The organism is Paenibacillus sp. 01L418 (genome assembly GCF_056400045.1).
In genome coordinates this window covers 1-57671 of record NZ_JBFTSN010000003.1, presented here as the reverse complement: position 1 = coordinate 57671, position 57671 = coordinate 1, and the positions used below count along the sequence as shown (strand labels likewise).

General features: G+C 43.9%; 45 protein-coding genes. 29 read left to right on the top strand and 16 right to left on the bottom strand.

Annotation, left to right across the window (positions count from 1 at the left end; translation table 11 throughout):
* The first annotated feature begins 192 nt into the window (after nt 1-192).
* From AC1DSE_RS00910 to AC1DSE_RS00890, 5 genes are read left to right on the top strand one after another with little or no spacing between them, the layout of a single operon-like run.
* Nucleotides 193-1206: an ABC transporter ATP-binding protein gene (locus AC1DSE_RS00910; RefSeq protein WP_441878676.1), complete on the top strand. Its 1014-nt coding sequence runs from the start codon at nt 193-195 to the stop codon at nt 1204-1206.
* Nucleotides 1193-2128, top strand: coding sequence for an ABC transporter ATP-binding protein (locus AC1DSE_RS00905; RefSeq protein ID WP_339206714.1), 936 nt, complete (start codon nt 1193-1195; stop codon nt 2126-2128). Before AC1DSE_RS00910 ends, AC1DSE_RS00905 begins: the two co-directional genes overlap by 14 nt.
* 5 nt (nt 2129-2133) lie before the next feature.
* The gene (gene opp4B, locus AC1DSE_RS00900; RefSeq protein ID WP_475446149.1) at nt 2134-3096 is read left to right on the top strand and encodes an oligopeptide ABC transporter permease; all 963 of its coding nucleotides are present in this window, start codon (nt 2134-2136) and stop codon (nt 3094-3096) included.
* Nucleotides 3097-3122: 26 nt separating this feature from the next.
* On the top strand, nt 3123-4028 hold the full coding sequence (locus tag AC1DSE_RS00895; protein WP_076268768.1) for an ABC transporter permease: 906 nt from the start codon (nt 3123-3125) through the stop codon (nt 4026-4028).
* 15 nt (nt 4029-4043) lie between these two features.
* On the top strand, nt 4044-5900 hold the full coding sequence (locus AC1DSE_RS00890) for an oligopeptide ABC transporter substrate-binding protein (RefSeq protein WP_477510857.1): 1857 nt from the start codon (nt 4044-4046) through the stop codon (nt 5898-5900).
* Nucleotides 5901-5990: 90 nt separating this feature from the next.
* Here AC1DSE_RS00890 and AC1DSE_RS00885 read toward each other — a convergent pair whose 3' ends face one another.
* The 4 genes from AC1DSE_RS00885 to AC1DSE_RS00870 form a co-directional block, all read right to left on the bottom strand.
* Complete coding sequence (locus AC1DSE_RS00885) at nt 5991-6998, bottom strand: ABC transporter substrate-binding protein (protein ID WP_477510833.1); 1008 nt, start codon at nt 6996-6998, stop codon at nt 5991-5993.
* 86 nt (nt 6999-7084) lie between these two features.
* Entirely contained in the window at nt 7085-8734 is a 1650-nt protein-coding gene (locus tag AC1DSE_RS00880) for an AraC family transcriptional regulator (RefSeq protein WP_477527322.1), read from the bottom strand.
* Between the two features lie 591 nt (nt 8735-9325).
* The gene (locus tag AC1DSE_RS00875; protein ID WP_339209498.1) at nt 9326-9550 is read right to left on the bottom strand and encodes a hypothetical protein; all 225 of its coding nucleotides are present in this window, start codon (nt 9548-9550) and stop codon (nt 9326-9328) included.
* 86 nt (nt 9551-9636) lie between these two features.
* Nucleotides 9637-10791 carry a GNAT family N-acetyltransferase gene (locus tag AC1DSE_RS00870; RefSeq protein WP_477510831.1) on the bottom strand — a complete coding sequence of 385 codons (1155 nt, stop codon included), beginning with the start codon at nt 10789-10791 and terminating at the stop codon, nt 9637-9639.
* A gap of 357 nt (nt 10792-11148) precedes the next feature.
* Between AC1DSE_RS00870 and AC1DSE_RS00865 the strand changes: the two genes are divergently transcribed.
* The 5 genes from AC1DSE_RS00865 to AC1DSE_RS00845 all read left to right on the top strand — a co-directional run bounded on the left by AC1DSE_RS00865 (nt 11149) and on the right by AC1DSE_RS00845 (nt 15075).
* Entirely contained in the window at nt 11149-12033 is an 885-nt protein-coding gene (locus tag AC1DSE_RS00865) for a helix-turn-helix transcriptional regulator (protein ID WP_477510830.1), read from the top strand.
* Between the two features lie 136 nt (nt 12034-12169).
* Nucleotides 12170-12613, top strand: coding sequence for an OsmC family protein (locus AC1DSE_RS00860; RefSeq protein ID WP_076268773.1), 444 nt, complete (start codon nt 12170-12172; stop codon nt 12611-12613).
* Nucleotides 12614-12804: 191 nt separating this feature from the next.
* Nucleotides 12805-13257, top strand: a complete 453-nt coding sequence (locus tag AC1DSE_RS00855) for a hypothetical protein (RefSeq protein ID WP_477510829.1) — start codon at nt 12805-12807, stop codon at nt 13255-13257.
* A gap of 306 nt (nt 13258-13563) precedes the next feature.
* The gene (locus AC1DSE_RS00850; protein ID WP_477510828.1) at nt 13564-14172 is read left to right on the top strand and encodes a TetR/AcrR family transcriptional regulator; all 609 of its coding nucleotides are present in this window, start codon (nt 13564-13566) and stop codon (nt 14170-14172) included.
* A 159-nt stretch (nt 14173-14331) separates the two neighbouring features.
* Complete coding sequence (locus AC1DSE_RS00845) at nt 14332-15075, top strand: SDR family oxidoreductase (RefSeq protein WP_477527321.1); 744 nt, start codon at nt 14332-14334, stop codon at nt 15073-15075.
* A gap of 103 nt (nt 15076-15178) precedes the next feature.
* On the opposite strand, the gene AC1DSE_RS00840 is transcribed toward AC1DSE_RS00845, so the two are convergent.
* Entirely contained in the window at nt 15179-15568 is a 390-nt protein-coding gene (locus tag AC1DSE_RS00840; protein ID WP_054026376.1) for an SET domain-containing protein, read from the bottom strand.
* A 185-nt stretch (nt 15569-15753) separates the two neighbouring features.
* Here AC1DSE_RS00840 and AC1DSE_RS00835 point away from each other — a divergent pair, with 185 nt between their 5' ends.
* The 7 genes from AC1DSE_RS00835 (at nt 15754) to mglC (ending at nt 24804) form a co-directional block, all read left to right on the top strand.
* On the top strand, nt 15754-16344 hold the full coding sequence (locus tag AC1DSE_RS00835; RefSeq protein ID WP_477510826.1) for a hypothetical protein: 591 nt from the start codon (nt 15754-15756) through the stop codon (nt 16342-16344).
* Nucleotides 16345-16612: 268 nt separating this feature from the next.
* On the top strand, nt 16613-18265 hold the full coding sequence (locus AC1DSE_RS00830) for a response regulator (protein WP_477510825.1): 1653 nt from the start codon (nt 16613-16615) through the stop codon (nt 18263-18265).
* Nucleotides 18262-20019 carry a cache domain-containing sensor histidine kinase gene (locus tag AC1DSE_RS00825; RefSeq protein WP_477510824.1) on the top strand — a complete coding sequence of 586 codons (1758 nt, stop codon included), beginning with the start codon at nt 18262-18264 and terminating at the stop codon, nt 20017-20019. Before AC1DSE_RS00830 ends, AC1DSE_RS00825 begins: the two co-directional genes overlap by 4 nt.
* Entirely contained in the window at nt 20012-20995 is a 984-nt protein-coding gene (locus AC1DSE_RS00820) for a substrate-binding domain-containing protein (protein WP_477510823.1), read from the top strand. Before AC1DSE_RS00825 ends, AC1DSE_RS00820 begins: the two co-directional genes overlap by 8 nt.
* 125 nt (nt 20996-21120) lie before the next feature.
* Nucleotides 21121-22131 carry a galactose ABC transporter substrate-binding protein gene (locus AC1DSE_RS00815; protein WP_477527320.1) on the top strand — a complete coding sequence of 337 codons (1011 nt, stop codon included), beginning with the start codon at nt 21121-21123 and terminating at the stop codon, nt 22129-22131.
* Nucleotides 22132-22239: 108 nt separating this feature from the next.
* The gene (locus AC1DSE_RS00810; protein WP_477510822.1) at nt 22240-23757 is read left to right on the top strand and encodes a sugar ABC transporter ATP-binding protein; all 1518 of its coding nucleotides are present in this window, start codon (nt 22240-22242) and stop codon (nt 23755-23757) included.
* Nucleotides 23758-23787: 30 nt separating this feature from the next.
* Nucleotides 23788-24804: a galactose/methyl galactoside ABC transporter permease MglC gene (gene mglC, locus AC1DSE_RS00805; protein ID WP_430055270.1), complete on the top strand. Its 1017-nt coding sequence runs from the start codon at nt 23788-23790 to the stop codon at nt 24802-24804.
* A 138-nt stretch (nt 24805-24942) separates the two neighbouring features.
* Here mglC and AC1DSE_RS00800 read toward each other — a convergent pair whose 3' ends face one another.
* Both AC1DSE_RS00800 and pdxR read right to left on the bottom strand, forming a co-directional pair.
* Nucleotides 24943-25788, bottom strand: a complete 846-nt coding sequence (locus AC1DSE_RS00800; RefSeq protein WP_477527319.1) for a Cof-type HAD-IIB family hydrolase — start codon at nt 25786-25788, stop codon at nt 24943-24945.
* 15 nt (nt 25789-25803) lie between these two features.
* A complete protein-coding gene (gene pdxR / locus AC1DSE_RS00795) occupies nt 25804-27231 on the bottom strand; it encodes a MocR-like pyridoxine biosynthesis transcription factor PdxR (RefSeq protein WP_441878642.1) in 1428 nt (475 codons plus the stop codon).
* A 130-nt stretch (nt 27232-27361) separates the two neighbouring features.
* Here pdxR and AC1DSE_RS00790 point away from each other — a divergent pair, with 130 nt between their 5' ends.
* From AC1DSE_RS00790 to murI, 3 genes are all read left to right on the top strand, one after another.
* Complete coding sequence (locus tag AC1DSE_RS00790) at nt 27362-27829, top strand: RidA family protein (RefSeq protein WP_441878640.1); 468 nt, start codon at nt 27362-27364, stop codon at nt 27827-27829.
* Between the two features lie 126 nt (nt 27830-27955).
* Nucleotides 27956-29842: an LTA synthase family protein gene (locus AC1DSE_RS00785; RefSeq protein ID WP_477527318.1), complete on the top strand. Its 1887-nt coding sequence runs from the start codon at nt 27956-27958 to the stop codon at nt 29840-29842.
* 152 nt (nt 29843-29994) lie between these two features.
* Nucleotides 29995-30792 carry a glutamate racemase gene (gene murI, locus AC1DSE_RS00780; protein ID WP_076268780.1) on the top strand — a complete coding sequence of 266 codons (798 nt, stop codon included), beginning with the start codon at nt 29995-29997 and terminating at the stop codon, nt 30790-30792.
* A gap of 59 nt (nt 30793-30851) precedes the next feature.
* Here the strand turns inward: murI and AC1DSE_RS00775 are convergent, their stop codons facing one another.
* Nucleotides 30852-31622, bottom strand: a complete 771-nt coding sequence (locus AC1DSE_RS00775; RefSeq protein WP_477510856.1) for an exodeoxyribonuclease III — start codon at nt 31620-31622, stop codon at nt 30852-30854.
* Between the two features lie 296 nt (nt 31623-31918).
* On the opposite strand from AC1DSE_RS00775, the gene AC1DSE_RS00770 reads away from it, so the two are divergent.
* The 5 genes from AC1DSE_RS00770 to AC1DSE_RS00750 all read left to right on the top strand — a co-directional run bounded on the left by AC1DSE_RS00770 (nt 31919) and on the right by AC1DSE_RS00750 (nt 36216).
* Nucleotides 31919-32800 (top strand): alpha/beta fold hydrolase, encoded by an 882-nt coding sequence (locus AC1DSE_RS00770; protein WP_477527317.1) that lies wholly within the window; start codon nt 31919-31921, stop codon nt 32798-32800.
* 191 nt (nt 32801-32991) lie between these two features.
* Nucleotides 32992-33444, top strand: a complete 453-nt coding sequence (locus tag AC1DSE_RS00765; protein ID WP_477510818.1) for a MarR family winged helix-turn-helix transcriptional regulator — start codon at nt 32992-32994, stop codon at nt 33442-33444.
* Nucleotides 33445-33470: 26 nt separating this feature from the next.
* Nucleotides 33471-34085, top strand: a complete 615-nt coding sequence (wrbA, locus tag AC1DSE_RS00760) for an NAD(P)H:quinone oxidoreductase (RefSeq protein WP_076268782.1) — start codon at nt 33471-33473, stop codon at nt 34083-34085.
* 119 nt (nt 34086-34204) lie between these two features.
* On the top strand, nt 34205-35032 hold the full coding sequence (locus AC1DSE_RS00755; protein ID WP_083682118.1) for an AraC family transcriptional regulator: 828 nt from the start codon (nt 34205-34207) through the stop codon (nt 35030-35032).
* An 86-nt stretch (nt 35033-35118) separates the two neighbouring features.
* On the top strand, nt 35119-36216 hold the full coding sequence (locus tag AC1DSE_RS00750; RefSeq protein WP_477510817.1) for a hypothetical protein: 1098 nt from the start codon (nt 35119-35121) through the stop codon (nt 36214-36216).
* Between the two features lie 379 nt (nt 36217-36595).
* Here AC1DSE_RS00750 and AC1DSE_RS00745 read toward each other — a convergent pair whose 3' ends face one another.
* The 6 genes from AC1DSE_RS00745 to AC1DSE_RS00720 form a co-directional block, all read right to left on the bottom strand.
* Nucleotides 36596-38005 carry a HEAT repeat domain-containing protein gene (locus AC1DSE_RS00745; RefSeq protein WP_477527316.1) on the bottom strand — a complete coding sequence of 470 codons (1410 nt, stop codon included), beginning with the start codon at nt 38003-38005 and terminating at the stop codon, nt 36596-36598.
* Between the two features lie 128 nt (nt 38006-38133).
* Nucleotides 38134-39552, bottom strand: a complete 1419-nt coding sequence (locus tag AC1DSE_RS00740; protein ID WP_441878625.1) for an aldehyde dehydrogenase — start codon at nt 39550-39552, stop codon at nt 38134-38136.
* A gap of 134 nt (nt 39553-39686) precedes the next feature.
* Nucleotides 39687-41639, bottom strand: a complete 1953-nt coding sequence (locus AC1DSE_RS00735; protein WP_441878623.1) for an FtsX-like permease family protein — start codon at nt 41637-41639, stop codon at nt 39687-39689.
* Entirely contained in the window at nt 41629-42390 is a 762-nt protein-coding gene (locus AC1DSE_RS00730) for an ABC transporter ATP-binding protein (RefSeq protein ID WP_441908051.1), read from the bottom strand. The genes AC1DSE_RS00735 and AC1DSE_RS00730 overlap by 11 nt, the downstream gene beginning before the upstream one ends.
* A gap of 103 nt (nt 42391-42493) precedes the next feature.
* Nucleotides 42494-43498 carry an ATP-binding protein gene (locus tag AC1DSE_RS00725; RefSeq protein ID WP_441878619.1) on the bottom strand — a complete coding sequence of 335 codons (1005 nt, stop codon included), beginning with the start codon at nt 43496-43498 and terminating at the stop codon, nt 42494-42496.
* A complete protein-coding gene (locus AC1DSE_RS00720) occupies nt 43491-44186 on the bottom strand; it encodes a response regulator (protein ID WP_477510816.1) in 696 nt (231 codons plus the stop codon). Before AC1DSE_RS00720 ends, AC1DSE_RS00725 begins: the two co-directional genes overlap by 8 nt.
* A gap of 461 nt (nt 44187-44647) precedes the next feature.
* Between AC1DSE_RS00720 and AC1DSE_RS00715 the strand changes: the two genes are divergently transcribed.
* From AC1DSE_RS00715 to AC1DSE_RS00705, 3 genes are all read left to right on the top strand, one after another.
* The gene (locus AC1DSE_RS00715; protein WP_477510815.1) at nt 44648-52213 is read left to right on the top strand and encodes a pullulanase; all 7566 of its coding nucleotides are present in this window, start codon (nt 44648-44650) and stop codon (nt 52211-52213) included.
* Between the two features lie 239 nt (nt 52214-52452).
* Entirely contained in the window at nt 52453-52869 is a 417-nt protein-coding gene (locus AC1DSE_RS00710) for a MerR family transcriptional regulator (RefSeq protein WP_477510814.1), read from the top strand.
* A complete protein-coding gene (locus tag AC1DSE_RS00705) occupies nt 52869-53405 on the top strand; it encodes a hypothetical protein (protein ID WP_477510813.1) in 537 nt (178 codons plus the stop codon). Before AC1DSE_RS00710 ends, AC1DSE_RS00705 begins: the two co-directional genes overlap by 1 nt.
* Nucleotides 53406-53433: 28 nt before the next feature.
* Here AC1DSE_RS00705 and AC1DSE_RS00700 read toward each other — a convergent pair whose 3' ends face one another.
* On the bottom strand, nt 53434-55002 hold the full coding sequence (locus tag AC1DSE_RS00700; RefSeq protein WP_477510812.1) for a class I adenylate-forming enzyme family protein: 1569 nt from the start codon (nt 55000-55002) through the stop codon (nt 53434-53436).
* 192 nt (nt 55003-55194) lie between these two features.
* On the opposite strand from AC1DSE_RS00700, the gene AC1DSE_RS00695 reads away from it, so the two are divergent.
* Nucleotides 55195-56844 carry a sigma-70 family RNA polymerase sigma factor gene (locus AC1DSE_RS00695; RefSeq protein ID WP_477510811.1) on the top strand — a complete coding sequence of 550 codons (1650 nt, stop codon included), beginning with the start codon at nt 55195-55197 and terminating at the stop codon, nt 56842-56844.
* Nucleotides 56845-56906: 62 nt separating this feature from the next.
* Here AC1DSE_RS00695 and AC1DSE_RS00690 read toward each other — a convergent pair whose 3' ends face one another.
* Nucleotides 56907-57512: a helix-turn-helix domain-containing protein gene (locus tag AC1DSE_RS00690; RefSeq protein ID WP_441878874.1), complete on the bottom strand. Its 606-nt coding sequence runs from the start codon at nt 57510-57512 to the stop codon at nt 56907-56909.
* Nucleotides 57513-57671: the final 159 nt, after the last annotated feature.

Genomic DNA, 57671 nt, shown 5'->3' with positions numbered 1-57671 from the left:
CTATAGACATTAGTATATGATCCATTAGAGTAATGAAATCCAAAAACAAGAATATATATATTGAATATGCTATAAATTATAGTTGCAGTTAAATTGTTTTATGCTTATATTAGATATGATAAATCTATGGTTTGAAAATTCGGAAAATTATGAATATTGCAAGTTTAGAATCACTACGTTAGGAGGATTCTATTGAAAAAAGAGCTGCTGAAAATTGAAAATTTGACGACTTCTTTTCGAATTGCGGATCGTTATTACGCAGCAGTGGATGATGTGACGCTAACGGTAAAAGAAAATGAGGTTCTTGCCATAGTGGGGGAATCGGGCTCCGGCAAGAGTGCGCTGGCCTATTCCATCATGGGCCTCCATACGAGAGCAAAGATAGAAGGAAATATTTATTACCAAGGACAGGACATTGTCCAGATGTCACCCTCCACGCTAAATAAGCTGAGAGGGAAAGAAATAGGCATGATCTTCCAAGACCCATTATCCGCATTAAATCCCCTTATGATTATCGGTACTCAGATTGAAGAAGTTATTCTCCTGCACCAGCCCAAACTCTCTAGTAAGGAAAGAGCGGACAGGGCGATCGAGCTTTTAACTAAAGTGGGTATTCCTCGCCCAGAGCATACATACGGGCGTTACCCCCATGAATTGTCCGGCGGGATGAGGCAGCGTGTCATTATTGCCATCGCGATTGCCAATGATCCTAAGCTATTAATTGCAGATGAACCGACTACAGCACTGGATGTAACGATACAATTGCAAATTCTTGAATTGCTGCGGCGATTGAAGGATGAAAGCAAGGCTGGCATTGTATTAATCACGCATGACTTGGGCGTTGTGGCCGAGATGGCTGACCGAGTCGCTGTTATGTATGCCGGACAAATTGTTGAAATTGCCGATATCTACACAATCATTGCTAAAGCACAGCATCCCTATACCAGATCATTATTGCAATCGATACCAACTGTGAATGAAGCAAAGTCTAAGCTCCATGTTATTCAGGGAATTGTGCCATCTCTTCAGAACCTCCCGAGGCAGGGCTGCCGTTTTCGATCGAGGACGCCTTGGATTGCTGAGGCTGCACATGAAGCGAACCCGGAAATGCATGAGATTTCTCCGGGCCATTTCGTCAGATGCAGCTGCTACAAGCATTTTCACTTCCCTGACGAGAAGGAGGATCATCAACATGTCATTTCTTGAGATCAGCGATCTAAAGGTACATTTTCCGAATCGCGGGAGTCTTTTCAGTAAAAAGGGTCCACCGATCAAAGCGGTAGACGGTATACAATTCTCCTTGGAGCAGGGTCAGACCTATGGACTAGTAGGCGAGTCTGGCTCTGGCAAGACCACGACAGGCAGGGCCATCATAGGCTTAAATGCAATTACATCAGGAAGTGTTCTCTTCCAAGGTCAGCAGCTTGCTGCTGGCGGACTTCGAAGCCATGCAGGCTTCCGCAGAGATATTCAAATGATCTTCCAAGATCCCTATTCCTCCTTGAATCCTAAGAAACGCGTGCTTGATATTATCGCTGAGCCGCTGCGAAATTTTGAGAAGCAGTCTGCTGGCGAAGAGAAGCGCAGTGTACAACAATTACTGGAGCAAGTGGGCTTGAGCCCAGAATCGATTTATAAATATCCTCATGAATTTTCAGGAGGCCAGCGGCAGCGAATCGGGATTGCGAGAGCCATCGCTTTAAAACCAAAGCTGATTATAGCCGATGAACCCGTGTCAGCGCTGGACGTATCCGTTCAAGCGCAGGTACTAAACTTCATGCAGGATATTCAGAAAGAGCTAAATCTTACTTATCTGCTCATTAGTCATGATCTCGGCATTATAAGGCATATGTGCGATCATATTGGCATTATGTACAAAGGCCGTTACGTTGAACGAGGAACGACAGCTGATATATTCAATCAGCCTCAGCATATTTACACGAAGCGTCTTATCTCGGCTATTCCTGACATTGATCCAACGAAACGAGAGGAAAAACACTCGTTTCGCAAAGCGGTAAAGGCGGAATATGAACAAGCCTATGAAAACTATTTTGACGAGGATGGTTTGGCCTATCCGTTAAAACCCGTTTCAGAAACACATTTCGTGGCTTTGCCTGGGAGAGGGTGAGGACGATGTGGCGCACAGTTTCACGAAGAATAGTCATTATGATCCCTCAAATTATATTGTTAAGCATCCTCGTCTTTCTAATAGCGAAGGCTATGCCGGGGGACGCATTGACTGGAATGATCGATCCGAGTATAGATCCAGCTGCAATGGATGCACAGCGTGAGAGGCTGGGCCTTAACAATCCGTGGTATGTGCAGTATTGGGACTGGATTACGAAAGCTGTGCAAGGTGACTTCGGACAGTCGTTTCGTTTCAAAATGCCAGTGTCTGATTTGATTGGCCAGCGCATGATGAATACCGTTTGGTTATCCATCGTCACTCTAATCCTTACTTACTTGATAGCAATACCGCTTGGGATTACAAGCGGCCGCTATAACGACACATGGGGAGATCGATTGATTACAGGCTATACCTATATTGGATTTGCAGCCCCACTATTTATTTTCGCTTTATTGATGTTATGGGTGTTCGGCTTTCATTTTGGTTGGTTTCCAACGGGAGGAAGCGTCGCTCCAGGACTGGAACCAAGTACTCTTCAATATGTTATGAGCAAATTTTATCATTTGCTGCTCCCAGCCATTTCGATGGCTCTTATCGCAACCGTGTCGACGGTTCAATATCTTCGAAGCGAAATCATTGATACGAAGCAAAAGGATTTCATTATCACAGCAAGAGCGAAAGGCGCCTCAGAATCCCGCGTTTATAATCGCCATATTTTAAGAAATTCGTTATTGCCGATCGCAGCTTTTTTTGGTTATGAAATTACTGGACTCATCGGAGGCACGGTGTTCATAGAGGGTATCTTCAGTTATCCAGGAATGGGTCAACTATTCTTAAGCTCTATCGCTCTGCGGGATTTCAGCGTCGTTACTGCGCTTGTTTTATTGTATGGAGTGGCCTCTATTGTCGGGGCATTAATCTCTGACATTGTTTTGAGTATCGTTGATCCTCGTATTCGAATTAAATAAGAACTCGAGATGTTGAGGTGAAAGAAATGAGAAAGACGAACATTCCCATAACCGCGCTCCAGGTGCCGGATAAAAGCCCGTCAAGCTTGAATATTATTTGGCGGGAAATCGTACGAGACAAAGTCGCATTCGTATCATTAATTTTTTTGAGCGTAGTTATTCTTTCTGTGTATGGGATCTCTCTTGTTCTGAATCAGGAGCAAATTGTATCGGTTGATTTATTCGCACTGAAAAAGCCGCCGTCATCCGAGCATTTGTTAGGTACGGATTATGGAGGCCGCGATGTTTTTGGGCAATTAATTATTGGGACTCGAAATTCATTAACGATTGCTATTATTGTTACTGCATTTACAGGAGTAATTGGCGTATGTGTTGGACTCATTTCTGGTTATTTCGGCGGTACGGTTGATAACATCTTTATGAGATTTGTTGACTTTTTTATGATCCTGCCGACCTTGATGATCGTGATTGCGTTTGTTACAGCCGTACCCAAATATAATATTTGGTCTTTCTCGCTTATTATGACCGCTTTTTTGTGGATGGGGATTGCAAGATTAATTCGTTCAAAAGCGCTGCAGGAGAAGGAGCTTGATTATGTTCAGGCATCCAAAACATTAGGCTCCTCCAATTTTAAAATCATGATGGTCCAGGTATTGCCGAATTTAAGCTCCATCATAATTGTAACGATGACTTTGAACTTGGCGGCAAATATCGGTTTAGAGTCTGGACTATCGTTTCTTGGCTTCGGGTTTCCAGAGAGCATGCCCAGCTTAGGCACGTTAGTCAGCTATGCTAGAGACCCGCAAACGCTCGAGCTTAGATGGTGGATATGGTTACCTGCATCGATACTGATTTTGGTACTGATGTTGAGTATAAACAATGTCGGTCAAGCGCTAAAGCGTGCGACAGATGCAAGACAAAGAAAAGGATAATAAAGGAGGAGAATGATGGTGAAGAAGAACACGATGTTTTCAAGGTCTTTATTTTTACCGCTTATGGTGGCATTGCTAGTCTTTCTTGCAGCTTGTTCATCTAATAACGGGAGTGTAGACACGCCGAGCCCGACTGATGGTGCGGCGAAGCCCACGGAGAGTGCCGCTCCTGCGGAAACCGAGAAGCCTGCTCCAGACGATGGTCTTTATTCCATTGAGGATTTCAGCAATGTGAAGAAAAATGAGGGCGAAGCCATAAAGGGTGGTTCCATTACATTTGGCCTTGTATCAGATACACCATTTGAAGGGACGCTGAACTGGAACTTTTATTCCGGTGATCCGGATTCACAAGTACTAAACTGGTTTGATGAAGGGCTGCTTACTTGGGATAAAAGCTATGTATATACGAATGATGGGGCAGCAACGTATGAAGTGTCTGAGGATGGCAAAACATTTACGCTTACGATTCGCGATAATGTAAACTGGCATGACGGCAAGCCAGTAACTGCAGAGGATTGGTTATTCGCTCATGAAGTCATCGGCAACCCCAAATATGACGGTCCACGGTATGATTCGAATTTCACTAATATCGTAGGGATGACGGAATTCCATGAAGGAAAAGCAAAAACGATCTCAGGAATTGAAGTTTTAGGCGAGAAAAAGCTTAAAATTACGTATATTCAATCATCTCCTTCCCTTTTGACCGGTGGTGTATGGAATTATCCATTAGCGAAGCACATATTCGGCAATATGGATGTAGCTAAAATTTCGGCTTCTCCAGAGGTTCGTGAGAAACCAATCGGCTTCGGGCCATTTAAAGTAAAAAGCATCGTTCCTGGGGAATCTGTTGTTTTTGAGAAAAATACAGATTACTGGCGCGGTGAGCCTGCACTAGATGAGGTTGTATTGAAAGTAATTAATCAAACAACCGTCGTACAACAATTGAAAACTGGCGGCGTCGATCTCGTTGATTCCTTCCCGGCGGATCAATATCCAGATAATGCGAGTCTATCAAATCTTGAATACTTAGGTGCAATTGACCGTGCATATACGTATATTGGCTTTAAACTAGGCAAGTGGGATGCTGAGGCTGGCAAAGTCGTTCCTGATCCAAAATCGAAAATGGGCGATGTAAACCTGCGGAAAGCGATGTGGCATGCGGTCGATAACGATCAGGTCGGCAAGCAATTCTATCACGGCCTGCGCTGGAATGCGACGACACTTATTCCGCCTTCTCACCCAGAGTACCATGATGCTACTAATAAAGGCCTTGCCTTTGATAAAGATTTGGCTAACAAGATTTTGGATGATGCCGGCTACAAAATGAATGGCAAATTCCGTACAAATCCAGATGGCAGCGAATTAGCTATTAACTTTATTTCCATGACAGGCGGAGATATTGCACAGCCGCTTGCTCAATATTATGTACAGTCATGGCAAGCGATTGGCTTGAACGTAAAGCTGGAAATGGTGGAGTTTAACACGTTCTATGATCGTGTAGGCAGCACAGGAAAAGATGATCCAACAGTAGATGTGTATCAAGGAGCTTGGGGCGTAGGAATAGACGTCGATCCGGCTGGCTTATACGGGCGCGATGCGATTTACAACTTCCCGCGTTATGCTAGTGACGAGCAGGATAAACTGCTTAAAGACGGTATTTCAGAAGCGGCCTTTGACGTAAAGGTACGTCAAGATATCTATAAGCAGTGGCAGGAACTGATGGTGAAGGATATTCCTGTATTCCCTACGTTATATCGCGCCGTTATCGTTCCAGTTAACAAACGGATACTCAATTACGCCATTGGAGATGGAACGGGCATTTATCTGCATCAACTTGCAGTATCTCAAGATAAACCGGTTGTAGCGAAGTAAAGCGGTGGTTATTATTTTAGAATAAGTAGAACTTATTATAGTTAAAAGAGCCTTCAAAGCCACGCTGCTAGTGGTTTTGAAGGCTTTTTATTATTTCCCTTGATTAACGAGCCACTCTGTCAGCTCTTCAGATTGAGCTAGAACAGCGATGGGGTCATAATACCATGATCTCTCTTCAGGCCATATGTAGATGTGGCCATTTTTTACAGCCGGAAGATTGCCCCAGATCGGGTCGTTTTGAAAATATTCTATTGTACGGTCATTGGATGTCAAAATAATATAATCGCCTGCATACTTGGACAGCATTTCCGATGAAATTTCAGCCCACTGCTTCTTCATGATTTCATCGGCAACATCGACAGGAGGTTTACGGCCTAATGATTGATAGATGGGTTGGCCGCCGCGACCGAAGTTGTCTCCATAAACCCAAGTCGTTTTATCGCTGTACTCCATGATGGAGAAGGTTGCACCCTCAGGAATAGCTTTATCTACCTTAGCTTTGGCTTCTGCAATGCGTCGGTCATATTCGGCCAGCCATGACTTAGCTACATCTTCTTTTCCGAATAAATCTCCGAAATAGGTCAACTCAGCGTGAACATTTTTTAATTCTCCGTATGGGATAACAATCGTTGGTGCAATTTTACGGAGCTGCTCGTAGCTGTCTCCGTTGGCTGTAATGATGAGATCGGGGGAGAGGCTGATTATGTTTTCAGCGGATGGCTCTCCATAAATTCCTGTATCTGCAACGCCTGCCAGCGCTTCTTTGAAATAGTAGTTTTCTATCGTAACACCCGGAGATCCTGCCGGAATAACATCAAGAGCAATCAGGCTGCCCAAGTATTCTTCGGCTACAATCCGCTTCGGATGAACCGGAATTTCGATGTCGCCTTTAACCGTGGAGACCGTCTTGAATTTCGCAGCTTCCGGCACGGCCGTTTCGGGTGTGGTCTCTTCGGTGCCGCTTGATGGTGCTCCAGTGTTGGTTGGAGCTTTTTCTGTTCCACAAGCGGAAACGAGAACCGCTAACAATAGTAATGAAACGGCAAAAATGAAACGACGGCTGCTGTAAAACTTCTGTTGAAAAGAAAACAATGTCATATCCCCCTTATTTAAAACGATAATCATTCTCAGTAACACTTTACCGTGTAATCTTGAAAATGACTATGGACTAAAATGATGTGTAGTCATGCAGATTTGTGACGTGAGGTCATCGCACGAAGCAGCTCTCGAAGCTGCGCTTGCGTAGAGATCGGGTCGTATCCGCAAAACATATCTGGCTCATTAAGCAGGTATACCTGCTTATTCTGGACAGCTTTCAGCGCAAGCCAGCGAGGGGAGTGAAATAAACGATCCATTTGAATCAGATCACGCTGGCAAGAAGGCAATGAAGTAATGAAAATATGGTCGGCCGGATAAGATGCAATGGTTTCGATATCTGCTTCCACATATCCACGAGCGAAAAAGCCTTGTTCCAGCAATTCGGAGGGAGGCTGAAATCCGAGATCATCATAAAGAATTTGACTGCCTCTGCCATGACTGCTGCTGCAGCAATAAGCTTTGTTCGAATCAATCTCCCATACAACGGCGGTACCGCGATAGCCAAGCTGGCGATCCAGCCTATGATTGCTTCTAATGATCAACTGATCATAATAGGCGAGCCACGCTTCAGCTGTCTGACGTTTATCTACAATGTCAGCAATCATAAGGAACTGTTCGCGCCAGTTCATCGTCATAAAAGGGAGTTCCACCACTGGCGCGAGCGGAAGCAGGTCCTTATTCTCTTCCGCCGTATTGTAGCTAATAATGACATCAGGCCTTGCAGCAGCGATCGCTTCATAATAGGTGGAGGGAGTTTGGCCGTATGTATTTAACTTCTGACTGGTGTTTACAATCAACTTGTTATTGGAATGCTCCAACCAGGTTGTATAGACGCCAAGCTCTGGGATAACGCCGAGCGCCATTAGGCTAGCAGTATGATTTAGATTCAATGCGGCAATCCGTTTGTGCTTGCGTTGATAAGCGGTGGGGGAAAGCCCGACAGCTTCTTTGAATTTACGGCTTAAATAAAAGCCTTCCTTATAGCCGACTTCTAGTGCGAGAGTATTCAGATCAGGAGCTCCGACAAGGATACGCCGCTGCGCGCTGCGAATTCTCAGCAAGGTCAGATAGGCATTGAAGGTGCGTCCCGTATTTTTGCGGAATGTACGTGAGAAATGCTCTTGGCTTACATGAGCTTGTTCAGCCATTTGCTCCCGCGTCAGATCCTTATTATAATGCGTCTCCATATATTGAATGGCATGTTCCAGCCAGTAGTTGGATGGCTGCTGCAAAGCATTACGTTCTTTGAACAACTCTACAAGCAGCTCAATAAACAACTGTTGAGATTGAAGCGGTTCACTTAATTGGGGCTCTCTCCACACCGTTTCCAGCTCGCCGGCTAGTCTAAGGATTCCGACAGGACAGCGATGCAGCGGTTCAGCGTGATTGAGCCCGCGATGCTCGGAGCCCTCTGCAGTCAAGCAGCGGTAAGCAATCTGGATACCGCGCAGCGAGGGAGATGCCTTCCATTTTAATCGCTGATAGGCATCACATAACACGACGCTTCCACGCGCTATCTCATACAGCTGATCGTTAATAGAAAGCTCAGCTGTACCGCTCGATACGATGAGAATACGGGAAAATGGTGTCGCTTCTTCAAAGAAGCGGTCTGCCACCGTTTCATTATCTATTCTAGTTACTTGGACAGGCATATAAAATAAATGGGAGGAAAGGGACATTTCTTCACAAGCAGGGGACATAGGCAGTTCACTCTTTCTGGATGATGATAAATCCATCGACTTCTATCATTATAAATGATAATTGTTCTCAATTACAATGGATAGCGCTCATCATACAGAAAAGGGGCTGTCCCATAAGGATCAAGTTCGCGGAGGAATAGCTCGCGTTGAACGGAAGTATTGGTAAATATATGAAAAATAGCAGTACAGGAGAGCTATTCCTGTACTGCTATTTTTAGCGTAATTCTCTTTTCCACCATATCCAGCATCTGCGATGCATGTTGTATGATTGTAATGTGCGTGAACCGATAGTGGAGAGTAAACAAGTGCAAAAGTGCACCTGTTTTTAATAAACAAGATTGAAATGATACAAATAGGTGTACAAATACCTCTAATTGAGCAGAATTGAAAAAGATTTGGATAAATAAGTGCATTTCTGTGCTTAGATGAAGCTGCTGCAGGCGCTGCCGCAAAAGTCTTCGCATGACAGGGGAACATCCTCGTTTTCAAATGAAAGGACCCCTAATTCCACTGTATAGTGGAGCTTGAGGTCCTTTTTCTCGAAGAAAATAAGTTATAAGTAGTGCTCAAAAAATCGCAATATGACTTTTAAAACGCCCCGTGCTCTTGGTGATCTGTGAATTGGTATTAGAATAAAGGACCGGGCGTGCTGCAGCCTGGAAAAGAATTAACATCTTGAATCGTATTAAGGGGATATTGCTTCGTCGCAAATTGACTCTGATACAAGTATTCCTGCAGCACTAAATTACCGCCGGTAATGCTGCATAAAACGCCTGTTACACCTTGTCCGTTCATTAAAGAGACGCCGACTGGCTGGCCGACTAATCCTAAAGCCTTCGAATACCATGACATTTGAAGCATAAAAGAATCACCTCCACCATGCATTGTATGTTAGACATTGGCGGAGGGTAACAGAGGTCAACAGAGGTCAACCTCTATTACTTACATGCTTCAGCGAAAATAAGAGCCATCTGCTCACTGTCCGCTTCTCTATAGACATAATCATGATAATGGGGCTTATGAATGCCCTGCCAACCTTTTTCCACCGCGCTTTTGTAATAATGTAGGGCACGATCCTGCTCTCCGGTCAAATAAAACAAGCAAGCGGCATTCCAATACAGCGCGGCATCTCCGTTCCAATCCCAGCCTTGATCAAGAGCTTGTGCGTAGCTCCATGCTGCACGTGCATAGTCTCGTTCCACGCCATATCTCGTATCTCCACGCAGATAATGGTTCCCGTTAACGAGGAGATTGTTTAAAGGCAGATTCCATCCGAACAAAACGGGGAAATCAATAAGCAGCTTAAACCCAGCAGCTATAGCGGTTTGTTGCGAGCCTATATTGCTTGACCAGCATTGCCAGCCTACTCTTGTCATGCCTCGTTGCTTCGCAAGTGACAGTGCACCTAACGCTGTTTTTCGAGCCCATCCGTTGCCTCGATATTGTTCATCTGTTTGAATGCCAAGCTCACATTCATCCCCGACTACCCAATCGGCCAGGCACCAGCTGATGATGGCGGGTCCTTCATCCGTGTCTTGAATTGCAGCGCATCCAAAACCTCTATCCTCATAAGCTTCAATGGAGGCCCAGCCACCTTGAATTTCACTGATGACGCCATCGAGCCCTATTAAATCTTCTCTTTTAAGAAAGCTGCTATCTACCGGAAAAATATGATCAGCAAGCTTAGTCTCTATTCCGTCCAGATCGTGAGTAAACGTCATACGGCCGCTTCGCAGAGGCAGCAGATCCTTCATCACGAGACTGAGCATGTTTTCCCATTTCTCATCCGAGGGATAGAAGAGCACATAATCCAGCCGTCCGATCGCTGCAAGCTTCGGCAAAAGCTCTTCTTTAAACAGCTTGTTAACTTCTTCAAAAAATAAATGATTTTCCGGGCTCCCGCCTAAAAATATACCTTGAGGACTTGTTAATACTGCTGACGCGCTGTCAATGGACAAGAAAACTCTGCCGTGCAAAACACCTTCAATGACACCTTGAATCGATAAATGGTGCTTCAAAGCTCCAAAAAGTGCTGCTGCTTTAGAGAAGTTTTCGCTGGCAAGTTCCGTTCCTATCGCTTTCGAAATATACATTAACTTATTTCCTCCCAGAAGTATGTGAGAGGTTTATTTAATTATAAATGTAAACCTCTCACATGCTTTTTGATTTGATTGTTCTTATTCAAACATCATCACTCCTTTTAACGTAGTAGAGGTCATACTCTAGGTGCTGTTGATACCATGTCTAAATTCATTATGCTTAGTGGAAATAGGCACGGCAAGGTGCTGTTTATTTATACTTAAACTTTACTGATTTCACACAAGTGTAATTTAACCAAAAATGATTTTTACTAAAATAGAGAATTAAGCTTGCAGCAATGACAACTTAGCAAAAAATATCAAAAACAGCCCTCTTCCTTCTGCTATTCTAGAGTCAAAGGAGGCGCACCWTTGATTACTCACAACATCATTCAAAAAAGTATCCAGTACATGGAGGATAACCTTCAGGATGAACTGACACTTGAACAAATAGCTGAACACGCTGGTTTTTCTCCATACCATTTTCACCGTTTATTCCGAAAGGAAGTAGGCATAAACATAGCGGATTATTTGAGAAGCCGCCGACTTTGTTATGCATCTAGACTGCTACTAAACACGGATGAAACGATCATTACGATTTCGTTGAACTGCTATTTTGAAAGCCAGGAAGCATTTACAAGAGCATTCAAGAAGATGTACAGCATGCCGCCAGGCCGTTACCGTAAAATGTTTGCACCACATACGTATTCTACTTTAGGAGGAGATTATATGGATCAAGCTTCACCTGTGAAAGACTGGTTCCTGACGGGAAGCCAGCCTCAAAACTATGAAATGGGAGTTGACCGCAGCATTGTTCATCAAGGAAATGCATCGGGGTATTTGAAGGCGCTTAGTGCAGAGGATCCGGGTCAATTTGGTACGATGATGCAGCAATTTAAAGCTGAGAAGTTTGTCGGTCGCAGAATGAGATTCACAGGTTTTGTAAGGACAAGCGGGGTACAGGAATATTGCGGCTTGTGGATGAGGGTGGACAACAACGCTCAGGATATTTTGCAGTTTGATAATATGAATAATAGAAAAATTATTGGCGATACGGGCTGGAATCATTACGCTATCGTATTGGATGTTCCTGATAACAGCGCGACCATATCCATTGGTGTACTGCTTATGGGTAAAGGGCATGTATGGGTGGATAGCTTCAAGTTCGAAGAGGTTGATCTTAGCGTGCCAACAACTAATCTTGAGATGGAAAGCGAGCTGCTGGATGGGCCGTCTAATCTTTCATTCGAGGAATAATAAAGAGTAGATAAGCTGTATGGCTGCGATTCCAAGGATTGACATAAATTTAGAATGAACATATAATACCTAGTAAATAACTTGGTTTTTTGTAAATGGTCTACAAAAAAACCAATGAACTAGAGGAGACTACAAAATGGCTGTTCAAACGTTTAAAGCAACTGCTCAATTACAAGAGGGCGTAAAGGTTTTAACGAAGTCTAGACATTTCGAGCTCACGATCGATGAGCCCAAAAGCTTGGGCGGGACAGATACGGGGATGAATCCTGTTGAAGCGCTGCTCGCTTCATTAGGAGCTTGCCAATCGATTGTTGCTAGAGTTTACGCTCCAAAGTTTGATGTTAAACTGGATGACTTCAGAGTAGAGGTAGAAGGCGACATCGATCTTGATGGATTTTTCAATAAATCGGATGTGCGTCCTGGTTACTCGGATATTCGCTATACCTTCCATATCAAAACCGATTCACCAAAAGAAAAGGTTGAGGAATTCGTGAAGTTTCTAGAGAGCAAATGTCCAGTTGGCGACACCATCGCACATCCGGTTAACGTGAAACTAGAAAGCATCGTTATTGATCATTAATTTTAATCTGTTCGCTATCATTAAATGTTCATACATAAAGAAAAAGCAGGCTAGGTTTCCCCTTTATGAGGGGGGCCTAGTCTTTTTTTTGGGAATACATTAATTTCCTATTTAACGGATAAATGATAACTCGTAAGGGCATTATCCTTAAAGGTAACAAATACTTCACTTATTGAATAGGGAGGAACAAAATGAGTAAGTTTATGACAAGGCTCGTGTTGATCAGTATTTTTGCTCTGGCGATTGTTGCTCCTCAGGCAGCAAGTGCTAGGGAGCAGACCATACCAATGCTGCGCGAGGTGAAACAAACATCTCCTAATCAACTGCTCATCAATTACGACCAGCCAGTTGATAAAACAAAAGGCATAACGCCAACAAATTATTGGATTCAGAGTACAACGGATGTTACGCCAACAGGCATCGCAACCCTTGGCAAAAATGATCAAGTGAATCCAAGCAATTCATTAACAGCGAGTAAAGTATCGATAGCTGCGGCAGACAGTCAAAACCAAAGCTTTGTGCTTACCTTTAACCAGAACATATCCAATGGTAAGTCCTACAAAATGATTATTTGTTATGTAACAACGCCTGGCGCACCTCCTTTTACAGGTGATAACGGCTCTGCAACCTTTATTGGTCAATAGCTCTCTTTTTTTCATAAAAAGGCGGGCTTTACCTTTAAGTCATAAGCGCATATAAAGCCGAATGCCTCTTACTGGAGGACATTCGGCTTTATTATTACAAATTCATTATGATGCAAGCATACGTTAAGATCTTAAATATTATATATCATGTTTGYTTGCGAATTAAATTGGCTTTTATTTTAACAGCATAAAAACGATTAACAAAATAACGATATTGTCATTACACTCTTGATTTGATATAGTAGGCTAAAATCACCGAGAGGGGGACAGTGCTGAGCTAATGGATCATCCAGCTGTCTGAAGTGGATGAATCGCTCACTGCCCAATATGACAAATGATCTTCCGTTGAACAAGGAAACGATTTTAGATGCAGCTGAACAGGTGCTTAGACGTTATGGGCCCGATAAAAGCTCGGTTGTGGATGTAGCTAAGGTGCTGCAAGTAAGCCATGGTACGTTGTATCGCCACTTTGCAAGTAAAGCTGCATTGCGAGAAGCGGTAACGGGGCGCTGGCTGGAGAGATGCATCGCATTGCCTTTAGAAGCGATAGCCAATCAAACCGGCGGCAGCTCTTCAGAGCGCTTGCGTTTATGGATGGAGACGCTCATCCGCAGCAAACGGAATTATGCAGCCAATGATTCAGAGATGTTTGCGATGTACGCGGCTGTCACTGTAAATGCGGTTGATATGATCACCGATCATGTGAACCGCTTGATAGGGCAGATCACGCAAATCATAGATGAAGGAATACGTTCAAACGAATTCAAGTCTGGACAAGCCGAGAACTTAGCGAAGGCCGTATTTTTTGCAACGTCGAAATTTCATCATCCTGCACATGCCAATGAATGGTTGGCAGAAGACATCGATGAACAGTTCAAATTCGTATGGAATTTACTGCTTAGTGGAATCGTATAATGTGAAGCCCCATGATGATTTTAATCAGAGGGGCTTTTTTATTTATAGATAAATCTTCTTTAAATAAAATGACAAATAATAAAATATGTCACTTGATATTTGTCTGTGGCGAGAATATAATCAGAGCATAATGATGTAGATGCCAAGGAGGGAATAGTTTTGGAGAAGCGTTTAGCTGGGAAAGTAGCATTGGTAACGGGAGCTTCAAGGGGAATAGGTCGGGAGATTGCTGAGCAATTAGCGGGTAACGGTGCAAAGGTTGTTGTGAACTTCACGAGTAGCCGGGGCAAAGCAGAAGAAGTAGTAAATGGCATTAAGCGTTTAGGTGGTGAAGCTATAGCGATTCAAGCTGATATTAGTATCGTTGCGGAAGTAGAGGCTATGTTCAGCAAAACGTTAGAAGCTTTTGGACAAATAGATATTYTTGTGAATAACGCGGGTATTATGATCACGAAGCCGATTGCTAATATGACGGAGGAAGACTTCGATAAGCAGTTCGCTATTAATGTGAAGGGCACATTTTTTGCTTGCCAGCAAGCAGCATTGCATATGAACGCTAACGGAAGAATTATCAATTTCTCGACTTCGGTTGTTGGCGCGATGTTCCCGACTTATAGCGTGTATGCAGCGACGAAAGGAGCAGTTGAACAGATCACTCGCCAACTAGCGAAGGAGCTTGGTCCAAAGGGGATCACCATTAATGCCATTGCACCTGGTCCTGTTAACACGGAGCTCTTTAAGGTAGGGAAATCRGAAGAACAAATATCGGGTATTGCCAATATGAATGCATTCGGAAGATTGGGTGAACCTGAGGATATTTCGAGTGTGGTGCTGTTTTTGTCCAGTGACGAGTCACAGTGGATGACAGGTCAGACGATTCGAGTGAATGGCGGTTTTGTATAATTTTGTTGTGAACAAAAAAGACGAGTCCGATCGCAGTTTCTGCGGAACGGGCTCGTCTTTATTTACGCCGTGAAGCTTAGAATAAGGGCGGAAAGCTCACTTGCTATTTTTCGTCCTCATTCACTTTCTCATCAAACCACATCGGATCATCGTTATCCACGTTGTAGTTGATAAGAAGCTCTTCGCCAGCTTTTACGTCTGAGTAAGTAAAGAAGTTAACGACATGATTGTCAAAATCAAGATCGTGATAAGCATTTGGGGTATAGGAATGGTTGAACAACATGCCGTATCCAAGCAGGATCGCAGTGTGATTAGCGCCATACTCAAACACATAATCAGCAAGCATCGTTTTCTCTATGTGCTCATGCTCCTCATTCGGGAAAGGAATGACCGGGGCTTCATGAAACAGTACGCCTTTTGCAATATCAACCTTCGCAAATACTCCTCTATTAAATTCTCCATCGCTAAGCTTAGAAGTCTTTACCTCAATCATGTTAGTCACCTACGGTTCTTTAGTCTAAGGAGCTCGTTGCCATTGCATTAAGCTCGCTCACCTTAGGTAATATATCAATTTAATGAGTAAATAGCCAGCGGCTTCGGTAAACGTTATTTCATAACGATCCATTATTGTGGGAACATTTATCATTTTCAGCCCGTCTAGGTTATGAGGTGATGATGATGAACCAAAAAATTCTGATATACCTTTTATGTGGAGTCATTCTGTTAAGTACAGCACTTATTGTTAACCCTAAAGCAGCTTTCGCATGCTCGTGTGCAATGTCGCCGTCTGCAGAGACGCAGGTAAAAGATGAGCTTGGACGCAAGACTGCCATTTTCACTGGAAAAGTAATCAAGGTAACACAGCCTCCTAAGAAAAAAACGATGTCATCTGCTGATCTCGTTCAAGTAGACTTTGAAGTAGCAACGGTATGGAAAGGAAAACTCAAGCAGCAGACAGCTGTATATACAGCGATGAGCTCTGCAAGCTGCGGATATGAAAAATTTAATGCAGGTGATACCTATATCGTGTCTGCTAATGACAGATCAGGAAAGCTTGAAACAGGGATATGTGATTTAACGAAGCTGGTTTCTGCTGCAGGAGAAGAGTTGAAGGTACTAGGCAATGGTTATAAACCGTTGCCCTTAAGCGCTGGCGAGGTTTTGCATGTTAACGAAAGCGGAGCAACAAAGCTGCAGATCATCATAGGTGCGCTAGCCCTTTTTATGATCATTGGGATTGTTGTTGTGCGAGCACGACGTCGTCAATAAAGGATTGAAGGATGTTATATTTATAGGTTGTATATGTGCAAAAAATAAGCCGTAAGCTCTTTAAGAGAATTACGGTTTTTTTGCATGCTCTTATAGGCTTCGAAAGTTATTTTCCTGCATGAATAAGAAGATAGGAGTAAGACATACCCTAACCTAATCCATTGATTTCTTATTTACATTCATAAAATCTATGGTTAAATGGGGAGTGGCGAAACGAGGTGATTGAACAGGTGCTTCGTCAAAAAGCAATAATTTTGGAGGGGTACATGTGTACAAGCTGCTGCTCGTTGATGACGAGCCGGAAGTTACGGAAGGATTAATGAGTGAGATTGATTGGAAGAGCTGCGGTTTCTCAGAAGTTAGAACAGCAGGAAACGGCAAGGAAGCGATGGAGATTTTTGAGAAAATGGAGCCTGATGTGCTCATTACAGATATTAGCATGCCATATATGAACGGTCTGGAGCTGTCGGAATGGGCTAGAAAGGTATATCCCATTACACGAATTGTCATCTTATCGGGTCATGATGAATTTGAATACGCGAAGCAGGCCATACATTTGCAGGTAGAGGCTTATGTTTTGAAACCGTTCTCGGCAAAGCAGCTAACGGACACGATTGCGGAAGTAGCGAAGCGCATGGATGAAGAACGTGAGAAGCGAACCAATATTGAGCTTCTGGAGGAGCATTACCGCACCAGTCTGCCTATCGTGCGCGAGAAGTTTCTTTCCTCTTTAATTACTCGCAAACAGTCTTATAAGGACATTTCTATAAAAGCAGCGAAATACGGCATGGAGCTGGATGGTGAAGGGTACATCGTATCGATTATTGCAGTTAATCACTCTGAACATCAGAAGGATGCTGAGCTTCAACCACCCTCACATTCACTTGCTTCGTCAACAGATTTGGATCTGAAGCTATTCTCCGTGTGCAATATCGCGGCTGAAATATGGAATAGACATGAGCTTGGCAAAGTTTTTATTCATCAAGATCAAGTTGTACTGTTCACGGTCAGCCCAGAACCCAATAAGGAAGTGGTTATGGAGCAAACACAGGATGCGTTAAAGGAAATACTGCAAAGTATCGAGAGGTTTTTACGTTTTCCCGTCATGATTGGCGTTGGAACCTTCACACAAGATGTTGGAAATCTCAAGTATGCCTATGAGGCTGCAACGGTTGCTCTAGATTATCGCCGGATTCTTGGCAACAACCTCATCATTTGTATCGATGATATGGAAAGTCGTGTGAATGACAAGCTTCTCTTCGACGAATGGAAGGAGCAAAATCTAGTTCGAACGGTGAAGCTTGGTACCGAGAAAGAGCTGGAGGAAGTAATTGATGGACTGTTTGATGAAATATCCCGCGTCCAGGCTCCTGTTCATGAGTACCAGCATTATTTGCTCGAGATGGTAACGGCGATTATCAAGCTGACCAAAGCTTATGAGAGTGACAATGATGACATTTTCGCAGGCGGATGGGGCATATTGAATCAATACCAGAAGCTGAACAGCATGCAGGAAACGAAGGCTTGGTTTGGAGATTTATGTGCTAAGGTGAGAGTTCGTATCGCCAGCCGCAGGCAGCATACTTATAAACAAATCGTAGAGGATGCTATTCACTATACGAAAGAGCATTATCACGATAGTGATTTGTCTATTGCGAAGGTGTGTGCCCATCTGCATATCAGCGCAGGATATTTTAGCGGCTTGTTTAAAAAAGAGTTAAAAATGACGTTCGGTGCTTATTTGCTGCAGCTTCGAATGGAACAGGCGAAGGAGCTGCTTCGCACGACAGAGCTCAAAGCATTTGAGATAGCGGAGAAAATCGGATTTGCCGATCCAAATTATTTTAGCCTCAGCTTTAAGAAATATGCCGGATTGTCTGCCAAAGAATATCGCAGCGGCTTACTGGGACAAGAAAAATGATAAACCGCAAAAGCATACAGTTTATATTAACCGTTTCTATTACGATATTTTCTGTGTTTATTATATTGCTTGTCAGCGTTGTATTATATGGTCGTTTCTCTGCAACCGCGCAGGAAAATGCCTTTCGCAACTCACAGCAAATTGTCGATCAAGTAAGCTACAATCTTGAAAATTATATAGAGGTCACGTCTGACTTGTTCAATATGATGCATCATTCAATCGGACAAAGCGCCGATGTGAAGTCCGATGGGATGCGCCGCCAGCTGGAATCGATGATGTCGACGCGTTCGGACACGGTATCACTCGCCTTATTCGATGATAAAGGTCAGCTGCTTATCGATTTACCGAATGTTGAGCTGAAGGAAACRCTGAAAGTGACGGAGGAAGGCTGGTTTCGAAGCGCACTCGATTCAGCAGGTCACTTATCCATATCGCTTCCGCATGTTCAAAATTTGTATAAGCAGCAGTTCCGATGGGTCGTATCGATGAGCAAAAGCATCACAGTCCAGCATGAAGGCAAGCAGGTTCATGGCGTTTTGCTTATGGATGTCAATTTCAATACGATTGATGAGCTGTCCGAACGAGTGAGCTTGGGGCAAAAGGGTTATGTGTACATGCTGGACGAGTCTGCGGGCAACATTGTTTATCATCCGCAGCTTGAGCTCATCTATGCGAAGCTGAAAGAAGAGAATGTTGAGCTGGCGCTTAAGCATACGTACGGCAGCTTTATTGACGATTCTACGGATGAGGCAAAAATGATAAGCGTTCAAACGATTGGCAACGTCGGCTGGAAGGTAGTAGGCGTATCCTATTTGGATGAGGTGATGACGACAAGCGGACAATTAAACCGATCGATGTCCAAGCTTGTTATCGGCCTAGCGCTAATCGTATTTTTATTATCGAGTTTAGTCGCACGGAGAATCTCAAGACCGATCAAACGACTGGAGCTTTCGATGAAAAGCGTAGAGCGGGGCGACTTCAACCTGGCCGCCAGCGGCGAAGGGCCGCTTGAGATCAAGCGTCTTGCAGATCGGTACAACATTATGATCGGTACGATCAAGCAGCTGATGGAACGAATTGTAAGGGAACAGGAGAGCAAACGAAAGTACGAGCTGGAAGCGCTGCAAGCGCAGATCAATCCACATTTTTTATACAATACGTTAAATACGGTCGTACGCATGGTGGGCATGAACAAAAATGAAGAAGTGATTACGACGATTACGTCGCTGTCTAAGCTGTTTCGCATTAGTATAGGCAAAGGGAAAAGCCTAATCACGCTAGCGGATGAGATGGAGCATGCACGAAACTATTTGGTTATCCAGCACATGCGGTTCAAAAATAAATTCGACTATTCCTTTGATTTGCAGCAGGAGGCATTGTCGCTTGCTACCTTAAAGCTTATTGTTCAGCCTCTAATTGAGAACGCGCTCGTGCATGGCATTGAGCCCTCCGTTGACAAGGGGCATATTGCTATTTCCATGAGGCTTGAAGGCAGTGATATTGTGATCAAAATCGTTGATAATGGGCTTGGCATGTCGGAGGAGAGACTGGGTAAAATTCTTACAGGTGCTGTCATAAGCTCGAAGGGATCAGGTGTTGGTGTTATGAATGTGCAGGAGAGAATTCGACTGTTCTTCGGTCCAGCTTATGGTTTGCATTTCGAGAGCGAGCAGGAAGTAGGCACAACCGTAACGATTCGTTTCCCTGCTCTTACGCTGCAGCAAGCTGAAGGAGGGGAAAAGCATAATGGTTAATCTCAAAGGCAAGGTCATTAGCTTGCTGCTCTTCATCATAGCTGTCCTTTTATTGTATTCCGCTCTCTACCCGGGTCCAGAAGTGCCGAAGCAGGAGCAGACTGGGAAGACGATTCAGCTTATTCTTCGGACGAGCAAAGGCGACTACTGGAAAAATGTGACGATGGGCGCACAAGCTGCCGTCAAAGAATTTGGCATTACTCTGCATGTCTCTGCTGGTGCAGATGAGGGGGATATCAAAGGGCAGCTGCAATCAGCTATGCAATCGCTGGAGACTCGGCCAGATGCAATTGTACTCGGAGCAAATGATGATGTGGCATTTCAGCCTTTTTTGGAGGAAGCTGCGAAGCGGAATATACCAGTTATCGCAATGGATAGCTTGCTAACCTCGGGGGAGACGGCTTCTTATGTCGGAATGGACAATTACTTAGCTGGCAAAGAAGCGCTGCGGGAAATCGCCAGACAGCTTGGAGGCAACGGCGATGTTGCGATTGTAACGTATAGCAAGGGTGGTATTAATGGCATTCAGCGGGAGCGGGGAATCCGTGATGCAGTTAACGAATATGAGGGACTTCACCTTGTTGGCAGTCAATTGTGCTCGGAGGCGTACCGAGAATGTGAGCAAACCGTCAGCAGTATTTTAGATAAGCAAAAGGTAGACGGCATATTAACACTTAACACAGAAACGTCGATAGGAGCGGCGTATGAACTGAAACGTAGGCAAGCGGGCAATAAGATCAAGCTGGTAGGCTTCGATAGCTCGCCGGAGCTGCTGGAGCTGCTTCAGGAAAATCAGCTGCAAACATTAATCGTACAAAATCCCTTCAGCATGGGCTATCTTAGCGTCAAGCATGCATTAGCAGCAGCAAATGGACAAGCGGTTCCCGAGAAGGTTGAAATGAATATGGAGCTTATAACGGAAGAGAATATGTTTTGGCTTAAAAATCAGAAGTTATTGTTCCCTGTTGTGCAATAATGCTCATTTTATATGCAAATAGATGAGGATATTAATAAAAGTGATGAGGATATTACATGTGAATCCCTCCAAAATTACGACATAATGAAGCAGTAGTTAATTCATCCACCAGGGGGATATAAATAATGAAAAAGTGGACAGCAGCGCTCGTTATTGGAGCATTAGCAGTTACAGCAGCAGGTTGCGGAAGCGCAAATGGCGACGGAAGTGCAAGCAGCTTGCCTAAGGCAGGCGTAGCCATTTATAAATTTGACGACACATTTATGAGCGGTGTGCGCAGCGCGATTGATACAGCGGCAGAAGGTAAATTGGCAGTAGATATCGTAGATAGCCAAAACTCGCAGCCCACACAAAATGATAAAGTTGATTTGTTTATAACTAAAAAAGTAAAAGCAATGGCAGTTAACCCGGTTGACCGTACAGCTGCTGGCATCGTTATTGATAAAGCACAAAAAGCTAATATTCCGGTAGTATTCATTAACCGCGAGCCGCTTGCTGATGATTTGGCAAAATGGGACAAGGCGTTTTTTGTAGGCGCAAAAGCTGAAGAGTCAGGCACTATGGAAGGCGAAATCATTGCTGAGTATTGGAAAGCACATCCGGAAGCGGACAAAAACGGTGACGGCGTGCTGCAATATGCGATGCTGAAAGGCGAGCCGGGGCATCAAGATGCTGAGCTTCGGACCAAGTTCTCTGTACAGGCGATTCAAGATGCTGGCATCAAAGTCGAGAATATTGCTGAAGATACTGCGATGTGGGATCGTGTTAAGGGCCAAGAAAAGATGGCAGCTTTCCTTGCTTCCAAAGGCGATAAAATTGAAGCTGTTCTGGCAAACAATGATGACATGGCGCTTGGCGCAATTGAAGCATTGAAAGCTGCTGGCTACTTTAAAGACAATAAATTTATGCCTGTTGTTGGCGTAKATGCAACGGATCCAGCTAAGCAAGCGCTGAAAGAAGGCACTTTGCTCGGTACCGTTCTAAACGATGCGTCGAACCAAGGTAAAGCAACGGTTGAGCTTATGCGCGTTCTTGCTGCAGGCGAAACACCAACGAAAGAGAATACAGGCTTTGAAATAACAGACGGTAAATACGTTTGGATTCCATACCAAAAGGTAACGCAAGAGAGCAAATAAGATAAGCGGTAAGATGGATGATCAAGAGCGGGGGAATAACGTCACTTGCGTTGCCCCTGTTTTTTTTCGCCTACTTTCTTGGCGGGCTGGACAAAGGGAGGCTATACGATGGCAAAGCAGCATCCTTATTTGCTTGAAATGAACGGGATTACCAAGACGTTTCCAGGTGTTAAGGCGCTAGATGATGTTACGTTAAAAGTACGGCCGGGCACGGTTCATGCGCTCATGGGCGAGAATGGTGCAGGTAAATCTACATTGATGAAATGTTTGTTTGGCATTTATAAGCCGGATAACGGCGAGATCATTCTTGATGAGCAAAAGGTTGATATTAAAAACTCCAAGGACGCATTGAATTATGGCGTCTCCATGATTCATCAGGAGCTGCATCCAGTGCCGCAGCGCAGCGTGATGGAGAACATTTGGCTTGGCAGATTCCCGGTAAGAGGCATAGCGCCTTTCCGGTTCATTGATCATAAAAAGATGTACCGCGACACAGCTCAGCTGTTCGAGGATTTAAATATGACGATTGACCCTCATCAGCTGGTCGGCGAGTTGTCAGTTTCCAAAATACAATCGCTCGAAATTGCAAAAGCGGTGTCCTTCAATTCCAAAATTATTGTAATGGATGAGCCTACTTCCTCGCTTACAGGCAATGAGGTAGAGCAGCTGTTCGACATAATCAATAAGCTGCGTGCACGAGGCGTTTCAATTATTTATATTTCGCACAAAATGGAAGAAATATTACGAATCTCCGATGACGTGACGATCATGCGCGACGGTAAATACATCGGTACTTGGCCAGCTCCTGAGCTGACCATCGATACGATTATTACGCGCATGGTTGGCCGAGATTTATCGGATCGATTCCCGGAGCGTACGAACATCCCAGGAGAAGTCATGCTGCGCGTAGAGGGATTAACCTCGCCGCATGCACATTCCTTCAAGGATGTATCGTTCGAGCTGAGAAAAGGTGAAATTCTCGGAATAGGCGGACTGGTTGGGGCTCAGCGTACTGAACTGATTGAGGCGTTGTTCGGGCTTCGATCCGTAAAATCAGGTGTCATCTACAAGGATGGAAAGTCGATTACGATTAAGTCGCCAATCGATGCAAAGCGCCACAAAATTGCACTATTAACTGAGGAGCGCAGGGTGACGGGGATTTTTCCGGTGTTGTCCGTAACCGAGAACACAGCGATCGCTAATCTCGATTTATATCAGAATCGCTTTGGTTTCTTAAATGAATCGAAGATGAGATCGGAAGCAGCAAAAGGTGTTGAGAAATTCAAGACGAAGACGCCGTCTGTTGATCAACTGATTCGCAACCTATCCGGCGGTAATCAGCAGAAGGTGCTGTTAGCTCGCTGGCTGCTTACAAATCCTGATATTTTGCTGCTGGACGAGCCAACAAGGGGCATTGATATCGGAGCTAAATATGAAATTTACAACATTATTATTGAGCTTGCCAAGCAAGGGAAAAGCATCATTATGATTTCGTCTGAGATGCCAGAGCTCATTGGCATGTCCGATCGCATCATGGTGATGTCGGAGGGTCGTGCCACAGGTATTCTTGAAGGCAACATGGCAACCGAGCAAAGTATTATGCGGCTTGCAGCACAGACGGGCTAATGATGAAGGATTTAAAGGAGGTTTACGGCAATGGAAGCAGCTAAAGGTTTGAAAATAAAAAATGCATTTTCGCAAAATGCCATTTGGATTGTGCTTGTCGCATTAATTTTAGGAATCGCCATTATTGATGCAAACTTTTTGTCTATAACAACGCTTAGAGATATGATGGTGCAGTCATCGACGCGAGTCATTATTGCGCTTGGCGCTGCATTTGTTCTTATCACAGCGGGAACTGACTTGTCAGCAGGGCGTGTAGTTGGACTCAGTGCGGTCGTATCCGCATCGATGCTGCAAATGCCTGAATATGCGAGCAAGTTTTTCCCTAACCTGCCTGAGCTATGGGTGATCATTCCGATTGTAATCGCGATCACGGTTGGTTTGCTGGTCGGACTATTGAACGGCTTAATCGTAGCGAAATTTAACGTACCGCCTTTTATTGCTACACTTGGTACGATGGTCGCGGTGTACGGTGCGAATTCTCTTTACTTCGATATGCCGCCAAACAACTCGCAGCCAATCGGCGGTTTGCGCAGTGATTTCACTGAAATTGGTACAGGTGCTGTTGGCAGCGGCCAATTCTCTATTCCTTATATCGTATTAATCGCTATTTTTGTAGCGTTCATCGTATGGGTTGTCTTCAATAAAACGCGTCTTGGTAAAAACATGTACGCCATTGGCGGCAACATTCAAGCGGCTCATGTATCCGGCATTAACGTGGCTAAAAACTTGATGTGGATTTATGCAATTGCGGGTGCTTTGTACGGCTTAGCGGGTGTGCTCGAAGCAGCGCGTACGGGCGGCGCGTCGAACAACTACGGCAATATGTATGAGCTTGATGCCATTGCTGCATGCGTGGTCGGCGGCGTTTCAACAACTGGCGGCGTAGGCAGAGTGAAAGGGATCATCGCAGGTGTTCTTATTTTCACTGTCATCAACTATGGTTTGACTTATATCGGTATTAACCCGAACTGGCAGCTGATTATCAAAGGTTTGATTATCGTTGTTGCTGTAGCGTTTGATATTCGCAAATATGTAGCGAAGAAGTAAAACGAGAACGAAGCAGAAGCTGTCTCAGAAGGTCGATGACCTTGTGGCAGCTTCTTCTTTCATTCACACGATAGGTTTTCATTGTACTTCGCGCAACTGGTGGCAGCTATTCAGCAATGATGCTTTTAGATATGCAGGCTAAGACTTCTCCTCAATCACACGCTCAATATACTTCGCTACTCCATCCTCATCGTTGCTCTCTACGACTAGCGTGGACAGCTCAATGAGAGTAGGATGCGCATTGGAAACAGCGACCTTGGTGCCGGCAGCTTCGAACATCCCTAAGTCATTCAGATTGTCACCGAACACCGTAACGTCCTCAGGCGTACATTGCATCAGCTCAGCCCATTGCTTCAAGCCTTCTTTTTTATTGGCTTTGCTGTGGCTGAATTCTAGAAAATAATGATCTTTTATATATTGATCCTTCATGAGATGAACATGAACCCGATCGCCGAATGTACGCTGTACTTCATCCTTAAGCGGCTCAAGCTCATGCAGCAAGCCAATATAAGTCACAATCAGCGTCCTAAAGGCATCCGAGCATTCGAGCAGCGGCATTTCTCCAAAACGAGGATCATTAGGGCGGCTCTCGTAGAAGGTTATGTCGCCAATTCGCAGCAGCTTCTCGTGGAATACACGTTCCTTATCCTCCGCATCAAKGGCGAACAAGAAGGGAATTAGACTTTGTTTTCTTCCTAGATCAATAATTTGATTTGTCGTTTCGTTATCCAGCCAGTATCCGCCTATGACCTTAGATGAAATGGGATCAAAGATAACCGCGCCATTATATAAAACGATCGGATTTTTCCACGGGATAACAGATACGATTTTGTTAGAGCTGATATAGCTTCTTGCCGTTGCGTAACTAATGATGATACCTTGCTTCATCGCATGGTTTATGACGTTTATCGTATACTCGGACAAGGTAGCATCCGATTGAAGCAGCGTTCCATCGAGATCTGTAAGGAAATGATTGTTTGCCATTAATAAAGCCCCCTGTTATTCATGATTAGGAAGTAGGGCTCCCGCCCATGCTTTCACGAGCCGGCGCAACCCTCGTTCCAATTCTTTCTCGTTTAATCCGCCGAACCCCAAATACAATCTTACAAAACGACCGGGCAGGATAGGCGTATCCTGTGCAGCATACACGTAAACGTCCTCCGAAGCAGCAAGCTTAATCAGCTCCTCGGCACTGCACATTGTTTGAACAGCGATTTCCACATGCATCCCTGCACAATCCCCATGAACCTGCACATGCTCGGGCAAATAAGTGTCAATGAGCTGAAGCATCTTAGCACGTTTTTTACGATAAAGATTGCGAACCTTCCTTACATGCCTGTACCAATGCCCTCGTTCCATGAACAGCTGCATGGCCCACTGATCAATGCGTGATGGACTCGTAAGTGTGTGCTCTATAGCTTGCAGCTTGCTGAGCAGCGGAGTCGGGACAACCATATAGTTCATACGCAGCGCGGGTGTGAAGGCTTTGGAAAACGTCCCAATATAAATGACGCTGCCCTGATGATCCATTCCTTGAAGAGAAGGGATGGTTTTGCCTGAATAACGAAACTCTCCGTCGTAGTCATCCTCAATGATATAGGCGCTGTTTGTGCTTGCCCAGTGGAGCAGCAGCTGCCTAGTGGAGTAAGGCAATGAGCTCCCAGTAGGACGATGTGAAGGAGTGACATATAAGATTCGAATTTGTTTGTCTTCTAATATAGAAACGAAGTTCTCCATGTTATGGATGGGGACAGGAGCGACGTTGTAGCCGTGCTGCTGGAAGGCAGCTCTTACCTGAGCGATACCGGCTTCTTCCACTGCAATTGTAGATGCACCGTGTAGCAATTTAGCGAGAATTTGTGTGCTGTAAGAAAAACCTGATCCAATAATGATTTGTTCAGGCGTGCAATTGACGCCTCTTGAACGCTTTAAATAGTAAGACAATTGCAAACGCAAATCGTATTCGCCCCGCGGATCGCCATACTGATGAACATAATTCGCATGGAGAGATAGGGCATCATGAAGGACGGACTTCCATGCGCGAATGGGGAATGATTGTCCGTCCACGGCGAGCAGGCTGAAATCGACGACTGCGTCGTTTTGGATAGGAATCGGAATGGAATGGCGATGTATGCTAGCTTTTTCTTCTAAAATCTCTGTATGAACCATGGCAGCAGCAGGAGTTAATTGTGACTGTATAACAAATAGACCGGCGCGCGGCTTGCTAACCACATAACCTTCTTCCAGCAGTATGTGATAAGCCGTTTCAATTGTCGTTTTACTAAGCTTCGATTGCTCGCGGAGCGATCGAATTGATGGAAGCTTTGTTCCATCCGCTAGAGCACCAGATTGGATGAGTTTCCGTAAATGTCTGTACAACACCAAATAGACAGGGCCTTGCTCTTCTTCTGAAAGGTTGATATCCATCTTATCACCACACAATCTGACCCTTAAAATTCATATAAATCTGACACTGTGGTAGAGGTCAATTTCAGTATAAACTTTGGCATAGGCTTCCATCAATAACAAGAAATATAAATGGAGAGAAGGGGTTGCTATGCCGCAAGTAGAAGGAACCGTTGAAAGTAGATTGGCAACATTAGGGATTATTGTACCAAAGGCGAGCGAGCCCGCAGCTAAATACGCTAACTGCGTATTTTCAAATGGACTTCTGTTTGTTTCTGGCAAAGGACCTGCGGCCACGATAAAAGGGAAGCTTGGCAACGAGTTTACGACAGCAGAAGGTTATCAACTCGCTAGGCAGACAGGAATTGAAGTTCTCGCCGTATTAAAGCATTCACTAGAGCGGTTGGATCTTGTGACTCGCGTCGTAAAGGTACAAGGTTTTGTGAATGCTGATCCGAGCTATGAAGAGCATCATAAGGTACTCGATGGCTTCTCGGATTTGATGGTGGAGGTATTTGGCGAGAGAGGAATTCATGCACGTTCGGTCATGGGGGCGAGCTCCTTAAGATATCAGCTGCCGATCATTGTTGATTCTATTTTTGAAGTGGCCACGGAATAAAGTCTTCTAATTATTAGCCGTTGCATTTGTTTTTATATTGCCTTAACATTAAAGTTTAAGAAAGCCGTCAGGTGATGACGGTTTTTTTATATTTAATGAAGTGCAAATTTCTAAGGAGTGAGCGTCTTGCAGTTTTTCCCTAAACGTTATGACAGATCACTGTTTATCGTTATATTCATCTTTATGATGTTGAAAATGCTCCTGTTTCGCCATTTCGTCTTTTCGGGCATACAGGTGGAGAGCTTGCTGCCTGATGCAGCAGCCGTACTTGCACTGCTTCTGCTGCTGGAGCTAGTCACCTCTGCGAGGTGGAGAGGAGCCGTATTTGGACTCGTGAATGCCGTGTTTTCCTTGCTGCTATTTGCTTCAACGGTGTATGTCAGTTATTACGGAACAGTACCTACGTATACCGCACTGCATGGACTTGACCAGGTACTGCAAATTAGGACAAGCGTAGGGTCTATTATTTTGCCTGCTTATTATATTTACTTTCTGGATGTTGCCGTCTTGGCAGCTCTATATATCGTTAAACGTGTCAGAGGAATACGCAGCGATGGACGCAAGCGAATTGCCAAACCTCTATACACAGCCATTGCAGCTGTTCTATGTATTGCGATCTCGGGTGGATTCATTTGGTCCGCGAGTACGATTCCGAATGAAATCGTGAAAGCTGAGAATTTAGGCTATATCAATTATCAGGTAGCGGCAGCCGTTAAGGCGAGCAAAGAGCAGGCCGCGCTGAAAAATGGCAATGTAGAAGAAACAGGGGCTGATGCGGTAGCACTCAAATCCTCCTATTTTGAACAAGCTGGAGAGATGGTCGTTGCAGGCATGCCAAATTATTTCGGATCTGCCAAAGGTAAAAATGTGATCGTCGTTCAAATGGAGGCGTTCCAAAACTTTGCCATCAATTTGTCTGTCGGTGGTCAGGCGGTTACGCCTGTTCTTAATCAGCTAGCGAAGGAAAGCTTCTACTTTCCTTATGTATTCCAACAAATTGGACAAGGGAATACTGCGGACGCTGAATTCATGTCAAATACTTCTATCTATCCAACCGGGGATATGGCGATGTCTACAGGCTATGGTGATCGAGAGCTGCCGAGTCTTCCGAGACTGCTTGGAGAAAGCGGGTATGAATCGGGCACCTTTCATATTAATGATGTGACTTTTTGGGATCGCAACCGAATGTATCCTGCGCTAGGTTTTACGGCATATTATGATAAAGCATCATTTAAAAATGATCATTTTAATTCTTTTGGCGCATCGGATGAGGAGCTTTACAGGGTCGGTCTTGAAAAGCTTAACGATATGAAGGAGCAAGGCAAGTCTTTTTATGCTCAATTCGTAACTGCATCCAGTCATCATCCTTTCAAGGTTCCAACGGAGCTTCAGCATATTACGATGCCGGACGCCTTGCAAGGAACGCAGCTGGGCAATTATTTGACCGCATTAAATTATACCGATTATGAACTAGGCCGTTTTATTGAGGGGCTCAAWGCGAACGGCATGTGGGAAAACACGGTGTTGGTTGCCTATGGCGATCACGCTGGTCTACAAACGACAGACAATGATCCTGCATGGGTTAGTGAGCAGCTGGGCATCCACTATGATGAGCAAATTAGCCGCTTAAACATCCCGCTTATTGTTCATGTACCTGGCATAGAGGGAAAAACCGTTAATCAGGTTGGCGGTCAGGTTGATATTATGCCTACCATTGCAAATTTACTAGGCATATCGCTTGATGATCAAACATTTACGGCATTTGGTCATGATTTGCTTAATATTTCTCAAAATGTAATCGGTATGCGGTATTATTTGCCGACAGGATCATTTTTTAATAATGACATCTTATTTATACCTGGCAAAGGCTTTGAGGACGGAACTGCCGTCGATATTAGAACGAAAAAGCCAGTAGCCGACTTCAGCAAATATCGTGGAGATTATGATTATATACTGGAACTCATGAAGCTTTCGGATGATTATGTACGTCTGCTGCCGAAGCGGGCACCATAGAAACAGATGAAATGCCTCTTGTCTATCCGGACTTGAGGCATTTTTTTCTTCGCAAATGCAATTATAAGCTTTTATGGAGGCAGGCAATGAGGTAAGATGGATATAGCTACAGAAGGTACTCTATTCCAATAAACGTAAGGAATCGATGAGACATGCGAATTGGTTTTTTTGATTCAGGGCTTGGCGGGCTTACCGTATTAGCGGAGGCACTTCAAAGACTACCTGATAAGGATTTTCTTTATATGGCGGACACGCTCCATGTTCCCTATGGGACGAAGTCAGAGGAAGACGTGAAAGCGTACATTTTTGAAACGGTTGGTTTAATGATGGAAGAGGGCATAGATGCATTGGTCGTCGCTTGCAATACAGCGACCAGTATTGCAATTAACGAGTTAAGAGAGCGTTATTCCCTGCCCATTGTCGGCATGGAGCCTGCTGTTAAGCCAGCAGTAGAAATGAATCGAGCAACAGGCAAAAGGGTACTCGTCTTCGCAACGCAGTTAACGCTACAATTGCCAAAATATTACGCACTCGTGTCACGCGTGGATGAGATGGGAATCGTGGATTCACTGCCTCTGCCGGAGCTTGTGCGTTATTGTGAGGCGCTGCAATTCGATAAACAGATTATCAACGAATATTTCCGGGCAAAGCTCGCAAACTATGATTTAGACAATTACGGAATTATCGTACTCGGCTGTACACATTATCCTTTCTACAAGGATATATTGAGGGAGCTGCTTCCTGCTCATATCGAGATTGTGGATGGGAATGTGGGAACGGTGAAACGCTTATCCGCATTATTAAGCCGCTATGGCATTCCCGGAGGCGGAGGCAACGGTAACGTACGCTTTATGTGCTCGGGCCAAGAGCCTGCCTACATGGACAAGATGCAAAAGGCACTTTCGATTTTACGTGAAAAAAATGTTTTAACACAGTCACTTCAAAGCTAATTCGAAGCAAAAGGCGGGCAGCGCTCATCATGAGTGCTGCCCGCCTTTTTTTATGACGATTATATGATTGCCGGCGGTTCTTCCAAAGTAAGCAAAACAGGACAATGATCGCTGCCCAAAATATGAGTGTCAATGGACGCATCGATGAGCAGTGGGCTCAGTCTTGAAGAGGCTAAGAAATAATCGATCCGCCATCCCACGTTCCGCTCGCGCACCTTCATCATGTACGACCACCAGCTGTACACATCTGTACGATCCGGGTAAAAATGTCTAAATGTATCGAGGAAGCCAGTTGCTAGCAGCTCCGTCATTTTGCCGCGCTCTTCAATTGTAAAACCGGAGTTGCCTAAATTAGGTTTCGGATGCTTAAGATCAATCTCCTGATGGGCTACGTTCAAATCACCGCAAACAATGACAGGCTTTAAGGCATCAAGCTGCTGAAGATAACCGCGGAAGCGATCTTCCCATTCCATTCGGTAATCCAATCGCGATAAGTCACGTTTGGCGTTAGGCGTATATACCGTAACTAGATAGAATCCTTCAAACTCCAGCGTAATGACTCGTCCCTCTGGCTCCGAGTTTTCCTCAATACCATAGTGCACGGAGAGAGGTTTTATGCGGGTGAACACCGCAGTGCCTGAGTAACCTTTCTTAATCGCGTAATTCCAATATTGCGAGTACTCCTCACCAAGCTCCATGCTGATTTGTCCATCCTGCAGCTTCGTTTCTTGCAGGCAAAAAATATCTGCATCCGTTTCCTTGAAATAATCGTTAAAGCCTTTCGTTACGCATGCCCGTAAACCATTTACGTTCCAAGATACTAGCTTAATCATGATCTATCTCCTTACGTTTTCTATCATTACGTACTAGTTTATCATATTTTCTTCAAAGGACTGTTGGAAACATCATGCTCTGTGGATAAAAAAAGGCTGTGCCAAGCGATTAGACACCTGCTAGACAAACACATTAGTTAATATATATAAAATATCATTTGCAAACGTTATATACAGTTAAGTATTTTAATGTAAAAATTGATAGTGACGATAATATAGACTTAAGCAGCATTTCTGCGATAGATGAGATTGCTTATAAGAACCGTAAACGTTTGAAGAAGAAGGAGGCTGTCATGATAAAAATATATAAGAGTGAATCAGGGAAAGAACAGGTTCTGCGTTCCTATAATGCGCTTCTGGAGCTGTGGCCAACGGAATTTGAGGAGCTGGACATTAACACCAAATACGGCGTCACGCATTGTCTTATTTCTGGTCATAAATCGAATCCGCCGCTGCTGCTGCTTCATGGCGTTGGAGATAATTCGGCGGTGATGTGGATGCTGAACATAAAGGAATTATCCAACCATTTTTATTGCATTGCAGTAGATACGATGGGTGGACCAGGAAAAAGTGTGCCTAACGAAAACTTTCAGAAAAAGACGTTTGATCAGGTGGATTGGATCAATGAAATCGTTGATCAAATGGGACTGAATCAATTTCATATCGCTGGTGTGTCGAATGGAGCTTATATGGCTTTTAATTATACGGTTAACGAGGCAAGTAGAGTGAACAGAGTCGTTTGCATGGAGGGAGGTATCGTTACAACACCAATTAAAACGATGGTGAGCACCTTAATGATGATGATGCCGGAAATGCTGATTCCAACCCGCAATAATATGCTTAAAATTATAAAAAAGCTAAGCTCGCCCCAATCCCGCGTTTATGAACAGCATCCCGAATTAGCGGAGCATCTTGTTCTTGCCATGAAAAATCACAATCAACAAGCGATGTTTGCACATAAGCTGCAGAAATATGATCAAGCGTCAGCAGCTGCGATAAAGGATAAGCTGTATTTTCTGATGGGTGAGTACAAGCTATCCCATAAGAAGGATTTTTTGCAGGTATTAAACGCAGGACAATTTCGTTACAAAATAATCCCTCATGCAGGACACGGTGTTAATCATGAACAGCCTGATGCTGTACATAATGAACTAATCCCATTTTTACTTCATTGAACTTGTTTTGTTCGGAGTAAGAGATCATACGAAGCGACTAGGCCGACACACTCTCTATATGGAGAAAGAGCTCGGTCCTTTTTTGCGTGTGGTAAAAGTTGGTTGACATGTCTTTACCCTAATGATAGGATAAAAGTATACTAAAACTAGGAAATATGATTTTAAGATAAATGCAGCAAGGAGGCATGGGCATGAATCAACATAGTGAACAGAGCCAGCTTGATCTTCGGTTATTTCGTATATGGTTCAAAGCATCTAAGGCAGTTGGCGACAATGTGCGCAAGGATATTGAAAGCCATGGCATTAGTCAGGAACATTTTATGATATTGGAGCTTTTGTATAGCAAGGGGCCTCATCCGATACAGAAAATAAGTGAAAAGTTCTGCATTCCAAGCGGCAGCATTACCTATGTTGTTGATAAGCTTGAGAAAAAAGGATATGTGAGACGAGAGCCAAGCGCTACCGACCGTAGAGGCTCAAACGTCATTCTTACCGAAGCGGGACAAATGCTGTTTGATGATATTTTTCCGAAGCATGCGGATGTCATTACACGCAATTTCAGTTCTGTAAGCAACGAGGATAAAGAGAAGCTGATTGAGCTATTAAAAACGATCGGCATTAATGCAGAACAACTGAGCGAATAACATAAAAGTTTAAGGGGATGTATCAGATGACAACGATTAATCTTGCTATTATATATTACAGTGTAACGGGAACAAATTATCAAATGGCGCAGTGGGCAGCAGAGGGTGCGAAAGCAGCTGGAGCTGAGGTGAAAATATTGAAGACGCCTGAGCTTGCCTCAGAAGAAGCAATACAAGCTAACCCCATCTGGAGAACTCATGTTGCAGAGACGCAAGATATACCTGAGGTTACCTATAAGGATCTGGAATGGGCGGACGCTATTATATTTAGTATTCCATCACGCTTTGGCGGTATGCCTGGTCCTGTTAAGCAGTTTCTTGATTCGACAGGCTCACTTTGGTTTAACGGCAAGTTAGTCAATAAAGTAGTCAGCGGAATGACTTCGGCTCAGAATGCTCATGGCGGTCAAGAGCAAACCATCCTTGGACTGTACACTTCGATGTACCATTGGGGAGCGATAGTAGCTGCACCGGGTTATTCGAGTCCAGTTACCTTTGAAGCTGGCGGCAATCCATATGGGACAAGCGTGACAGTGCAAGGCGGGAAAATGGTTGAGGATGTAAAAGCAGCAGTGGAATATCAAGCTAAGCGTACAGTCAATGTTGCGCAGTGGGTCAAGCAAGGGCTCGCTCAAGCTTAAGCAGAAAATAAGAAGAGGCAGAGGGATACTGCCTCTTTTTTTTGTGCTATTATGGTATGGTAATCGCAGCGATCTTCGATGAACAATGGGTATGACAGCCTTGAAAGGCGGGAATTACGGTGAACGCAAGCAAAAGTACATTTTGGAAGTCCTATATGAGCGGTTTAAAATTGCATGTTGCCATAGCCGACTATACGAAGGTGCCGCTTTCGTGGAAGGACGATAATTATACGACGGATGTGAATAAGCTATATTATATCCAAGAGGGCGAAGGGTACATTAAGGCCGGGAATCAAATTTATTATCCAAAGCCCGGTGATCTGTGTCTGCTGCCCGCAGATGTCGTACAATCCTATGGAACGATTAATACGAATACTTACGGGAAATATTGGTGCCACTTCACTGCAAAAATAGATAATTTCAACCTGTTTCAACTGCTCGAAATGCCCGTCATGATATCGATATCCGATCACGAAGGCTTGAAGGGTAAATTTGAAAGGCTGGTACACCATCATAAGAGTGAAGACTGGACATCCGAGCTGCAGCTGCAGTCGGCGTTTCTTGAGATTATGGCCATGATGCTGGAGCAGGCTGAGGATGTGACAATCAAAACACCGGCAACCAGCTCATTTGAGAAGCTGAATGTCGTGCTGACCTATATTGAAGAGCATTTATCGGAAAATATTACAGTAGATACTCTTGCTCAGCTTGTACATTTTCACCCTAATTATTTTATACGCATGTTCAAAAATACGACAGGGCTCTCACCTATTCAATATGTGAATCGCAAGCGTATGGACAAAGGACGGCAGCTGCTATCCTTTACTTCACTTAGCATCTCGGCAATAGCTGAATCTCTAGGTATGGACGCCACTTATTTCTCTCGTTTATTCAAAGAGTATATGGCTTTGTCACCGAGCGAATATAGGGAGCTTTCACTGAAATGATTAATTAATAAACCGTCGCTATTTAAGGCGACGGCTTTTTTTTGTGAGTACAAACAAAATGTTTCCATTTTCTTCACAGGAGGGAATTGAAAGGCGCTAATTTTACCCATATATTAGATAATGAAAAGGTAAATGGAAGGGAGTGTTATGCCATTAACAAACTTTATAAAAAGAATATTAGTTTCTTTATTGCTTCAAGCTTCATTATCATATTGCTGGATCTTCTATTTGCTAATTCTGTTCTAATTAAAGAGAACGATCAGCTGCTGACGCTTGGCATTGCATTAGATTTTGTCGTTGTTATTCCTTTATTGCTGTACTTTCTATGGTTTCGCAAGCTGAATTTCAAGATCGCATCCATCATACCTTTTGCTCTTCTGGGTTATTTAGCATTAGCGTTATTTGTACCAAACACCGATCAAGAAACGATGAACGCTATAAAATATTTTCTTATTCCGCTGCCGCCTTTTATTTTAGCTTTAAAAATCTATGATATTGCGGCTGCCTATAAGCGTTATAAAAAAGTGGATAATCATCCTATAGAAACACTTCGGAAAAGTCTAGAAGAGACCATTCGCCATCCCAAAATTGCAGCTTTACTCACTCATGAATTATCTGTTTTTTATTACACCTTGTTCGCATGGAGAGAAACACCTTTCATTCGAACGGGGTCTGCCTCGTTTAGTTATCATAAAAACTCTAACAAACTGATAACCTTACTCGTATTTTCGAAAATATTGATTATTGAAGGGGTATGCATGCACATTCTGCTTGCGCAATGGTCGCATACCGCTGCATGGTTACTCTCATTAGGAAATGTATATATTATTATGCTGCTAGTTGCTGATTACCGAGCGATGTGCTTAAATCCTATTTTGGTATCAGATCAACAAATAAGGTTTCAGTATGGCATTCAGATGTATTCGGATATGAATATCAATACGGTTGCATCCATTTCGGCCATTACATTCGAGAAATTAGCTAAGGATAAAATGAAAAAAACGATAAAGATTCTGGACACAGAACCTAATGTGCATATGATATTAAAAGAAGAAATCACGGTTATTACGGCGTTTGGGATTCGAGAACAAGTTGACCAAATCTATTTATTTGTAGATAAACCTCTTGAATTTCAAACGAAATGCCATCAGTTGATGGAGGCAAGCAAAAAGGACAGCGAATAGTTCGCTTGCCCTGTTATGCTTTCGGATTCATATTTTCTCTAACGAACTGTATCATGCTTATTAAGCAAAAAATGATCTTTTTCAAACGCTAACGAACCTGATTATCGTTATATCATGCTCTACAGGATGATACGAGCTGTTTTTCTCGAAATAGCGATGCTGGAGTTCGTTGCCATAATAATTGCTTGCGAATGGTTTAAATAAGAGCTGCTGAGTTCGTAACAGCGGTGCAGCGTACGCCAAAAACAAAGGAGCTAAGCGGATTCAAATCGCTTAGCTCCTTTGTTATTCCGAACTTTTTCCCATGATTAGGATTGTTCTGCACAACTAGTTCTTTTGGGACAACCTTTATGCTGCAAGTATAAGAACTCCGATGGAATCAAGGATAAAAGCTGTTTGCAGGCGTAGTTGTCGAACACCAGCGGGAATTGAATAGTGATCTGATCAAAATATCCTTCGCTTCATCCGTGCCGATATAGCGCAGTGCTTCTAGAGCATGAGCTCTTACATAACGGTTCTCATCATCGAGTACTGCCGCCAAAGCGGGAACGGCTGCTGCCGCTGTAGCACCCATGCGGGACAAGGACAGCCCAGCTGTAAATCGTACTTGAACATCCTCATCGGACAAGGCTGTAATAAGACCCTTCACTGCAATTTCTGAAGAATTAGACAAAATGCCAAGTGCTTCAACGACTGCAATTCTTACTGTCGCATCGGAGTGGGACAGAAGTTCAACAAGCTTTGGAAGCGCGGATTCAGCATAGCTGCGAAGCTCGCCAAGTGCGAATATAGCATGTTGTACAGTCTCTGAGCGATCGCTCTCTAGTGCGTCGATCAATCCGCTTACTGCATCTGAGCCTGYGATGGACAGTCCATAAGCAGACGTGCGTGATACGTCTAATCTCTCATGATGAAGACCAGCCAGCAGTACTTTCACGCCTGGAGCGCCATATTTAGCAAGCTCATAGGCAGCATTCAAGGCATTTGGTTCGAAGCTATCTTCCAAAGCCGTTGCCAGTGCGGCTAATTTCTCTTCGTTTGCTTCCGCAGTGTTTGCTAGACTGCCTAGCTTACCTGACATCCAGTTCCATGTTTCTTCCCACATGTCTTCGTGGTTTGCGATTGGCAGGGCAAGGTCAGCAGGCTCTTTCCACTCGGAAATCAGATTATTCCATGAAGGCTTAGTTGGAACAGCTGTACGCATAAATTCAAATTTAAGCATGTAACGAGCATTGCCTAATACATTTGGTGTTGAACGGTGCCAGATATCATAGTGGATGAGTGCAAATGTACCTGCTTCACCGCTAGCGTAAGCTTCTCCTTGCACCTCGTCAGAAGCAAAGGTGCGTGATTCATAGTTTTGGGTGCCAGGCACAACGCTAGTAGGCCCAAGCTCAATTGGCGTGTTTTGCGGGAAGTACATAATCATAGCCCACCATGGGTGGTGGTTGCGCATACGGGAGTAGCCCCAGTAGCTGTCCTTATGCCAACCACCAGCAACCGGCTGTGCATTAAAGTGGCCATGGCGATGGGCATGCAGCATGTAATTTGGACCCAGTACGCTTGTTAATGCGCCTGTAATAACGGGGCTGTCGAAAGCCTGTTGTATTTCTCGGATTCGCGGCAGCAGGTTGTTGCCGGGATTGCCTTCCTCGTCATATACTTTTCCAAGTTCAGCTGTCATGGCTTGATGGAAGGATTCAGGGAAATCTGTTTTTAGAATAAGAAAGCCTTCAGTTATAAACTTTTGCATTTGTTCGTCAGTGAGTAGAAGCGGTGATTGATTCATATAATGGATGACCTCCTAATGTTGTGGTGATAAACCGATTATATGAGAAGTCGGACCAATGCTACATACACGAAACTAAGTGAAGCTTGCATAAAACTAACTTCCTGTTTGTCAGCCAAAAAAGCTGCTCATTTGAGCAGCTTTTTAATATTTTTTAATTTTCCTGCATAAGGAGGGAAGACGAGTCCAAGCTCAAACTTGGTGCTTTTCTTCAATATACTCTTCTGATGCGAGAACAGATCAAAGCTGTATTTGCCATGATAGGCTCCTACACCTGAGCTGCCAACACCGCCAAATGGCAAATAGGGATTAGAGACGTGCATAATCGTATCGTTAATACAGCCGCCGCCGAAGGAAACACGGCTCATAACCTCATCCTCCAGCGCTTTATTCTCTGTAAATAAGTAAAGGGAAAGCGGCTTTGGATGGGCGTTAATCATTCGAATGGCCTCATGGTTATCTCGGTACTCCATGACAGGCAAAATAGGGCCAAATAATTCTTCTGACATCGCCGCGCTATCCCATGAAACACCATCCAGTATTGTCGGTTCGATAAAGAGGTCTGCGCGGTCTGTGTCTCCTCCATAAACGATGCTGGCTTTGTCTTGCTCCAGAATGGAAGCAAGCCTGTCAAATTGACGTTGATTAATGATTCGACCATAATCTTTGTTGCTTTGTATAGAAGATCCATAGAAGGATTGGATGACTTCCTTCATTTTTGCGACCAGCTTTTCTTTAATATCCTGATGAGCCAGCACATAATCGGGTGARATACAGGTTTGGCCGGTATTCATTAATTTGCCCCAGATAATCCGCTTGGCAGCGATCTCGAGATTAGCGGTAGAATCTACAATGACAGGGCTTTTTCCTCCGAGCTCAAGCGTGACAGGCACAAGGTTTTTGGCAGCCGCCTCCATAACGATTTTGCCCACCGCGATGCTGCCTGTGAAAAAAATATAATCAACCGGCGCGTGGATGAGCAATGAGGTCGTTTCCTTCTCCCCCTCCATGACTTTAATGTAGGTGGGATCAAAGGTTTCATTTATGATTTTACTTATTAAAGCTGAAACATGAGGCGAGCTTTCGGATGGTTTGAGAATGGCACAATTGCCTGCGGCAATGGCTCCGATAAGCGGCTCGATGACAAGCTGGAATGGATAGTTGAAGGGACCAATTATTAAAGCTGTGCCGTAGGGCTCCTTCATAATACGGCTGGAAGATGGAAACAGATAAATCGGTGTTTTCACCTTCTGCGGCTTCATCCACTTTTTGAGATGCTTAATGACATGTCGAATGCTATTGGTTACGATTATAATTTCTGTCATATGGGTCTCTAGTTCGCTTTTGCGAAGGTCTTGGTAAAGCGCCTCGACGATTTCCTGCTCATGACGCTGTATGGCTTGCAGCAATCGTTGCAATTGATTCAGCTTAAAGCGCAGCTCCTTGGTCTGGCCTTGTTCGAAAAATGTTTTTTGCTCTAGCACAATCTGTTCAATATCTTCTGCTCTTAATGAACTCATTCCGCAACCCTCCTTACCTATCCACATATTAACAGGTAATGAAACGAACTTCCACTTGGATATTGAGTTAGCGATCTCATTTTTTTTGCATATTAACACACAAAGAAAAACAGGGTACCCGTCCTCTGAAAATCAAAGAGGGATATCCTGTTTAGATGGTATTAAAGTGCTTCTTTAATGATCTTTTTGTAATAAGAGACGGAAAGAATTCCGAATATGGAGTAAAGGATGGTATATAGCAGCATGACTATAATCATCGGAGTTAAAAGCTCTGTTCCAAAGAAAAACCATCCGGATTTGACTGCAAAGTAGCTGTGAAGCAGCCCAACCACTAAGGGAATGCCAAAGTTGAACATTTGTTTTATTTTTATGCCCCTTAACAAATCAGCCCTTGTGAAGCCGAGCTTTCGAAGGATGGTATAGTTCGGCTTTTCCTCTTCGCTTTCTCCCATCTGCTTAAAATAGAGAATATTGCCGGATGTGATAAGAAAGGTTAATCCAAGGAAAGCAACGATAAACATAATCAAGCCCATCGTTTGTTTTTGCTGGTTGCTTGTATTAAGCTGAGAATCATTTCTGTTGTGCTCAGAGAACTTCATCTCATTGAATAGCTGAGTCGCTTCTTTTAGATCAGAACGATCTTTCATATTAATTCCGATATGCAGGGTAGAGTGTTTCTGAATAGCCGGATCAAGATGATTATTTAAGCGCTCAAAAACAGAATCATCGACGATAACTACAGGCAATCCGCCGCTTTTAAACCACCAAGAGACGATGGGCTGCTCCTTAAGTCCGATATATTGTTGTGGAATACTTTGAGTAGGATTCACTAGCTGTACAGGCCCTGAGTCCTTCAAAGACATGAATTGTTTGAGCATGCTGCTGTAACCAGAGAGATAGACCTCGTCTTGAGACAGTTTAATACCGTCAACAGATTTTTCGCTGACAACGGGCAAGGTCATAATACCCGTAGCCCCATTCACGCTTACCACTTCAAGATTGTTATTCATAATACTCTTCAAATTGACGTCTACCTGAATGACAGGAATCATTTTTTCGGTATGCGCCAGCTTGTTTTTGTTTAGCGCTTCTTTAAACTGCTCCGCGTCCTGAACGTTCATAAATGCAAAATGTTCGGGAACATTGTTTTTGGCTGTTTTTTCGGCAGAGTAATAAGAGATATAGCTTAAGGACAATAAGCCGATAGCAAGCGCCGACACGGTCGTAATGATGGTGAGCAGCAGCGCATTTGATTTCATCCGGAACATAATAGACGAGAGAGATAAGGTTTCATTTATGTTAAGGTAACCGTTTTTCTGCTTTCGGATCACGTTGAAAATAAAGCTGACCGATCCTTTATAGAAAAGGAAAGTTCCAAGGATAACCGAGCCGAGTATGCCGATCATGGCAGCAAAGAGCGCGGTCATCGTCACAAATTTACCTCCGAACAGTTCGGAAGAAATATAATAGCCAAGGGAAATGAGCAGCAGTCCGGCAATGCCGATTAGCATTTCCAGAATAGACACTCTTCTTGCTTTGCCTTCTGTGACGGAATTCACTCTAAACAGCGATAATATCGTTTGTTTTTTTATAAATAAATAATTCATCAACATAATCAGAAGATAAATAACTAAAAAAATAATTATAGTTTGCTTGAATGCTTGGGTGGAGAAATGGAGCTCTGCGGCCACCTCAACACCGATCGTTTTAAATAAAATCATAATAATTAATTTGGACACAGAGAAACCGACCAGAACCCCCAGCAGGATGGAGCCGAAATAAAGAAAAAAGTTTTCCAGCGTCAGAATGCGGAAAATTTTGTTTTTGGTCATTCCGATAAGCTGAAATAAGCCGATTTCCTTGCTGCGCCTTTTAATAAAGATGGTATTGGCGTACAGCAGAAAAATAGAAACGATTCCAACAAGCAAATAAGAAGCAGTCTTAATGGCGGCAGCCCCTTTAACAGAGCCTTTCGCCTCATCCATGGCAGGATCAAACTGCAGGGTGACAAAGGCGAAATAAAGAGCAGCGCTAAACACGAGAGCAAACACATAGAGATAATAATTTTTTAGATTCTTTTTTAGATTGCGGAAAATGAGTTGATTAATGCTCATGGTGCACCCCGCTTAGTACACTTTGTGTTGCCATAATATCGTTGAAGAATTTTTGCCGCGTTTGTTCTCCCTTATAAAGCTGAGAATAGATTTGTCCATCCTTGATGAAGATGACTCTGCTGCAATAGCTGGCAGCTACCGGATCGTGAGTGACCATGGCGATTGTAGCTTGTCTTTTTTGATTTAAACCACTCAGCTTGTTCAGTAAATCAGAGGCGGATTTGGAATCAAGGGCACCTGTCGGTTCGTCAGCGAAAATAATGCTTGGCTCATGAATGAAGGCTCTTGCAGCGGATGTACGTTGCTTTTGACCGCCAGATATTTCATTGGGATACTTATTGCGGAGCTCATAAATGCCAAGCTCGGTCGCTACCGCCTGAAATTTACGCTCGGCTTCTTTTTTTGGCGTCTTCGTAATTGACAGCGGCAATAAAATGTTTTCTTTGACCGTTAGCGTGTCTAACAAATTGTATTCCTGAAAAATAAAGCCTAAACGATTTTTACGAAATTCAGCCAATTGTTTTTCTTTTAACCCAGAAATAACTTTCCCTTCGATTTTAATCGAGCCGCTGCTAATGTGGTCAATCGATGAAAGCACGTTAAGCAAGGTTGTTTTTCCTGAGCCGGATGCGCCCATGATGCTGACGAATTCCCCTTTTTCAATGCTAATATCAAGCCCGCATAATACTTCCTGCTTATTGAATTTATTTCCATAAATTTTATGAATTTTGGTTGCTTCCAGAATGAACATGTGATTAACACTCTCCCTAGGTCTATTACTTGTATTGTAAATCGAATGTCCGATTAGTTCCTTCGAATGACCGAACAAATAATAGAAGCATGTGACAATGTTGTCACATGCTTGTGATACGAACGAATTCATTTCGTTGCGGGAAAGTTAAGGTGAACGCTGTTCCTGCTCCAAGCTCAGATTTGACATGGACACGGATCAACAGCGATTGAGCTGCTTTTTGAGCTAAATACAATCCCATGCCTGTTGCGGCGCTGTCTTGGTGCATCGTCGTCGATGTAAAGCCTTTATCGAAAATGCGAGGCAGATCCTTCGGGTCGATGCCGCGTCCATTATCAATAATTTCGAGGATAGTCTGCTGATTCCGCTGATAGCTCTTGATCACGATATCAGATGGCGGGCTATATTTTACAGCGTTGGTTAAAATCTGTCTGATGATAAAGGAAAGCCATTTCGCATCGCTCAGCGCTTTCGGTTCATCCAATTGAATATCAAAGCCTATCCCCTTCTGGATACACCATGATTGCAGCGTCTTGATTTCATCGAAGATGATCGTTTCCAAATCGGTGTTTTCGATATAGATATCATTTTCAATAAACGGTATGCGTCTCTGATGGAGCTGCTGGTCGAGCAGGAGGTGAATTCGCAGCCATTCATACGTCAAATGCGTTTTCATTCCTTCATCCTGTATACGGTCTATCATGAGACGCATCGCGGTTAGCGGCGTTTTTACCTCGTGTATCCAAGATAACAGCTCATCCTTCTCATGCTCCAAAATCATCCGATTGTTCATTGCAGCGTGCTTCAGCAGTTCCGCTTGATTCGTCATGCTTTTTTCGATCACTTTCTCAAACGGGCTCTCCGGCTCAGCCATGCTCGTAGTATCCAGGCTGATGTCTCGCTCCTCTAAGCTTCTGATGAACCTTGTTTCTTTATGATACCGGATGACGAAATGGATGATAAAAATAATCGAAGATAAATAAAAGAGATAGATCATCGATTGCAGGGGAATCGTTGAATCTACATAAGCACAAACAAGAATCAGCAGCTGCAAAATAATAAACAACAGAATCCAGCTGCGCCGTTCCACTATATATTTTCTAATCATAATCATGCGCCTCTTCAACAGCCATATAGCCTTGTCCAATTTTCGTTTCAACAAAACGGCCCAGTTCAATTTCATCGAGCCTTTTGCGCAGCCGGTTCACATTCACAGTAAGCGTGTTGTCACTGACAAACCTTTTATCATCCCATAAGCTATTAATCAATTCTTCTCGGCTAACAATCTTATTTTTACGGTCAATGAGCATTTTTAAAATAAAGATCTCATTTTTGGTAAGCTCAATGGAGCCTTTATGATTGGAGACCAGATTTTTCTCATAATCAACCGTTGCGTCGCACCAGGTTTTAAGCTCGATATGTTCGGTATTGTAATTGTATACCCGCCGAAGAATAGCTTGTATTTTGACGATGAGCACATCGAAGTGAAAGGGCTTTTGTATATAATCATCCGCTCCAAGCTGCATAGACATGACGATGTCCGTCGGGTGGTCTCGCGAGGATAGGAAGATGATCGGGACGTTGGAGTGGGAACGTATCATTCTGCACCAATGAAATCCATCGAATTTTGGAAGCTGAATATCGATGATCACGAGGTCCGGCTTAATCGCGGTAAATTGCTGAATCACTTTCTCAAAGTCCGATATGCCATGTACCTCATATGACCACTGGGATAATCGGTCTTTTATCTCGTTAAATAACGTTGTGTCATCTTCAATTAACAATAGTTTAAACATAGAGTCACCGCTTTTTTAAAAGTTTATTACTATGAATTGTATAGGAAAATCCCTATGTATGCCATAAATGGCACGGAACAAAGTGCTGAATAGAGAGAGGGGATGAGAAAAGAAGGTTGTGCAACATTTTGTGCAAACGTTGTCATTTCAGGAGAAAAAGGTGAATTTCCGTGTCGAAATAGGTAAAAGGTGAGAAAAACAATTGACAGCGCTTTATTTTGAGTATTAATATGGGAATCAGCAAACGCTTTCATTGCGCTTTTATGACTGGAACAGCTGTTGTAGAAGAAGCGGTTAAAAAGTTTGCATTAATTATGTTATTTGTGCAAACGCTTGCATAAAATCTATAGCTGTTTAGACAGAAGTCAGGGGGTGTTGTTTTAACGAACTTTGGTGTAGTCAGAAGGTGCGAGTTGATGATTGAAAGGTGCAATGATCATAATTTGAGGAGGTTCATCCAAATGGGCTTTGCTTTAAAACGAAAGAAAATGATGTCTATCATGCTTATTGCAGCTATGATCTGGTCGATAGTGGGCGCAATACCGCTACATACGAACGCCGCGGCACCAACTCAGGTTGTTCTTGTCGGCGACTTGCAGAAGGGGCTCGGTAACAGCGAGAATTGGGACCCGAAAGCCGAGGTAACCAAGATGAGCGATAGCGGCAGCGGTTATTATACGTTTAAGGCTACGCTGCCAGCAGGCACATATGAATATAAAGTTGCTCTAAATGGAGGCTGGTTGGAAAGCTATGGCTTTGGTAATTACACGAATCCAAGCGGTGTGGATAGCGGCGGCAATATTAAGCTGACACTCTCCGAAGAGAAAGAAGTGACTTTTTATTATAACCACGATACACATAAAATTGCGGATTCTACCTATTACACCCAGGTAGCCAGCGACAAGCTGCCTCGGATTGTTGGGACTTTGCAGGTTCCGCTAGGGGAACCAAGTAACTGGGCACCAGAATCGGCGCTATCTGTTTTGACTGATACCGATCTGGATGGCGTCTACACGATAACGAAAGATGTACCCAAAGGGGATTACAAATTCAAAATCGTGCTTGGATCGACTTGGGATGACCAGACGTATCCAAAGGATGATCAATTGCTTAGTCTTCCTGCCGATCTTCCAGTAACGTTTAAATATAATGCGAATACAGAAGTAGTATCAGCAGATTTCAAAGCGCCAGTTGAACCGAGTCCGAGTCCAGATCCGGTTGACCCGAACCTCGATCCGATTCCGGCTAACCACCTGCGCATTCATTACAATCGGGCAGATGCTCTTTATGAGAATCAAGGAATATGGACATGGGAGCAGGTTGCCGCTCCTTCAACAGGCTGGCCGGGTGGCGCAACAGCTTTTCCAGCAGATAAGATAGACAGCTATGGTGCTTATGTTGATATTCCGATAGCTGTGAATGCCAAAAAAGTGGGCTTCCTTATCGTTAATCGATTAGATGGAGCTAAGGATGGCGGCGATAAAGCGGTAGCGATAAGCTCCCCTGCAGTAAATGAAATTTGGATTAAGGAGAACTCCGATAAAGTATCTTATTTCGAGCCGGTAGAGCTCCCAGCTAATACCGTTCGTATTCACTATGTAAGAGACGATAAAAAACAGAGTGCTTACGGTTTATGGCTGTGGGATCAGGTGGCAACTCCTTCGACAGGCTGGCCAACGGGCGCATCCGCTTTTACAGAGGAACAGGTTGACCGTTATGGCAGCTATGTCGATATTCCACTTCAAGAGAACGCGCAAAAAATTAGTTTTATTGTCGTTAATCGCACCTTGGGCGATGCGGATAAGGATGGAGGCAATCGCTCCTTCAGTCTTGTAAATCGTTACAATCAGCTCTGGATCAAGAAGGGAGATAATAATGTATACGTGTCCCCTTACTGGGAACTGCCTACAGCCCTTGAGTCCGCAGAGATCTTATCCGAGAGCAAACTCCTTCTCGGATTCACGATGACCGACGGTCTCGCAGCAGAGGAATTGAAAAATGCGATCACTATTACGGATAAGAACGGTACAGCTGTATCGATTAATCAAGTGGTGTTGAATGCTGATAAAAAAACAGCTATGGTCTCGGCCAACATTCAGCTGGATCAAACGCCTCTGAACGTAACTTATCAAGGGAGAACCGTATCCGCAGCTGCAGGCTGGAGAATGCTTGATGAGCTTTACAACTACGAAGGAAATGATCTTGGGGCTAGCTATCATTCTGGCAGCGTCGTTCTGAAGCTGTGGGCGCCAAAAGCAAGCTCAGTCGTAGCCAATGTCTATGATAAAGCCGATTCCACTAAGCTAGTTGGCAGTGCTAGTTTGACGAAAGGCGACAAAGGCGTTTGGACGGCAGCTATCGCGCCAACTGATCTCACAGGTCAAGACATAACCGATCTGAAGGGGTATTTTTATCAATATGAAGTGACGAATGATGGGGTTACGAAACAAGTACTCGACCCGTACGCGAAATCGATGGCGGAGTTTAGAGTGAATACGAAAGGTGAAACCGGTCCAGATGGCGATGCAGTTGGCAAAGCGGCAATCGTTGATCTAGGTGCGACTGATCCTGCCGCAGACTATGATTTTGCCAAAATTGACGGCTATGAGAAACGAGAGGACGCGATTATTTGGGAGGCGCATATTAGAGACTTTACGTCCGATCCATCCGTAGCTGATGATCTTAATGCGAGATGGGGCTCTTATAACGCGTTCAAGGATAAGCTGTCTTATATTAAATCATTAGGCGTTACTCATATTCAGCTGCTTCCAGTTATGGCTTGGTATTATGGCGACGAAGCTCAGATGGGAACAAGAGAACTGGAATACTCTGCACAAAACAACGAATACAACTGGGGTTATGATCCGCATAGCTACTTCTCACCGGATGGCGCTTATTCGGAGGATGCGGCAGATCCCGAGCTGAGAGTAAAGGAATTAAAAGGACTCATTGATGCGATTCATGATGAAGGTATGGGGGTTGTCCTTGATGTCGTCTACACCCATATGGCCAAAGCAAGCTTCTTAAACGATATCGTACCTAATTACTACGCATTCCAAGATGCAAATGGTAACAACATCGGCGGATTCGGCAACAACCTTGCTACCTCTCACAAAATGGCGGAGAAGCTAATGGTTGATTCGGTTAAGTACTGGTTTGATGAATATAAAATCGACGGCATGCGCTGGGATATGATGGGCGACGCTACCTATGATTCCGTGCAGAATGCTTACGATGCAGCAGCGAGTATTAATCCGAATGCCTTGTTTATCGGTGAAGGCTGGGTAACGTTCGGGGGCGATGCTTCTGATCCTGCTTTGAAGGGCAAAGGCGCAGACCAAAAATGGATGGATAAAACAGACAGCGTAGGCGTTTTCTCCGATGAGATTCGTAATGAATTGAAATCCGGTTTCGGCTCGGAGGGCGAGCCAAGATTTATAACAGGTGGAGCAAGAAGCGTGGCGACGATCCTGAATAATATCAAGGGGCAGCCAAGCAACACGCCTGCTGATGACCCGGGAGACATGGTGCAGTATATTGAAGCCCATGACAACTTGCCGCTGTATGATGTTATTGCCCAGTCGATTAAGAAAGACCCGGCTATAGCGGCTAATGATCTGGAAATTCATAAACGGATACGTCTGGGCAATTTGCTCATTCTAACCTCTCAAGGTACGGCTTTCCTTCATGCTGGTCAAGAATATGGCAGAACGAAGCAGTGGCTTGGGGCAGGAGTGCCGGAGCAGAAATACCACGAGCTGAAAGATGCAGCCGGAACCTCATTTGGTTATTTCATTCATGATTCCTATGATTCCTCCGATGCAATCAATAAATTTGACTGGCAGAAGGCGACGAATGCTGAGCAATATCCAGTCAATCATGTAACGAAGGAGTACACAGCAGGACTAATTGAACTTCGGAAACATACGGATGCCTTCCGTTTAGGCGAAAAGGACCTCGTTGATTCCAATGTCACGCTCATTCCTGCGAAGGAAATGAAAGATAACGATCTTGTGATTGGCTACAAAAATAAAGCAACAGACGGCACCGGCAATTATTATGTATTTATGAATGCTGATCGTACAGCAAGAACGCTAACGTTATCAGAGGATTTAACTACAGGCACAGTGCTAGTAGATAATGATGAAGCGGGGATTTCGGCGGTTTCTGTGCCATCCGGCTTTGAGCTGACAGCGAGCTCGATTATGCTTGAGCCGTTGACCGCAGTCATTATTAAGATGGAAGCGGCAGCGCCTGTGCTGAACGCGCTTGAGCTGGATAACGCTAACTATCCTTTGCAGGTTGGAACGACCCATCAAACGGTAGTTTATGCGAAATACAGCGACGGCAGCAAAAGAAAAGTAACGAGCGGTGTTGTATATTCTTCGAATAAGCCCGATATTGCTTCTGTAACAACAGGAGGCCTTGTTAAGGCAAACAGCTTAGGAAATGCAACGATCACAGCTACGTATAACGGAATATCCGTGAGCGCTGTAGTTGCTGTAAAAACGGAATCAATCAAACGGTATGTCCAAATCAACTACATTCGTCCGGATAAAAACTATCAGGACTGGAATATGTGGATATGGAACACCGGTGTGAAAAATGATCAAATCAACTTTGATAAAATCGAAAATGGCATTGCAACAGTCATGCTTGAAATTTCGCAGGATGCGACCAATGTGGGCTTCGTGCTTCGTAAAGGAACAGACTGGAACACGGCGAAGCAGGATATACCAGACGATCGCGTGATTCCGATCTCGCCAGGGGCTGCTTTTACGAAAGTAAATATAACGAGTATGGTAAATCAGCTGGGTATTTTGCCAACTATCACCGGACCAGTTCTAAAAGATGGTGGCATTACCTTCCTGTACCGGGATGATGCTCTATTTGAAAAAGGACGCTCAAGTGATTTGACCGGGGTTAAGGTAAAGGTGAATGGTGCAGAGCATGAAATGGTTTATGATGCTGCGAAGGAGTGGTTTACTTATTCACTTGCAAATGTAGAAGGCGGCACAAACGAATATACCTTCCTTGTGAAGAAGAAAGACGAAGCAACCGTTGAAATAACCGATCCCAAAAATACGACCAATGGCAAATCAGTCATTACGTATCGGAAGCCTGTCGTAACGATGACGACATCGGTTCATCCAGCTGCGATTTCGTATAATGAAAGCGCGGTGCTCAAATTACAGGCATCAGCATCAGAAGAAGTCGTATTTACTGAAGGGTATATGGATTTAACGGCAGTAGGTGGATTAGCTAAAGTGCCTTTCGACACCAAGCTGTTTGCACAAACGATTGCCGTGAAAGACACAGTTACAGCGGGAGTAAAAGAAATACCCGTTACACTCATCGATGAGTACGGCAACAAGCACACGCATACAGCCACAATAACGGTAAAAGCTAGAACCTTTGCTGGCAATCTCGACTTTGATTGGGATGAGGCGCGTATCTATTTCGCGCTAACTGATCGGTTTGCGGATGGGGATTGGGCCAATAATGCGGATGTAGATAAAGATCACCTTGAAGCCTACCACGGCGGTGATTTCCAAGGCATGATCGACAAGCTGGATTATTTGCAGGAGCTGGGCATTAATACGCTGTGGATCACTCCGATTGTCGATAATATCGATTTCAACAAAGGCGTAGATTTTAACACCAAGCAGTACGGCTATCATGGCTACTGGGCTAAAGATTTCACGAAGCTTGATGAGCATCTGGGTGATATGGATACGTTTAAGGAACTAATTAACAAAGCTCACGACAAGGGCATCAAAATTATGGTCGACGTGGTGCTTAACCATACCGGCTACGGCTTAAAAGCTGAGGATAACCGTCCAGGCATTACGCCGGAGGACAAAGCTCGCTTTGAAGGGATGCTCAGAACAAATAGCGTTCAAGCCAGCACCAATCCAATTGAAGGAGAACTGGATGGTTTGCCGGACTTCAAGACAGAGGACCCTGCCGTTCGTGAGAAAATGATTGAATGGCAAGCAGGCTGGCTGGAGCGTGCTAGAACGGATCGCGGCGACACGATTGATTTCTTCCGCGTGGATACAGTGAAGCATGTAGAGAGCACAACGTGGAAAGCGTTCAAAAATGCGTTGACGACTATCGATCCAAGCTTCAAGCTGATCGGTGAAAATTTTGGCGCTTCAATCGACGGTGACGGCGGCATGCTGCGCAGCGGCCAAATGGACAGCTTGCTCGATTTTAGCTTTAATGACAGAGCCAAAGATTTTACAGATGGGAAGATTGATGCTGTCGATGCTTATCTAGCAGACCGGGAAACGAAGCTGGATAACACAGCAATGATGGGGCAGTTCCTAAGCAGCCACGATGAGGATGGTTTCCTGTCTGAGTTTGTGAAAGGAGACAAAGGCAAGCTGAAAATCGCAGCAGCCCTTCAAATCACGGCGAAAGGCCAGCCCGTCATTTATTACGGCGAGGAGCTTGGCCGCTCAGGTCCTAATGCTCGTGACTTGAAAGCAGGCTTGTTAAGCGAAAACCGTTCAGATATGCCATGGGATCAATTGACGGCAGAACAAGCACTGCATGATCATTACGAGAAGCTGCTCAATATTCGGGCGAAGTTCTCGAAGGTTTATTCGAAAGGCTTGCGTACCAAGCTTGCTGGATCGGATACACTAGCCTATTTAGCATTTAATAAACAATTTAACGGCGTAAATATTGTAACGATCATTAACACAGCCGTGGAGAGCAAGTCGGTTACGCTGGAAGTTCCTTTCGCAGTTGGAGCTAAGGCAAAGGATGAGTACAGCGGAACGGTTTACACGGTGAAGGATAATGGACAGGTGACGGTTGAAGTGCCGGGCAGAAACGAAGGCGGAACGGTTATTTTGAGTGAGGTAGCGGATAATGTTCCAACACCTACGACGCCGATTACACCACAGCCAGCTGATGTCCAAGTGATTGATAATGACATCTTGCGCAGCGGCAAGGATGGTAAAGTGTCGGTACAATTTGTCGATGGAAAACATTCGGTACAATTGCCGCTTGATGCAGCAGCAGTACTGGCAGGCAATAACTTGGAGCTGAAGGCAGCTGGCATTACAATGACGCTGTCAAATGAACTATTGGCTTCTATTAAAGGACTTGTGTCTGTGAGTGAAGCGGACGGGGCTCGTATCGTATTCGAGGCAAAACCGTTGAATACTGCAGATGCGGACGCTTTGGTTGACCGAACTCAGGATGTTCAAGCTAAGCTGAAAGCGGGCTCTCTGGTTTATGATTTCAACTTAAGCATCGTAACGAAGGCTGGAAAAGTGATTCCGGTTACGAAGTTTGAGAAGCCAATCCTACTCAGCTTCCAGCTTAACCCGAACGCAAACCAAGACATCGTTGGTATCTATTATGTGAGTGATGCTGGCAAGCTGGAATACATCGGTGGCACGCTTAAGGTTGAGATGATTACGGCTGAGGTATTCCATTTCAGTAAATATGCAGTTCTTGAGTACGATAAATCATTTACGGATGTGCCAGCTAGTCACTGGGCTAACGCAGCGATTAAATCACTGGCTGCGAAGCACATTGTTTCGGGCATTAATGAGAAGCAGTTTGCACCGCAAGCTAACGTAACGAGAGCAGAATTTGCAGCTATGCTTATCCGTGCTCTTGGAGTGAAAGCTGAAGGCACGGCAAGCTATAGCGATGTAGAAGTGGGCAAATGGTATTCCGCTTATGTGGCGACAGCTAGCAAGCTAGGCATTATAAAAGGCCGCAGCAACTCGGCGTTTGCACCAAATGAAACGATAAGCCGCGAGGAAATGGCTGTCATGATCATGCGAGCGTATGAGGTTAGAAAGGGAGCGGCTGCAGCTTCGGCGGCAGAGGAAACAACATTCACTGACAGCAGCCAAATTAGCAAATGGGCGGAAGCATCGGTTGCGGCTGCTGCTAAGCTRGGGCTCGTTCAAGGCAGAGCAAACGAAACATTTGCGCCGAAAGGGAAAATGACACGTGCAGAAAGTGCACAGGTCATCTATAAGCTTTTAGGGAAATAAGCATTTCTTTAATGTAAGGGTTAGAAAGTTGGCAAATCATTATGTCTAACATGATGTAGTTGCTGAAACAGACAAAAGCCGGGCTTCTCCTTCTGGAGACCCGGCTTTTGTTGGCGTTGTTGTATTGCCGAGTTAAGCAATCAATATCTTTACATCGTGACTTGTATTACAGTATACTGTAACTAATACAGTCAACTGTAACTAAATTGATCGTCGATAATTTGAAATGAGGTGAAAAGATGGACACATTCACAGCGAAACAAGTTTCGGAAATTCTCCAGCAGGAAGATCCTGAGATGAATTTGAGAACCGTCAGGTATTATACCCAGATCGGGATCGTTCCCCCGTTAGAGCTTGTTGGGAACAAAAGAGTTTATACGAGCAGCCACATTAGTTACTTTCGTGCGATTCTGACGTTAATCCATAGCGGAGATACGCTGGCTGCTATCCAAGAAAAGCTGAAGGAGCTCTCTATAGATGAGATTTCCAAAATAGGCGAGAATCTTCAGCTTTATCGCTCCAAAAAAATGCTAACCAACGATACCCATGTCATTAATGATGATGTCATTCTTTCGATGAGCCCACGAATTTCGGCGGAACTCCGAGTGAAAATGGTAGAGACGATCTCTCAAATGCTGAAGGGAGAAGTGAAGTGATGATTCAAACTAGGTTCACCAAATCAATTATGGAAAATGAAGAAGGCATGAAACATCTTTGGCTTCAGCTTTCTCCAATCCGTGATGCGGATGATGTTCGTGTTCAGCTTACGCTGCCAAGCGGCATTCATCGGCTACACAATTTGAGCGGATATGAGGAGACGGATATTCAGGAGATCGTCGTATCTAATCCGATGATAATAAATAACATGATCGTTGAGCTATTTACGACAAGCCCAGTATCGTGCGGAGTGAAGACTATCATTGTTGCGATCACTTATAATGAAAAAGAAAAACCTATTCGAATTGAACATGAAGTGCCATTAAGGATCGTATCTGAGGATGAAATGGACGGCTTGGTCGTTGATGAAGAAGCCGCAGCGTTTATGAAAGAACATCTGTCTCTGAAGAAATCTAATGAGCCATCTGAATATGAATTTATTGATCATTCCCAAACAAAAATCATTAGGATTGAATCGAGTGAATATGCCGATTGGGAGAAAAAATACCGAATTGAAGGGCTTGCACCACGTTAGGCATCCAAAATAATTAATGAGATAAACATTAATTAATCATACGTGTTCTGCCGAGCCAATACGGTTTCTTCAGCTCCGCCTTGTTCAGCTTCCCGACGGACGTTCTTGGGAGAGAGGCAACGATTTCCAATCGCGTTGGAATTTTAAATGGAGCAATCTGCTCATGGCAAAATATTTTTAGATCAGTTAAAGTCAGCTCTGCATCGCCCTTAAGGGACACCACCGCAGTTACTTCTTCGCCATCCACTAATAAGGGCGTTCCAATTACAGCAACCTCACGAATAGAAGGATGCTTGCTAAGTGCCTCCTCTACTTCTGAGCAGTAAACATTTGCACCGTCAACAATAATGATATCTTTTTTTCGATCCATGAGATACAAATAACCATCCTCATCAAACCTGCCTAAGTCACCCGTATAGAGCCACCCATCCTTCAGGGCATGGTTTGTTTCCACTGGATTATTCCAGTAGCCAAGCATGATTTGCTCTCCTTTGCATAAAATTTCGCCAGTTTCTCCTTGTTTAACATCTTGGCCGAGCTCGTCAATAATACGAATTTGAAATGCTTTTTGCCCCCAATACGGCATGTTGGCTGGACTGCCAACGGATATTAATCGATTTAGCTTTCCTTCATGGAAACATTGGTTTATGTTTAAAAAACTAATAAATTGTCCGCTTTCTGTTTGAGAATATACTTCAGTAATTTGTGCATTCGGAAAAATAGTTAACGCTTGATGAAATACATTTTCGCTGATGGGCGCGCCGCCGCAAGAGATGCCTTCGATGGATTGCAGGCTGCGGGATTTGATATTTTCCATAAGGACAATATCTCGAAATAATAGCCCCACAGTACCCAAAAACTTAATTTGACCCCGTTCTATGATATCAACAATTTCTTCAGCTCGAACGGGATATTCATTCAGATAGATGAGGCAGCCGCCTTCAAATAAGGTCGTCCACAAAACAAACTGGCCGGTTAAATGGGCTTGATTCATCACGATCGATTTTTTAGAAGCGTTATGCCCGCCGCCCCTCTCTAGGTTCATAAAGGACCAATTGCGAATATGGCGGTGAGAATGCATGACACCTTTGGATCGTCCCGTCGTACCGCCTGTATAAATAATAAGCGCCACATCATCTGGTTCAGCTTCATGCCATTCCATGAGAGCGGGACAATGAACCATAAAGGACTGCAATGATAGGGGGGACTGATCTAAGGTGCATGAAATGAAATGCGCAATTGGCAGTGAAGATAAGGCTTCTAATAGCTGAGATTGTTCGGAGCTGTAGACTAGCGCAGTGGGAGCAGCATCTTGAACAATATTTTTGATTTCATTTGCGGCTAACCCGGGAAAAATCGTTACAGGAATGGCACCAATGGCAACCGCAGCAAGTTCGGCGATAGCAAGCTGCGGTGATGGAGAACTAATCATTGCGATTCGTTCACCTGGCTTGATTGCGAGATTATGAAATCCTTGAGCGACACGGTTAACCTTATTAAATAACTGTTCATAAGTAAGGGTTTCATTCTTATCCTTCATTGCTTTTTTTGTTGGGTGCATCTGAGCAGTCTTCGGCAATATTTTGGAAAGCAGCATATCATAACCTCCCTAATTAAAATAAGAGCAATAAAACCTATGAATTTACTGTACTATTCAACCGTAACAGGAAGAAGCTGGGGCAGCAAATTGATTTTCCTTATGGAAAAATAATGTTTTTTTTATAAAATGACCAACCGATTGATTGGTGCAGCTACTTATATACCATACGACTGCCAAAGGAGGTGCCGCATGACAGCAAATATCCTGATCGATGAATCGCTTCTGCAAAGCTATTCGAGAAAGATATTCGGCTTTGCTCTCTCGAAAACGGGACATGAACAAAATGCAAAGGATTTGTCCCAAGAAATATGGTTAGCGCTCTATCGCTCGCTTCAGACAGGCAAGCAGGTGGACAACATGGACGCATGGGTTCACACGATCTGCTGCTTCACATGGAGCAATTATTTGGCGAAGGAAAAACGGCATTGGAACCATGCAAATATCGATTATATATCATCCCTAGAGAACGGAAACAGTGAGCTTTTTACGGCGGATATGGAAGAGCTGCTGGAAAATATGCGCATTGAAATCGCTTATTTGTCTCGTCTCCATCGTGACATTACGATTCAATATTATTATGAGAGGCAGAGTATCGAGCAAATCGCGAAGCATTTGCAGATTGCGGCAGGGACGGTGAAGTGGCATCTCTTTGAAGTGCGTAAAAAGCTGAAGGAGGCAATAAAAATGGAGCAAGCTGCTGATCGATTAAGTTATAAACCGGTGAGGATGATGGTTGGCCACTGTGGAACTCCAGGTCCAAATAATGAGCCCAATTGTTATTTCAATGCCATGCTAACATCGAATATCTGTGTTGCAATTTATGAAAAACCTTTGACCATTGAAGAGATCGCGCGCAAAATTGGGGCTGCCAGTGCCTATGTCGAAGATGAGCTTCAGAAGCTGGAGAAATCGGATTTAGTGCGGCAAGTAGGCAAAGGGAAGTACCAGACGAACTTTATTATTGAGACGATGAGAAGCTTGTCTGCGGAAACGAGTTATTTTAAATCGAAAGCCGAAGAGCTGGCGGAAGAAATTTACGCATGTGTAGCGGGAAAACTGGAAGAAATACGCACTTTAGATTTTCATGGGACGCATTTGAACGAAACGTTCCTTCTATGGGCTTTCATCCCTTATGCTATTTGGACGCAGTATTATCAAGTGAAAGAAGAAGCCTATTATGTGCAATATCAGCCGGATGAAAAAAAAGATGGTGGGAAATATATTGTGACTGCTTCTATTCATTATAGCGATGAGGAGTATCGGAGCAGTTTGCCTAACCATGAGATTGTTCGCAAATATGCAACGAACGGCATTAAAACGCGCAACAGCCATTACCATGGCGGGCTTCAGATGGAATCGTGGTGGTCGGGTATGACGTGGAGAGACTTTAACGCGCCCGATCTGGATGACTTATCAAGGGTCGTAGAGCTTATAGAGAGCGGAGCTTCACACTCGGAATATGATCGGATCATAATTAGCAGACTCGTCGAAAAGGGTTTTGTATCCATGGAGAGCGGCAAGCTTGAATGTTTGGTTCCATACTTTAATGCCTCCCAGCATAAAGCGCTGAAACGTATATTGGATCAAGCATTTCATGAGAACAACTTCAAAAAGAAAGTAGATCAAATCTATGAGGATATGATATCCGTATGCAGAAAGGATGCGCCATCATTTATATCGGATAAAGAGATTGTGTACAAAGCAATGAATGATGGGATGACGCTTGTTTTTGCGGTAATGGAGTATTTGGAGCGCAAACATTTTTTGGCAGTTCCTGCCGATACCGAGAAAAAACGACTTACTACAATGGTTTGGCAATTTCCTTCCAGCAATCAGTAGTTGATTAAAACAAAAGAGGCTGTTCCAAAAGTAGAGTATTCTACTTATGGAACAGCCTCTTGTTAAGACGGATAATAAATGACCATACTGATTCTCACAATACAATCACCTGAATTGTGATAGACATGGGGAGTATCGGCTGTAAAACGTATGGAATCGCCCGTTTTCACTGTATATTCTTCATTATTTACACGAACGGTAAGCTCACCCTCAAACACGGTTAAAAACTCCTGTGTACCTTCTCTATGTGATTCAGAACTCAAATAAGCGCCTATTTCCATATCAACGGAATACATTTCAAATCGTCTGCCTTCTTCAAAGGGGAAAAACGGATAAAGCAGAAATCTACCGTTATCTTCCGTTAGTGTTTGTATTTCATTTTTGCGAACGATGACTGTATCGGATTGCGGCTCGTTAATGAGGGAAGTGAATGAAACTTTTAAACCATTAGCTATTTTCCAAACGGTTCCAATAGTAGGGTTGGATTCGCCGCGTTCGATTTGTCCTAACATCGTTTTGCTGACCCCTGTCATTTCTGCTACCTTATCAAGACTAAGCTTTTGTAGCTCCCGCAGGTGTTTTAGGTTATTGGCAAGTACATAATTGATGTCTTCCAAAATAATTAGCCTCCTCGATTGTGCTATATAGCGTTCGTATTGTATAATCATAACGTACATGCGTTAAAGAGTACATCTTGTTCAAGTATAGCACACGAGAGGCGGATTTAAATAATGGCTTTAGCTCCTTTTTTGATTTATGTTATTGTGAATACATTTACGCCAGGGCCAAATAATATCATGGCGATGTCTAATGCGAGCCGATATGGA

What these genes read in the sequence shown, in the direction of transcription:
- AC1DSE_RS00905 (WP_339206714.1), top strand. Translation starts at nt 1,193, where the DNA reads ATGTCATTTCTTGAGATCAGCGATCTAAAGGTACATTTTCCGAATCGC.
- opp4B (WP_475446149.1), top strand. Translation starts at nt 2,134, where the DNA reads ATGTGGCGCACAGTTTCACGAAGAATAGTCATTATGATCCCTCAAATT.
- AC1DSE_RS00895 (WP_076268768.1), top strand. Translation starts at nt 3,123, where the DNA reads ATGAGAAAGACGAACATTCCCATAACCGCGCTCCAGGTGCCGGATAAA.
- AC1DSE_RS00890 (WP_477510857.1), top strand. Translation starts at nt 4,044, where the DNA reads ATGGTGAAGAAGAACACGATGTTTTCAAGGTCTTTATTTTTACCGCTT.
- AC1DSE_RS00885 (WP_477510833.1), bottom strand. Translation starts at nt 6,998, where the DNA reads ATGACATTGTTTTCTTTTCAACAGAAGTTTTACAGCAGCCGTCGTTTC.
- AC1DSE_RS00880 (WP_477527322.1), bottom strand. Translation starts at nt 8,734, where the DNA reads ATGGATTTATCATCATCCAGAAAGAGTGAACTGCCTATGTCCCCTGCT.
- AC1DSE_RS00875 (WP_339209498.1), bottom strand. Translation starts at nt 9,550, where the DNA reads ATGTCATGGTATTCGAAGGCTTTAGGATTAGTCGGCCAGCCAGTCGGC.
- AC1DSE_RS00870 (WP_477510831.1), bottom strand. Translation starts at nt 10,791, where the DNA reads ATGTATATTTCGAAAGCGATAGGAACGGAACTTGCCAGCGAAAACTTC.
- AC1DSE_RS00860 (WP_076268773.1), top strand. Translation starts at nt 12,170, where the DNA reads ATGGCTGTTCAAACGTTTAAAGCAACTGCTCAATTACAAGAGGGCGTA.
- AC1DSE_RS00855 (WP_477510829.1), top strand. Translation starts at nt 12,805, where the DNA reads ATGAGTAAGTTTATGACAAGGCTCGTGTTGATCAGTATTTTTGCTCTG.
- AC1DSE_RS00850 (WP_477510828.1), top strand. Translation starts at nt 13,564, where the DNA reads ATGAATCGCTCACTGCCCAATATGACAAATGATCTTCCGTTGAACAAG.
- AC1DSE_RS00840 (WP_054026376.1), bottom strand. Translation starts at nt 15,568, where the DNA reads ATGATTGAGGTAAAGACTTCTAAGCTTAGCGATGGAGAATTTAATAGA.
- AC1DSE_RS00835 (WP_477510826.1), top strand. Translation starts at nt 15,754, where the DNA reads ATGAACCAAAAAATTCTGATATACCTTTTATGTGGAGTCATTCTGTTA.
- AC1DSE_RS00820 (WP_477510823.1), top strand. Translation starts at nt 20,012, where the DNA reads ATGGTTAATCTCAAAGGCAAGGTCATTAGCTTGCTGCTCTTCATCATA.
- AC1DSE_RS00810 (WP_477510822.1), top strand. Translation starts at nt 22,240, where the DNA reads ATGGCAAAGCAGCATCCTTATTTGCTTGAAATGAACGGGATTACCAAG.
- mglC (WP_430055270.1), top strand. Translation starts at nt 23,788, where the DNA reads ATGGAAGCAGCTAAAGGTTTGAAAATAAAAAATGCATTTTCGCAAAAT.
- pdxR (WP_441878642.1), bottom strand. Translation starts at nt 27,231, where the DNA reads ATGGATATCAACCTTTCAGAAGAAGAGCAAGGCCCTGTCTATTTGGTG.
- AC1DSE_RS00790 (WP_441878640.1), top strand. Translation starts at nt 27,362, where the DNA reads ATGCCGCAAGTAGAAGGAACCGTTGAAAGTAGATTGGCAACATTAGGG.
- murI (WP_076268780.1), top strand. Translation starts at nt 29,995, where the DNA reads ATGCGAATTGGTTTTTTTGATTCAGGGCTTGGCGGGCTTACCGTATTA.
- AC1DSE_RS00770 (WP_477527317.1), top strand. Translation starts at nt 31,919, where the DNA reads ATGATAAAAATATATAAGAGTGAATCAGGGAAAGAACAGGTTCTGCGT.
- AC1DSE_RS00765 (WP_477510818.1), top strand. Translation starts at nt 32,992, where the DNA reads ATGAATCAACATAGTGAACAGAGCCAGCTTGATCTTCGGTTATTTCGT.
- wrbA (WP_076268782.1), top strand. Translation starts at nt 33,471, where the DNA reads ATGACAACGATTAATCTTGCTATTATATATTACAGTGTAACGGGAACA.
- AC1DSE_RS00735 (WP_441878623.1), bottom strand. Translation starts at nt 41,639, where the DNA reads ATGAGCATTAATCAACTCATTTTCCGCAATCTAAAAAAGAATCTAAAA.
- AC1DSE_RS00730 (WP_441908051.1), bottom strand. Translation starts at nt 42,390, where the DNA reads ATGTTCATTCTGGAAGCAACCAAAATTCATAAAATTTATGGAAATAAA.
- AC1DSE_RS00725 (WP_441878619.1), bottom strand. Translation starts at nt 43,498, where the DNA reads ATGATTAGAAAATATATAGTGGAACGGCGCAGCTGGATTCTGTTGTTT.
- AC1DSE_RS00720 (WP_477510816.1), bottom strand. Translation starts at nt 44,186, where the DNA reads ATGTTTAAACTATTGTTAATTGAAGATGACACAACGTTATTTAACGAG.
- AC1DSE_RS00710 (WP_477510814.1), top strand. Translation starts at nt 52,453, where the DNA reads ATGGACACATTCACAGCGAAACAAGTTTCGGAAATTCTCCAGCAGGAA.
- AC1DSE_RS00705 (WP_477510813.1), top strand. Translation starts at nt 52,869, where the DNA reads ATGATTCAAACTAGGTTCACCAAATCAATTATGGAAAATGAAGAAGGC.
- AC1DSE_RS00700 (WP_477510812.1), bottom strand. Translation starts at nt 55,002, where the DNA reads ATGCTGCTTTCCAAAATATTGCCGAAGACTGCTCAGATGCACCCAACA.
- AC1DSE_RS00695 (WP_477510811.1), top strand. Translation starts at nt 55,195, where the DNA reads ATGACAGCAAATATCCTGATCGATGAATCGCTTCTGCAAAGCTATTCG.
- AC1DSE_RS00690 (WP_441878874.1), bottom strand. Translation starts at nt 57,512, where the DNA reads ATGATTATACAATACGAACGCTATATAGCACAATCGAGGAGGCTAATT.